Genomic DNA, 57,671 nt, shown 5'->3' on the forward strand with positions numbered 1-57,671 from the left:
ACGATAAGCATTACAGGAAAAGCCCAGCAGGAAACAAAGCCTGCGAATGAGTTCAAAATCATGTTTTACAATCTTGAAAACATGTTTGACCCGTTTGATGACACGTTAAAAAATGACAATGAATATCTTCCTTCAGGTATCAGAGGCTGGACATGGAAGAAATTTGAGCGTAAACTACAAAACACGTCCAAAGTTATCATTTCCGCGGGCGGCTGGCGTCCGCCTGAAATTGTGGCCATGTGTGAGCTTGAAAACCGCTTTTGCTTGATTCAATTGCTGAAACGAACACCACTCAGCCGCTATGACTATAATATTATCCATCATGAATCACCTGACGCCAGAGGTATTGATGTTGGACTGATATACAGGCCTGATCGCTTTCAAGTGCTCAGCCACAGAGCCATTCCGGTTATTTTTGAAGGTGATTCAGTGGCAACAACCCGCGACATCCTATACGTAAAGGGGCTAACCAATCAACATGATACGCTTCATTTATTTGTAAACCACTGGCCTTCAAAATTCGGAGGAGCCGCAGCTACCATTCCCAGAAGAAGAGATGCCGCACTATGCTTAAAGCGGGTCACCGATTCAATTGCAGCTGTTAACCCACAGGCTTTGATAGTTATCACAGGTGACTTTAATGACCAACCAACAGACGAAAGCATTGCCGTTCATCTCAACGCCCGTTATGGCCCGGCTGACACCACAGGGTACTTTTTGTATAATCTGATGCAGGAAATGATGGGCAAATGGGATATAGGCTCCAACAAATTCAGGGAAGAATGGAGTATAATAGATCAGTTTATTGTATCATCAGCACTACTGAACAAAAAAGAAGGACTTCGCTTGTCAGCCCAAAAAGCAGAAATATTCAGAGCGCCCTTTTTATTGGAAGATGACAGGAGTTTTAATGGCACCAAGCCTTTCAGAACATTCAGCGGCCCCACATACCAGGGCGGCTTTAGTGATCATCTTCCTGTTTTACTTCATTTGCAGTATTGATCATTGATGTGCAACGAAATATTTTGAGTTGGCTGATTGCTGATATAAAGGGAACAGTCATTCATTCAAATTTTGCACCCAGGCTCCTGACTCACGCACAGAATAATACGTCAAACGGAGCTTGCTCGCTTCTTCTGCCCATTTCTTCGACTTCCATTGTGCATTAGAAGCATCAGCAATAAAGGTTGCACCAGGAAAATACGCCTGCAACATCCGGAGGCTGGCTTTATAGTTCGATGTTAGAATCACATAATCGAGTCTTATCGTTTTTTCAATTTCCGGCAGATTCACTAAAGGAGATAAAACGATGCCTCTTTTATTCCCGAATTGAAAAAATCCATGATCAAAAACCAATGATTTTCCTAACATATGGGAATGGGGATTTGTTGCCGAAAAATCAATTAGATTAAAATGCCTGATGCCTGCCTTTACCCTGAACGACTCTGTGGGATAATTGAGCAGTTGGGGATTTACAATCAAGCCTGAGTCACACATTACCCATTGATAATCCCCGCTTACCATACTGATGGCTGAATGCCTGTTTACACTGTGAACCATCAATAATTGCTGATTTGCTCTACCGATTGCTATAAATGCATAATCAGCGGCCAGTATGACACAGAAAAAAATTGCAGCCATAAACCAACGCCTGTTTTTCTGCAAATACCATAAAAACAAAGCAATAACAACAAAATAAACAACAATAACTGAGATCGGTGAAAGATAAAGCGCTTTGCTGACAGCCCCGGGCAAACCTTCAACAAAAGACACTGTATTATTCAGTATTTTAATCTGCAGTATCAACAAAGTAGCGACAATTTTCCCTAAAACTGGAATAAAGGAAAAAAATATAAAAAGCACGCCGGTATAAATCAACACACCAGCCAAAGGAATGGCAATCAGGTTTGCCAAAAGAAAGTAATTGGGAAACTGATGAAAATAATACACTGACAAAGGGGCTGTAACCAATTGAGCTGCCACTGAAACACTGATAAGACCCCAAAAATATTTTGAAACCACGTGAACAGGGGCAAAAATCTTCTGAATATGAGGTTGAAATGTAACAATACCGCCCACTGCAGCATATGACAGTTGAAATCCCAAATCATAAATCATTCCAGGAGTGATAACAAGTAAAATAAAAGCTGAAGCTGCAAGTGTGTTATAAGTGTGTGCATGCCTGTTCAGCGATTTGCCAACTGTGATAAGTGAAAACATCAGCGATGCCCTGAGTACAGAAGGTGCAAACCCTGTAATTAAAGCATAAGTCCAGATAACCAGTATTATCAGAGAAGGCCGAAGCCAAACCATCTTTTTTCTTTTTCTTAAGAAATAAAACAGGTAATCAGCAATCAGAAAAACAACACCAACATGCAAACCTGAAACACAAAGAATGTGTACGACTCCTGCTCCAGCATATTCACGACGCTGATTGGCATCAAGCATATCATCATATCCTATCAGAAGCGCGGCAGCAACAGCATATTCGCGCCCCTGAATACCATATTGCTGCATTGTACTAAGCAAGCGGGCCCGCATATTCAGAGCAAAAGCTTTAAAAATATTACCTTTCCCCTTGCCCGTTATGATATAGCTTCCCCTGGCAAGATATACCTGATGATAGACTCTTTTTACACTCAGATAACTGGCATAATTAAATTCGCCCGGATTTGCAGGTTTCCTTACCAAATCAGGCAACTGTGAAAACATGATTTCAGTGCCATAGGTCAATGAATCGACCAATGAGTCTTTAGCAACATAAGCAAGCAATTTGCCTTTTACATGATAAACTTTATTATCCAGAAAAACCCGGGTTACCGATAAAAAAAGCCGGGCTGAGTTAGCTCTTTTTTGCGGTGCTTCAAGTAAAACTGCAGTATATACAGGCTGACTGTCCACCTGAATTTCAGAAAAATGATTGTGGTGAGACTTTTCATTTTCCAGGAAAGACAAATAGTACCCAGTAAACAGCAACTGAACATTGATCACCGCTCCAATAATCCATCTGAAATGATAGGATGCTAACCGCCCACGAAAAAAAAGAAAAACACCAATAAAAGGCAAAGGTGCCAAAACCCAAAAGGGAAGGAAAACACTATCTAATTGAAAAACGCTATAAAGCAAAATGCCCCCGATAAACGGAAGCAATATGCGTATAAACGGGAAACGGGTCCAGACTTTCAAAACTATAAGTTGATTTTATCCTTTTATACGGGATTGTTTTCAACTTATAAATATATAAATTTTAAGAATAGTATAATAAAATTTATGGTCGTTAATAAAATATTGAAGAGCGATACTACTTGCAATATTTTTTCAGCATCTCAGCGGCTACATTGTGCCCCATTTCAGCTGCTTTTGTCCAATCTTCGCAAGCTTCAGAAATTTTCCCGCTTCGCTGAAAAGCATAAGCTCTGTTATTGAGGAGCTCCGCATTTTTGGGTTGCCTGGCTATACCCAATGTATAATCAGAAATAGCTTCACTGTACATTTTCATCATAAACCGGCAATTTCCACGGTTATTAAGCGATTGAGGATATTCAGGATCTATTTCAAGCGACTTGGTAAACATCTTCTCTGCTTCAGCATAATTTTTCATATTTGCCAGGGCTGTTCCTTTATTGTAATACGCCAAAGCATGGACCGGAACTTGCGAAATGGCCAGATCATAAGCCTCAATCGCTTCGGCATTTTTGCCCATTTCCGACAATGCAATCCCTTTATAATCCAATGCATCAGCGAAATCAGGCGACAATCTGATAGTCGAGTTGAAATCAGCAAGAGCTTCGTCATTCCTTTTTTGCTGCAAATACATCTGACCTCTGAAAAAATAATATACAGGTTCACTGGGCTTTATTGCGATGGCTTTGGCAAAGTCAGCCTCTGCACCTTTAATATCTTTAAGTCCCCATTTTGCCCTTGCCCTATAAAAATATGCATCTGGATTTTCAGGCGCCAATTCCACTGACTTTGAATATTGTGCAACCGCTCCCTTCAAATCTCCGCTTAAAGCCAGTTGAGTTCCTTTGCGGCGTTCATCTGAGCCTTTACCTCTGAAAGTAATCCGGCTTAGCACATCATCCTTAGCCGTTCTCTTTAAAATACTGGTATTTTTCCCTGCCTGAAATTGCGTTTCAAGAGGAATGACATCAAATCCCGGACCTGAATCAGACAAAAGAGCACCTTTTGTTGTCACTGTATCAGCCGGTACTTCATCAGCTGAACTGTTAACTGCAGCTGTATCAGCAGAAATTGAATCGTTTTGGGCCAATTCGGCATGATGCTTACCTGAAGAGCAGGAGAACGTTAACACGAGAATACTCATGCCAAGAAAGCCAGATAAAGTCACTGTTTTTTTCATCGAAATCAGAAAGCTATAGTTATCATTTGAGAAATTAGTTTCAATAATCATATGATTTTAAGCCTGAGCAGGCTTTGTTTTTATGAAATTCAGAATTACCTCTGCCGCTTTAGCTGACGCCCCTACTCCACCGAGTTTAATACTAAGCTCGTGATAATCATCAAGCATTTTAGTCCGGTATTCATCATTGTATAAAAGGGCATTCAATTCATCAGTAAGTTGCCTGACATTTAAATCATGTTGAATCAACTCCTTCACCACAAGCCTGTCCATAATGAGATTAACCAATGAAATATATTTAATCTTAATCAACTGCCTGGCAATAAGATATGACAAATACCCTCCCTTATAGCAAACTACTTCAGGAGTTCCAATCAATGCCGTTTCAAGGGTAGCCGTACCAGATGTAACCAAAGCAGCTTTGGCATGACTTAACAGGTCATAAGTGCGATTCATGATCACCTGAACATCCTGATGCACTTCAAACTGATGATAAAACTCTTCACCAAGTGAAGGAACGCCTGCAATCACAAACTTAACTTCTTTGAAATGCTCAGCAACTTCCAGCATTACAGGTAGTACCTTTTTAATTTCCTGGCTGCGGCTACCCGGCAATAAAGCCACTACAGGTTTTTCGTCACCAGTATTCAGAGGCATTACTTGCTTCCGGGCAAGCGCATCAAGCAATGGATGACCAGTAAATTCAACCTCAACTTTATGTCTTGCATAAAAGTCCTTTTCAAAAGGCAAAATTACCAGCATTTTATCAACGACCTTTCTGATGATTTTCACTCTTGATTGTTTCCATGCCCATATTTGAGGTGAAATATAGTAGATAACAGGGATTTTCAATTTATGAACAAAGCGGGCAATGCGAAGATTAAATCCGGGATAATCAACAAGAATAACGGCATCTGGCTTAAACTGCTGAATATCAACCTTGCAGAACTTAAGATTTCCCATGATGGCGCGCAAATTAAGCAGAACCTCCAGAAACCCCATAAATGCCAGGTCACGGTAATGTTTCACAATATTTGCACCCTGTGCTTGCATAAGATCGCCCCCCCAGCAACGAAACTCTGCCAGTGGATCACCATTTTTCAATTCACGAATAAGATTTGAAGCGTGCAGATCACCAGAAGCTTCTCCTGCAATGATGTAGTATTTCAATGCTTATGAAAATATGAAAAGTTAATAATTCAATATTCGTTTATCCGTTTCAACGAAAGAAAACCTTTTATCACCTCAAAACATTATCAGTGAAAAAGGCTGACAGGTTTACCTTCAACAAAGACAAAGTACACAATGATGAGTATGAAAACGATGGCAAGCGCACCTATACCGGCTTTGTCAAATCTAAGTTTGCGCATATAATACCTCATCAGAAACAAAGCAGGGACAGGAGACAGCAGCATCAACTTGTTTACTGGAGAGCTTTCCGGAAGAAGAGGATAAACCAGCGGCCCCAAAAAAAGAATCATGATGGCTGCTGCAACAGACAAAATAAGCGCTGACAATGCTCCGACAAAAAAATTATCATTTTTCCACATAATCACAACTAATTCGGTTAATTCATACTCCCTGTTTCCAAATCTTTAAGCAAAGGTATGGTTTTATGAGATGTAAGGTCAAAATGCACAGGCACTACCGAAACATAATTATGATGGAGCGCCCATTGGTCGGTATCTTCGCCCTCGTCGCGGTTACGAAAAACACCGGTAAGCCAGAAATAATCACGTTGGTGGGGATCTTTACGGTGATCAAATTTCTCATCCCAAAATGCCATAGCCTGCCTCACAACCTTAATTCCCTTGATTGGCGCACCATTTACAGCTGGAATATTCACATTCAGGCAAGTATAATCAGGCAAACCCTCTTTAAGCACCTTACCGGCAATGGAAAGAATATAAGGTTCACACTTACTGAAATCGGCATCAGATGCATAATCATTCAATGAAAAACCAATAGAAGGGATATTCTCCATTGCTCCTTCAAGAACAGCCGCCATTGTGCCCGAATAAATCACATTCACCGATGCATTTGACCCGTGATTAATGCCGGAAACAATAAGATCAGGATTACGTTCCATAATTGCTTTCTGCCCAAGTTTAACGCAATCGGCTGGAGTTCCACTACATGAATATTCACTGTAGCCTACTTCTTCGGCCAGTTTATGAACCCTGAGCGGAGAAGAAATGGTGACGGCATGACCCATGCCAGACATAGGTTTATCTGGTGCAACCACAACTACATCGCCTAGTGTACGCATAATCCTGATAAGGTTTCGGATGCCTTTGGCATGTATACCATCATCATTGGTAATTAAAATCAGAGGTTTGCTCATTGAGTATTCTTATCTTAAAAAATGCAACTTAAAAAATGAAAATGAAGAAATTACAACCCGGTGATGAGAACCATTATCCTAACAAAAGGTTCATTTATCCGTTGCTCTTTGTTTACCATCAATAGTAGTAACGCCTGCACTTACAATAAATTTCATCACTTCGGCTGGCGGAGCATTGAGTGGGGTTATATTTTCAACAGGAACTATAAAAAGATTACCAGAAAAATTATATGAATGGGGCAGATAAACAGCCACTTTTTGATCAGAAATACCCAGATTAGACAAGTCTTTCTGGGTAATAAATCCCATTTTCTCCAGGTTGGCCTCTTTGCTCACTTTCACCAGAACCGGCTCGGTAAACCGACGCTCTTTGCCAACAAATGCTGACATAAAATCTTTTATAGAAGTATAAATTACCTTAACAAGTGGAGCCTGACTTATTAATTTATCGAGATAGGCCAGTAAAGGTCTGAAAACAATAGACGAGCCTAAAAAACCAATAATGGTAATGGTTATTAAAATCACAACCATTCCCAATCCGGGTATTCTGATTCCGAAAATACCCAAAATTACATCGGTGAGAATCCCGTCCACTACATTAAATGACACTACAATAATATATATTGTTAGAGCCAGAGGAGCCGTAAATAGCAAGCCCTGAAGAAACCATGAAAGCAGGCTCTTCGATATTTTTCCTTTTGACATGGTGCTAATATTTTGATTACAAACAATTTAACCATTAAACAGGTTAAGCGTATTACATTGCAAAGATAGACATTGCTGTGTTATAAAATCAGGAAACAGGAAGAATAGGGCTGCTCAGGTAGCCAACAATGAACAAAAACCAGAAATGCGTGACATACATGATGCCCATAGGTTTTCCACGACCTGAAACCTAATGAGCAGATAACATTATAAAACTTCCAATTAAAATAGGTTTTGAAAGCATGCTTATCAGCCTTGTATGAACCGGCGACTTAAGATCACAATCTGTTAAGTTCGTCAGTATTATCGATAAATTTATTTAGCTCACAATACAAGCGCTGAACGGGCAGTCCCATTACATTGTAGTATGAGCCATCAATCCTTTCAACGCCAATATATCCAATCCATTCCTGAATACCGTAAGCTCCGGCCTTATCCAATGGTTTAAAGTTATGCACATAAAAATCAATCTCATCCGTTTCCAGTTTCCTGAAATAAACATCTGTATTCACGAAAAAAGATGTTGATTTATCAACAGTTCTCAGGCAAACGCCTGTAGCAACGGTATGCTTTTTACCCGACAGCCGGCCGAGCATCAACCTTGCTTCAGCTTCATCAGCAGGCTTCCCAATACATTCATTATCAAGCCATACAATGGTATCTGCAGTAATCAGCAGGCTATTCACCGGCAAATCATCAAAGTCAAACGCATCAGCTTTTGCCCGGCAAATATGTAAAGCAATTTCTTCGCAAACCAAATGCGCAGGAAAAGCTTCATCAGTTGGTTTAACTTTAATATCAAAGGAAAGCCCTAACTCGCGCAGCAGCATTTGCCTTCGCGGAGACTGCGAAGCTAAAATAAATTGATATCCGGAATTATTTAACACTTTCATCATCATCAACATCAGTTACAAACAGATTGCCAAGGGAATCATTCCCAGAATACCAATCAGCATTACCAGTTTCATCAACAAACTAACAAAATGAAAATCAGCTTTTGATTCGGATTTCAGCACTTTGAAAGCAATAAAAACAAGGGGTACGCCAACAGCCAGGATAAAATATAAGGATGGAATTGTCAATTGAAATTCAAAAAGACTCCAGCTAAAAAAGCCAATCAACACCATAGTTAAAACGAGAAGCAACACAGCCAGCCGGCGTGTAACAGCCATTCCATAAACAAGAGGTAATGTCTGGCAGGCAGCTTTCAGGTCGCCTTCTGCATCTTCAGCATCTTTTACTATTTCCCTGACCAACGAAAGCAAAAAAGCGAAACAAGTAAAAACCAGCACAACTTTAGTAATAAGATGAAGGCTGGTATAAACCATCATAAAATTGCCAGCCTGAAGCCTCAGTGCAAAAAATTCAAACAACCAGACAATAACCGGAACAATAGCTGACAAAAAGGCCACAACCAGATTCCCAGCGAGAAGTAATTTCTTATATCTTTCAGAATAAAGCCAAAGCAGCAGTATAATCATCGGAAAAATCATGCCTAACCGCCAGGCCCCCACCATCCAAGAAAGATAGAATCCAGCCACAATAGCAAAACCGTTTAAAAAATAATAAAGCCTGAAAACCATTTTTTCCGAAAAAAATCCAGAAACAAACAGGCTTTCAGGCTTATTCACCTTATCAGTTTCTACATCAAAGTAGTCGTTGATGATATAACCTGCAGCTGCAGTAACTACAGTAACAATTACCAGCAGAATAAAGAGGAAGTTACTTAAGGCAGGTTGTATACCCGCTTGCGAATAAACCGGACCAATAATAGCAATACGTACCAATACCTGGGTAAGTATGATAATAATGAGGTTGGGCCAGCGAATAAAGCGCAGGAAAGACGAGACAGAATCAAGAAAACTTTTCAAAATAAGCTTGAATTACCAGTGATAAGCATTGCCATTCATCCATTTTCCCTGAACCTTCATCACCTGTTCAATAACATCGCGAACACAGCCTTCGCCACCATTAAAATGAGAAATATAACTGCATATATCGCGAATCTCCTGAGCAGCATCTGCCGGACAAACAGGCATACCAACCTTTTTCATCACATGATAATCAGGAATATCGTCACCCATATAAAGTACCTCATCGGTATTCAGGCCATTTTCAGAGATATATTTGTCAAAAACCTCAAGTTTATTTTCAACGCCTAAAAAAACATCAGTCAGTTTAAGTGCATTGCAGCGGTGGCGCATTGATTCGGAGTATCCTCCCGAAATAACAGCAATTCTGTAACCGCTCTTGACAGCTAATTGCAGCGCATACCCATCCTTCACATGACCAGTCCGGAGCTGATCTCCTGAATTTGTAATTAAAATTACGCCATTGGTAAGTACACCATCATAATCAAAAATGAAGGTCGTAATTCCGGAAAGTTTTTCTTTATAATTTGACATGACTTATCATTTAACAGGCCTTGCCTGAATTTTTAAGTTTTACAATATGGCTACTGATTAATTTGTAAACCTCGGCAAGTTCGGGATTTTGCTTCAACAACTCAAGATGCTGGTCAATGGTTGGCCAGTCAGCTCTCACAGCCGGGCCGGTTTGCAACTGGGCAGCATCGCCGCCTTTTAACCGCAAAGCTGTTTCCTGAATCAAAGGCAAAAGTATATCAGGGTTAACATCGCAATTTGCCAGCAAACAATCGGCAACCGCATACATATAATTGGTAAAGTTATTAGCAAAAACAGCGGCAAGATGAATAGAAGCTCTTTGCAAAGAATCAAGGAACCGCACATCTGACGACAACTTCCGGGCTACGGCAGCGAGGGCTATTTCAATCTCGGAAGAAGTTCCTTCAATACAAAATGGCACTTTAGCAATATCAGGGCTGGAATGTTTTGTAAATGATTGCAGGGGGTAAAAAACACCTCCCTGAAGCCCCTGACGGGAAATAACGTCAAGAGATAATGAGCCGGATGTATGCGCAACAATCCCTTTAAACCGGCCTGATCTCCTTAAATCTATAGCTATATCAGGAATTGCCTTATCGGGAAGTGCCAGAATTAATAAATCAGTATCCATGCGCAGATCTTCCAGAGACTCAACTGGCAATGCATTTACTATTGCAGCGAGTGCTGATGCATGATGCAGGTTTCTGGAACAGACATTCCTGATGACCAAACCAGCCCTTTTGAGTGCAGGAGCAAGATTTGACGCAACATTGCCGGAACCGGCAAAAGAAACAGTTTTAATTTCAGGAAGAGGCATCACAGATGTTTGCTGCGAAGGTACAAAATTAGCATGAAATGTTACTCAGCTGCCTGCTTTGCTTTTACTGCTCTTCTCCAAACGCTGACTGTCACACCAGTAAACATGATAATTGTTCCAAGCCAAAGCACCCATATCCATGGGAAGAACATAATCTTTAAAGCTATAAATTCAGCTTGCTTTTCAAAAACACCCATATGGATAGTTTCAGGTTTGTCTGAAACTTTTTCAAACTGAAGCTTAACACCCTGGTTTTTCAATTCAACAATGCCACTTTCGGCATAACTATCTTTAATAGAATAAGTCATTGGATAACTTTTCCATAATCCTGTTGAATCAGCCGCTTTTATCACTGCTGTAATGGCAACTTCAGTAACATCCTTATTAACAGAAGCAAGGTAAAGCGAATCGAAAATAACTAAGGAGTTCCCAATCATCAGCGAATCACCAAGTTCAAATTCAGCACTGCCAGCATAAACATAACCATCAGGTAAACGCTTTGATTTATCATTTGCGAAAGTGATAAACATAAAGACATCGCCCAAAAGCATATTACGAGTATCGGGATTGTACACATTCCCCATTCGGCTATTATACTTTATAGAAGGATAAACAGAGTACAAAACTTCTAATTTCTGATCAGTTCCCTGTTTCAGAAAATCTATCTGGTAAAAAACTTCATCACGATCTTCCTTACTATCGCTGAAACAAACCAGGTAATCACCCATTTGCTTGGGCTCTCCTTTATAAAGCATGATGTTATCACCACTTCCTGTTGTTCCGCTTTTGCCAACACGTGAAAGCGTAATTGTATTAGAGAACGCGATGAGAACGCCTAACAAAAATATGCCAAATCCAACATGAGTGAGTGCAGCACCAATGTTGGCCTTGCCACCGGCAAACCGGATAAGGTAAGCGAAAGAGGTGAGAATAGTAAAAATGATGCTAAACAGAAAAATACCATGGATAACCACCATGTTTTTATCCATAATAAATCCGGCGATGGCCAGTAACAAAGCCAGAATAAAAGGAACAGATATTCTCCGGAGAAATAATTTTATATCATTTTGCCCATACACAACATATTGGCCAACACCCAGCAAAACAGCCACCAAAATAGCGAAAGGTGTTTGCCAGGTATTATAAAAACCAACAACATCCGAAGGAGGCGCAAAACCAGTACCAAAAATTTTATTCACAACCGGCACTGAAGTAGTACTGATAACCTGAAAAGCAGATAAAATCAACACAATAGCTCCGTACAACATCATAAAATCTCTGGTAAAAAAGGCCGGCAGGTCGTTAACGGCTATACTCTTTCTTTTGCTGAAAAGCATCCAGGCGGGAACAATTGTAAATACAGCAGTAAACAAAATAAGTTGAAAGCTCCTTCCATCATCACCAAAAGCATGAACAGAAGTTTCGCCTAACACACCTGATCGGGTAAGATAACTGGCGTATAAAACCATGACAAACCCGAGAAAAGACAGAATATATGTCCCCAGATAGAATTTATCCCTTTTATAAGCCAGCAACATATAGTGTAAAGCAGCAACAAGCACAAGCCATGGCACAAGTGAAGCATTCTCAACCGGATCCCATGCCCAAAAGCCTCCGAAAGTAAGCGACTGATATGCCCAGGCGCCGCCCATTATCAAACCAATGCCCAACAAGCCAATAGTAAGCGAAATCCATGGCAATGTTGGCTTCAACCAATATCTCTTATCATTCTGAATGAGAGAAGCAAAGGCAAAAGCAAATGGGAAAATAGCTGTAGCATAACCCATAAAAAGCAGTGGCGGGTGAATTACCATCCACGGATTTTCAAGCAAAGGATTCAAGCCATTCCCATCAGTAATAAGACTGAGGTATGATGGATTCCTGAAGAAATCGTTACCCATATTTTCCGGCACCAACCTTAGCAACTGAAACGGATCGCTCCCAAGTGATAATCCAGCAAAACGATAGCCCAGCACCATTGACATCAGAAACATTTGCGCAAAAATAATCACCATCATTGCAGGAGCTTCCAGCTTTCGCGAAGTATACATCGCTCCAATCCCGAATGTACCGATGAAAAAAGCCCAAAGCAGAAAACTTCCTTCCTGCCCTGCCCAGAAACTGGAAATAATATATTTTGCAGGCATGAACGAAGAAGAATGCTTATACACATAAGCATACTCAAAGTAATGATTTACAATTATATAAAAAAGCGCCAGACAAATTCCAACTATGGAGAAAGTCTGAACAAGATAGGCTATACGGGCCATTTTTCGCTGAAAACCACTTCCTGCCCTTTTTTTCGCAACCTGCAGGTAAAAATACAACCCGGCAAAACCTGATAAAAAAGATAAAAAAATCAGAAATCGTCCGATTGCACCAGGCGTAAGATGCTCTCCAATATATGCAACGTCTGTCATAAGTAGATATTTGTCAGTATTTAAACATTTGCTTAGCTTCAATCAAAAAGAAAAAAAATACGTTTCTTTTCAAGGCACTAAAATACAATTCTTTCCTTTGCTTTTACCGGTGAAATAAATCATCTTTGTATTGACATTACCTCAATGATTAAAAATAAAATCGCTTCATCTGGCAAACCTGAACATGAATAATGAAATCTGAAATCAGAATAGCAGACAACTCCAAAACCATTAATGATTTTATCAAGTTACCAGGCAGCATCCATGCCAGTCACACCAATTGGCTTCCGCCTTTGTATCAGGACGAAAGAGCTTTTTTCAATCCCCGTAAAAACAGAGCTTTTTCCTATTGTGACACAATTTTGGCAGTAGCATATGTTTCCGGCCGGCCCAGAGGCAGAATAATGGGCATTATTCATCGTGATTACAATACGTTGCATCAGGAAAAAACAGCCAGGTTTGGGTTCTTTGACTGCTATGAAGATTTTGAAGTTGCAACAGAACTTATTGAATATATCAAAGTATGGGCCATGCAAAAAGGAATGCAATGCTTAACCGGACCATATGGTTTTTCAGACAGAGATCCGCAGGGCTTTTTAATAGAAGGCAACAACGATGTTCCTCTCATTGATACCAATTGCAACCTGCCCTACATGACAGACTTCCTCACCAGGGCTGGTTTTGAAAAACTGATTGATTGTTTAACGTACAAGTTTGATATTCACTTACTCTTCCCGGAGGTATATAACCGAACACGACAACGAGCTGAAAGTGCCCATCGTTATCAACTTTTAGAATTTAAGTCAAAAAAAGAGCTCAAGCCATACATATTACCGGTCCTTCAACTTACCAATGAAACATATAGCCATCTATATGGCTTTTACCCTCTGAACGAAACTGATATGAAAGACCTGGCCAACAGGTATATGCCAGTTCTCGATCCCGAGTTTGTAAAAGTAGTTATGTTCAATAACGAGGTAATCGCTTATGTGGTAGGCCTGCAGAACATGTCGGCCGGTTTAAAACGCGCCAAAGGCCGGCTCTTCCCGTTAGGATGGTATCATATTCTGAAATCAATCAAAAAAGCCGAGCAGCTTGATTTAATGTTGGGCGCTGTCAAGCAAGAACAACAAGGTCTGGGCCTGGAAATCTGGATGGGAATGAAACTGCTTGAATCAGCCAAAAAAAAGGGAATAAAAACCATTGAAACGCACCTTATACTTGAAACCAACCTGAGAATGAGAGCTGTGCTTGAACGCCTGAATATTCCCATAGCTAAGCGATTCAGAGTATATACCACTTTTTTTAACCAGACAGGACAACCTGAAAATATTTAAAATTAAGGATACCCAAGGTCCGGTATATGCCCAAAAAAAGAGCGTCTAAAGAAACGCTCTTTCAACATATTACAAATTATCATCAACTATTCAGTATAAATTACCTTTTGCATAAACATCTTTCCGTCGTATACCATTCTCAAGAAGTAGACGCCCGGACTTGTTTTTTTATTATCGTTCAATGTACCATCCCAACTAAATGCATTTAATCCTTGTGGCAAATCTTCATTAACAAGTTCTGCGATACGTTTTCCGCTCAATTCATAAACTGAAACATTCACAAATCCCCTTTGAGGCAAATCAAAACTTACATTCACGTTATTACTGAATGGATTGGGAAAGGCCTTAAATCCAACAGAACTTTTCATATGTTCATCAATACCCACATTCAAAGGACTGTAATTGAGAACCATATTTTTGAAATACAGCTCATCCTGTACAGTTATTGAAACAACATCCGGTCCCTTTGTAAAAGTTACTGAGGTAGATGGTCCGGCTGCTCCACCATTGGCAGAATTCCGGCTGGTATACTCAACCCAAATCTGATAGGTTCCGTCAGGCACAAGATTTCCGGCTAAATCGCGGCAATCCCACGATATGGTATGCGTCTGATGATTAGGTAAAGTTGCTCCGGTGATAGCACTAACACTATTGTTACCTGAAGAAGCCATCCACTTTACCAAATGCTGCTTGCGATTATTGGCCATCACTTTACGTGAGATAATAAAATTCCCTTGTTCATCCTTTACCCATATTGCCAATACATTTTTGGGCGAATAAGTTGCACCGTTACTCACCGTCAGGACAGTAAAGGTAACTGTTCCATCTGTTGACAAGGTAGCATTTGCTGCCAGTGAAACACTGGAATTAAAAATCGGGCTTATAGCCAGAAGAAACAATGTTGAAAGAAAATTGTTTTTTTTCATAGTGTGAGAGCGTTATTTGTAATTACAAAGTTAGATAACTTAATTTGTTTTTCAGCCATTTTTCAACTATTACCAAACAAAAACAGACAATCTGAATGGCATGCGACAAAAAATAAGCCATCAACTGAATACAACATCCTAACCAAAGAAAAGGCCCGGGAACTGAAGATTTTTTGCTCAGGAATGAGGAATACTTCCCCGAAATGGGGAGGATCGCTTTTTTAAGGAGAGACCATTCTATAAGTCTAAACCGCAAAGGAGATATAAACAGTAAACAGAAGTAAACAGCAAGGGTAGAATCGGACACCACAAAAAAAATCCCCGGTTAATTCTAACCAGGGATTTCAATTAATTCAGAACCAAATTATTTGGCATATTTAAAATCTTTGCCTAAGTATCTGGCAGAACTACCAAGAATTTCCTCAATACGAAGAAGTTGGTTATATTTTGCAATTCTGTCAGTACGGCTGGCTGAACCAGTTTTAATCAGGCCTGTATTTAAAGCCACAGCAAGGTCAGCAATCGTAGTATCTTCTGTTTCACCTGAGCGATGACTCATTACGGCAGTATAACCATTGCGGTAAGCCAGATTAACGGCATCAATTGTTTCAGTAAGGCTACCAATCTGATTTACTTTAACAAGAATTGAATTGGCCACACCACGGTCGATACCCATTTGCAGACGCTTAGAATTAGTAACAAATAAATCGTCACCGACAAGCTGAATTTTCTTACCCATCACATCAGTCATCAACTTCCAGCCATCCCAGTCATCTTCAGCCATACCATCCTCAATAGAGATAATAGGATATTTATCAGTCCATGTTTTCCAATAATCTACCATTTGTGAAGGGGTAAGTTTATCGCCTGTAGATTTTTTCAGGTGGTAAACTTTTTCATCTTCAATCCAATATTCGGAAGAGGCAGGGTCGAGTGCCATAAAGATATCAACACCAGGTTTATAACCAGCTTTTTCAATAGCCTGAAGAATTACAGTAACAGCTTCTTCGTTAGATTTAAGATTCGGGGCAAAACCACCTTCATCACCTACGTTAGTAGAATAGCCGGCTTTTTTCAAAACAGATTTCAGGTTATGAAACACTTCAGCGCCCATACGGAGAGCATCACTAAAATTAGCAGCTCCTACAGGCATAATCATAAACTCCTGAAAATCGATGGCATTATCAGCATGAGAACCACCATTGATGATATTCATCATAGGAATAGGCAAAGTATTTGCATTTACGCCACCCACATAACGGAATAAAAACTGGCTTGATTCCTGGGCAGCAGCATTGGCAACAGCCAAAGACACACCCAGAATAGCATTAGCGCCAAGGTTAGCTTTATTAGGAGTGCCGTCAATTTCAAGCATTCTCTGATCAATTTCATTCTGTTCTGAAACCAGATAGCCTTTTAATTCTTCGGCCAACACTTTATTGACATTCTGAACCGCTTTAAGCACACCTTTTCCAAGATACATGCTATCGTCACCATCACGAAGCTCAACAGCCTCATGAACACCAGTAGATGCTCCGGAGGGAACAGCTGCACGGCCCATGATACCGTTAGTGGTATAAACATCAACTTCGATTGTTGGATTTCCGCGTGAATCAAGGATTTGGCGGGCAAAAATGTTAGCAATTGCGCTCATTTTCTTAATTTTAGATTAATATTAATTTAACTTAGGTCTGACAATTCATAAGGTTCAAAGCCGTGGTAAAACGGCATTGCAAAAGTACTCACAAACAAAATGAGGACAAAGTAAAAAATACTTTATCCTCATTAAAATTTAAACATTAATCTTATTCTTTAGTTTCTGAACTATCAGCAACTACATCTTCATTTTTTGTTTCAGCAACAGGAGCTGCGGCTGGTTTAGCTTTCACAGTGCGGCTACGACGAGTTGTTTTAGCTTTAGGAGCAGCTTTAGCGGCGAGGAGATTTTCATTAAAATCTACCAACTCCATCATACACATTTCAGCATTATCACCAAGACGGTTACCCGTTTTAAGAATGCGTGTATATCCACCGGGGCGGCTGGCTACTTTAACAGAAACTTCTCTGAAAAGGGTAGAAACAGCTTCCTTATTTTGCAGATAGCTAAAAACCATCCTTCTTGAGTGTGTAGAATCGTCTTTTGAACGTGTAATAAGCGGTTCAACATATGACCTCAATGCTTTGGCTTTTGCAAGCGTAGTATTGATGCGTTTATGAAGGATAAGCGAAGCCGCCATGTTCGATAACATTGCCTTACGGTGGGCGCTTGTTCTACCCAGGTGATTGACTTTCTTTCCGTGTCTCATTTCAATTAATCCTTATCAAGTTTATATTTTGCAATGTTCATTCCAAATTCCAGGCTCTTTGACTTCACCAGTTCTTCCAGCTCAGTAAGTGATTTTTTGCCAAAATTGCGGAATTTCAAAAGATCATTTTTGTTGTATGATACAAGTTCACCAAGGGTTTCCACATCAGCTGCTTTTAAACAGTTAAGAGCACGAACTGATAAATCCATATCAACAAGCTTGGTTTTAAGCAACTGGCGAATATGCAATGAAGTTTCATCGAACTCTTCAGCCACAGCTTTTTCTTCAGTATCAATGGTAATTTTCTCATCTGAAAACAACATAAAATGATGGATGAGAATGCGGGCAGCTTCTTTAAGCGCTTCTTTAGGTTGAATAGACCCGTCAGAAGTAATATCAAGAACAAGTTTCTCGTAGTCAGTTTTTTGCTCTACACGAAAGTTCTCAATGGTATATTTTACGTTTTTAATCGGAGTATGAATTGAATCTATCGCAATAGTTCCAATTGGAGCACCTGCTACTTTATTTTCTTCAGCAGGAACATAACCACGTCCTTTATCAATTGTAAGGTCAATGGTAAGTTTAACTGAAGGTTCCATATGACAGATTTCAATTTCAGGATTCAACACCTGAAAAACTGAAAGGAACTTATTAATATCGCCTGCAGAAAACACATCCTGTCCGGTAATCACAAGATGTACACGCTCACTGGTTTCACTCTCAAGTAGCCGTTTGAAACGGATTTTTTTAAGATTAAGGATGATATCGGTAACATCCTCTACCACACCTTTAATCGAAGAGAATTCCATATCAACTCCTTCAATTTTCAATGAAGTAATTGCAAATCCCTCTAGCGATGAAAGGAGAATCCTTCTTAAGGCATTGCCTATGGTAATTCCGAAACCAGGTTCAAGGGGTCTGAATTCAAACACACCCTTCGAATCATCAGCTTCGATCATAATAACCTTTTCAGGCTTTTGAAATGCTAGTATTGCCATATTTCTTCCTCTTGTGTAATGAACTAGTTGACCGAAAAATCATTATTTAGAATACAACTCAACGATGAGCTGCTCTTTGATATTTTCAGGAATATCTTCACGGGCAGGAAGGCTTGTAAGCTTACCGCTCAACAGGCTGCTATCCCATTCCAACCAAGCGTATGTGTTACGTTTAGCTGCAAGTGCATCCTGAATAACTTCCAATGATTTAGATTTTTCTCTAACACCAACTACATCACCAATTTTAACTTCATAAGAAGGTACATTAACTACACTTCCGTTTACAACTATATGGCGATGGCTAACCAGCTGGCGAGCTGCATTACGTGAAGGAGCAATTCCTAAACGAAATACCATATTATCCAGTCGGGATTCAATAAGCTGAAGTAAAACCTCTCCGGTAATACCTTTTTTACGGGTAGCTTTGTGGAAAGTATTCTTAAATTGTTTTTCCAGAATTCCGTATGTATATTTAGCTTTCTGTTTTTCCTGAAGCTGAGTACCGTATTCTGAAAGTTTTTTACGCCTTTTTGAATTTCCGTGCATTCCCGGTCCATAGTTTTTCTTTTCGAAATACTTATCCGGACCGTAAATCGGATCTTTAAACTTGCGTGCAATTTTGGTTTTTGGACCTATGTACCTGGCCATAATTGATTGTTATTTTATGATCATTTTGTTTTTATCTGAACCGCCATCGCCTATGGTAAAACAAACATCCTGCGAAAGTGTACCATGGCGTCAGTTGAGGGTAATATGTATTATACCCTTCTTCTTTTTGGAGGACGGCAACCGTTGTGAGGCAATGGAGTAACATCCATAATCTCGGTAACTTCAATACCTGCAGAGTGGATGGTACGGATAGCAGATTCTCTGCCGGAGCCAGGGCCTTTAACAAAGACCTTCACCTTACGAAGGCCCATATCGTAAGCCACTTTTGAGCAATCAGTTGCAGCCATCTGTGCTGCATAAGGAGTGTTCTTTTTTGAACCTCTGAAGCCCATTTTTCCTGCTGATGCCCAGCTTATAACCTGACCAGTATTATTGGTGAGTGAAATAATAATGTTGTTGAACGAAGCAGTAACGTAGGCACGACCGATTGGATCAACCTTAACAACTTTTTTCTTTGATGTTTTAGCAGTTTTTGCCATAACAATTTTTTTTCGACAATTCGTTTCGTTAAAATTCAGGGTTAAGCATTAACTCTTAACCTTTTGTTGCTTTTTTCTTGTTAGCAACGGTTTTCTTTTTACCCTTACGGGTACGGGCATTGTTTTTTGTACTCTGTCCACGCAATGGAAGACCAAGACGATGCCTGATACCACGGTAGCAACCAATATCCATCAAACGTTTGATGTTGGTCTGAACCTCTGTACGAAGTGCGCCTTCTACCTTGTAAGTATCTCCAATGATTGTACGAATAGCGTTCTGCTCATCATCGTTCCAGTCCTGGACTTTTTTATTGAAATCAATACCTGCTGTCTCCAGAATCTTTTGCGCTGAACTGCGTCCGATTCCGTAGATATAGGTAAGGCCTATTTCACCTCTTTTGTTTTTGGGTAAGTCAATACCAGCAATACGTGCCATATATTGTTTTATTGTTTGAAGTTAAAATCAATTATCCTTGCCTTTGTTTGTACTTGGGGTTCTTTTTGTTGATGATGTACAATCGCCCCTTCCTTCTGACGATTTTACAGTCAGGCGTTCTCTTCTTGACAGATGCTCTTACTTTCATTTTCCAGGATTGTTTGTTATTTGTATCTGAAAATTATTCTTCCTTTGCTTAGGTCATAAGGCGACATTTCAAGCTTTACCTTGTCTCCTGGTAAAATCTTTATGTAATGCATCCTCATTTTCCCTGAAATATGGGCTGTAATGATATGCCCGTTCTCCAGTTCAACACGAAACATCGCGTTACCTAATGATTCGGTAACTGTTCCGTCCTGTTCTATCGAAATTTGTTTCGCCATTTATTTTCTTTTAGTTCTTGTTTGAAGCCAGTACTTTTTCTATCTCATCAAATGAAGATAAGATTTCGGTTTCCCCTTCCCTGATTGCTATTGCATGCTCAAAATGCGCTGATGGTTTCCTGTCTGATGTTCTGATAGTCCATCCATCCTTCTCTTGTACAACATGCCTTGTTCCCAGGTTAATCATTGGTTCTATGCAAATGACCAATCCTTTTTGAAGCATAGTCCCCACTCCCCTCTTTCCATAATTCGGAACTTCAGGTTTTTCATGCAGATGTTTGCCAAGACCATGTCCGACTAAATCACGCACTACAGAGTAACCAAAGCTTTCAACATACGATTGAATCTCAAAGCCAATATCGCCAATGCGTTTACCAGCTTTTGCTGCTTCGATACCCCGATATAGCGATTCTTTGGTTCGTTCCATCAGTAATCTAACTTCTTCAGGAACTTCACCAACTGCAAACGAGTAAGCCGAATCACCATAAAAGCCATTCAGTACAACACCACAATCGACCGAAACAAGGTCACCCTCTTTTAACTCACGATTACCGGGAATTCCATGTACCACCACATCATTGATTGAGATGCATAAAGTATTGGGGAATCCGCCATAACCTTTGAAAGCGGGAACAGCCTTATGATCTCTGATAAAAGTTTCGGCTATCCTGTCAAGTTCCAGTGATTTTACTCCGGGCCTGATATTTTTTGCTACTTCGGCAAGGGTTTTACCAACAAGTAAAGAACTCAGTCTTATTAATTCAATCTCTTCGTCTGATTTGTAATGAATCATTCGTTCTGGCTTAAACTCCAAGTATTAACCCATGTTTACTGACGAACGTCCTTTGATGCGACCTGATTTGGTCAATCCATCATAGTGCCTCATCAACAAGTGACTTTCAATTTGCTGGAGTGTATCCAATACAACACCAACTAAAATCAGCAATGATGTTCCTCCGTAGAAGTTGGCAAACTGAGCAGTAACTCCGATTTTTCCGACCAACGAAGGCATAATTGCAACAAATGCAAGAAATATTGAGCCAGGCAATGTAATTCTTGACATAATCTGGTCAATAAATTCAGCAGTTTTCTTACCAGGTTTAACACCGGGAATAAAACCGTTGTTCTTTTTCATATCCTCTGCCATTTGATTAGGATTAATAGTAATGGCAGTATAGAAGTAGGTAAAAACAATAATCAAAATTGCGAATACAAAATTATACCAAAATCCGTGAACATTTGTAAAAGTTGCAGCAAATCCTGATAAAGCTTCTGATTGAGCAAATCCGGCCAGCGTTAATGGCAGAAACATAATAGCCTGTGCAAAGATAATAGGCATAACTCCTGCAGCATTCACTTTAAGCGGAATGTATTGTCTAACTCCACCGTATTGTTTATTTCCTACAATTCGTTTGGCATATTGAACGGGGATTCTTCTTGTTCCCTGAACGAGCAGGATGCTGACAAGAATAACACCGATAAGTACAGCAAGTTCAACGATAAATATTACTAATCCACCACCTTTCTGTTCCATACGTGAAACCAGTTCACCAAAGAGTGCAAAAGGCAGACGGGCAATAATACCAATCATAATGATAAGTGAAATACCATTACCAATACCTTTATCTGTAATTCTTTCACCTAACCACATTACAAATAGTGTTCCTGAGATAAGAATGATAACAGAAGACACCCAGAAGAATGTAGAAGGAGAAGTAACAGCAGGATCAAAAGGTGTTATTGCCTGAGCAGGTAATTGCGAAATTAGGTTGGCAATATAACCCGGAGCCTGAAAACCTGTAATAAGCACAGTAAGGTAACGGGTAATCTGATTAATTTTCTTTCGTCCACTTTCACCTTCTTTCTGCAATTTCTGGAAATATGGGATAGCCATACCCAGAAGCTGCACCACGATAGATGCAGAGATATAAGGCATGATACCTAATGCAAAGATAGAAGCATTAGAGAAAGCCCCTCCGGAGAACATATTTAGCAATCCGAGTAATCCACCAGAAGTTTGATTCTGCAGATTAGCTAATTGATTTGGGTCTACTCCCGGCAACACTACATAAGATCCAAGCCTGTATAAAACTACAATACCTATTGTATAAACAATACGCTTGCGCAGCTCGTCAATCTTTGAAATGTTCCGAATAGTCTGAATTAGTCTTTTCATCTAAAGTTTAGATTTTTATTGCCTGACCACCATTTGATTCAATAGCTTTAACAGCAGAAGCTGAAAAGCCGTGAGCTTTAACTTCGAGTTTGGCTGTAAATTCGCCACGACCAAGAATTTTAACTTTATCATTCTTAGAAGCCAGACCATTCTCGATGAAAACATCCATATCAATCACTTTTATATTTTTAGAAGTAGCCAGTATCTGCAAAACATCGAGGTTAACAGCGCGATACTCAACACGATTGATATTGTTAAAGCCAAATTTAGGTAAGCGTCTGTAGATAGGCATCTGACCACCTTCAAAACCAAAGCGCCTGCTATAACCTGAGCGTGATTTCTGACCTTTATGTCCACGGGTAGCAGTACCACCGCCACCTGATCCTTGTCCACGCCCAATTCTTTTTGACGATTTTGTTGAGCCTTGTGCCGGTTTAAGATTACTTAAATCCATAATGTCTTTCCGATTAACTTAGTATATTAATTAGATTTCTTCAACTTTCAGTAGATGGTTGATCTTAGCGATCATACCTTCAATCTGCGGGGTTGCAACCACATCAACAGGTCTGCCCATTTTAGAAATACCTAAGGCTTTCAGTGTGCGTTTCTGACGTTCGGGCTGTTTAATTCCGCTTTTTATCTGTGTAACTCTCAGTTTCTTCATTTTTCTATCTTTTAAAGCTCGTTAATTAGCCATTAAAAACTTTATTCAGATCCACACCACGAAGCTGTGCTACAGTATAAGCATCACGCATATTAACAAGAGCGTCAATGGTAGCTTTTACAACACTATGAGGGTTAGAAGATCCTTTAGACTTAGCAAGAACGTCTTTAACACCAACGCTTTCGAGAACAGCGCGCATAGCACCACCAGCGATAACACCGGTACCAGGAGAAGCTGGTTTCAGAAACACAAGTGCTCCGCCATATTTACCCAGTTGTTCATGTGGAATAGTGCCTTTCAGAACAGGTACTTTTACCAGATTTTTCTTGGCATCGTCAACGCCTTTTGCGATGGCAGCAGTTACTTCTTTAGCTTTACCAAGGCCATAACCTACGACTCCGTTTTCATTTCCAACCACAACGATAGCTGAAAAACTAAAAGTACGACCTCCTTTGGTAACTTTAGTAACCCTCTGTATACTTACCAGCCTGTCTTTGAATTCAATTTCGCTGGATTTAACTCTTTTGATGTTTGCGTTTGCCATTTCCATTAAAATTTAAGGCCTCCTGCTCTGGCTGCTTCAGCCAGGGATTTGATTCTACCATGATATAAGTAACCGTTGCGATCGAAAACTACTTTTTCGATGCCTGCCTCAATTGCTTTTTGGGCTATAAGCTGACCAACCAGTTTAGCCTGTTCAAGTTTTGCAATCGGGGTTCCCGAAATCTCAGGAGTACGTGACGATGCAGAAACAAGGGTTTTGCCTTCCAAATCATTTACAATTTGAGCATAAATCTGTTTATTGCTTCTGAATACTGTCAACCGCGGCTGCTCAGGCGAACCGGAAACCACTTTCCGGATTCTGAGTTTAATCCTGTGCCTTCTGTATTCTTTTCTGTTCTTAATAGCCATCCTTGTGTGAGGAATTTACCCCGGCTTAAACCGGGAGTGATTTATGTTTAATATTATTTGTCAGATGCTGATTTTCCAGCTTTCTTCTTAACAACCTCGCCCATGAAGCGAATACCCTTGCCTTTGTATGGTTCTGGCTTGCGTAAAGAACGAATCTTAGCTGCAACCTGACCAATCAGCTGTTTATCGTGCGATTTCAGTGTAATGATTGGGTTTTTACCTCTTTCAGTAACAGTTTCAACTGAAACTTCAGCAGGCATTTCAAAGAAAATGCTGTGCGAGTAACCGAGTGCTAACTCGAGCAACTTACCGGTAGCAGTCGCTTTATATCCGACTCCAACCAATTCCTGAACTACAGTAAAACCTTCAGATACACCTTTCACCATGTTAGCAAGTAACGAACGATAAAGTCCGTGTTTTGATCTGGCTTCCTGACTTTCATTTGCCCTTCCAACCAATAATTGATTTCCTTCTACCTGAACGGTAACATTAGAATCAACCTGTTGTGTAAGAGTTCCGAGTTTTCCTTTGATGGTAACCAGGTTCGTTTCCGAAACCGAAATTTCCACTCCGGCGGGGACAACAACTGGCATTTTTCCTATTCTCGACATCGTATTAAATCTCCTTTAGTTAGCTGATGTAACATAAAACTTCACCACCGATTTGAAGGTTTCTTGCTTCTTTATCGGTCATCAGGCCTTTGTTGGTTGAAAGTATAGCGATACCCAAACCATTAAGCACCCTTGGAAGTTCATCGGCGCCAACATAGCGACGCAAACCGGGTTTACTTACCCTTTCAAGACTTCTGATTGCAGGAATCTTAGAAACCGGGTGATATTTCAACGCGATTTTTATGTTTCCAGGCAAAGACTCATCCTCAAATTTATAATTGAGAATATAACCCTTATCAAATAAAATCTTGGTTATTTCCTTCTTCATGTTAGATGAAGGGATTTCCACGATCCGGTGGTTTGCCATTACGGCGTTCCTGATACGGGTCAGGTAATCTGCAATAGGATCTGTTACCATTTTATCCTTTGATATTATGATTAATTTGTGTTATTTTCTTACCAGCTGGCTTTTTTCACACCCGGAATCAGTCCTTCTAAGGCCATGAAACGGAAATTAATACGTGAAACTCCAAACTGACGCATATATCCTTTCGGACGGCCAGTTAATTTGCAACGATTGTGCAAACGTACAGGTGAAGCATTTTTCGGCAATTTCTGCAGTCCAATAAAGTCACCTGAAGCTTTAAGTTCAGCGCGTTTGGCTGCGTATTTTGCAACAAGGCGCTCTCTTTTGCGCTCTCTTGCTTTCATTGATTCCTTGGCCATATCTTATTTCTGATTTTTGAACGGTAAACCAAACTCTTTCAAAAGTGCCAGACATTCTTTGTCTGTGCGGGCTGTAGTTACAAAGGTAATATCCATACCATTGATTTTAGCCACTTTGTCGATTAAGATTTCAGGGAAGATAATCTGTTCTGTTACACCCAGTGTATAGTTTCCACGACCATCAAATCCTTTTTCATTAATCCCGCGAAAGTCTCTGATACGTGGGATTGCTACAGAAACCAATCTGTCGAGAAATTCGTACATATTATCACCCCTTAAGGTTACACGAACACCAATGGGCATTCCCTTACGCAACTTAAAGTTGGAGATATCTTTTTTAGATTTTGTAGCGACAGCTTTCTGCCCTGTAAGTGCAGTAATTTCGTTAACGCCTGCATCGATAAGTTTTTTATCGGCAATAGCTGTACCCAAACCCTGATTTACACTAATCTTCAGCAATTTTGGAACCTGCATTACAGTTGTATATTGGAACTGCTCTGTCAGTGCCGGAATAATTTCCTTGGCGTATTTATCTTTTAAGCGTGGTGAATAGTTCATTACTTGATTACCTCCCCAGACTTTTTGGAATAACGTACTGATTTATTAGTTTTGGTGTCAATCTTACGGCCAACGCGGGTTGGTTTACCGGAGTTGTCAACTACCATAAGGTTTGAGATGTGGATTCCAGCTTCCTGTTTTACAATTCCACCCTGAGCATTTTTAGCATTGGGTTTGGTGTGTTTTGAAACCAGGTTTACACCTTCAACAATGGCGCGCTGTTTTACAACATCAAGTTCAAGAACTTTGCCCTGCTTACCTTTTGAGTCACCAGCAATAACCTTCACGGTATCGCTTTTCTTAATATTTAATTTCGTGCTCATAGTCTGTTTTGTCCTTTACAGCACCTCGGGTGCTAATGAAACAATCTTCATGTATTGCTTTTCGCGCAATTCCCTGGCTACTGGTCCGAAAATACGGGTACCTGACATTTCACCGGCATTATTGAGCAATACTACAGCATTGTCATCAAACCTGATGTAAGAACCGTCGTTGCGACGAATTTCTTTTTTTGTTCTGACAACCACTGCTTTGGCTACCGTTCCTTTTTTAATGTTTCCCGAAGGAATAGCACTTTTAACGGCAACTACGATCTTATCGCCTATAGAGGCATATTTTTTACGTGTTCCACCCAGTACCCGGATGCACAGAACTTCTTTAGCTCCGCTGTTATCAGCAACCGTAAGACGTGATTCCTGTTGTATCATAATTACTTCGCTCTTTCAATGATTTCGACTAATCTCCAGCATTTATTTTTGCTCATCGGCCGGGTTTCGGCAATGCGAACGGTGTCGCCGATGTTACACTCATCATTTTCATCATGAGCTGCAAATTTGGAGGATTTTTTTACAAACTTTCCGTACTTGGGATGTTTCTCACGGCGCTCAACCTGAACGACGATTGATTTTTGCATTTTATTGCTAACAACAACCCCAATTCTTTCTTTTCTCAGATTTCTGGTTTCCATAGCTTATACGGTTATTGATTGTTAACACCAGCCAGCCCTTTAGCAGCTTCCTTCAATTGGCGTGAGCGCAATTCAGTAATCATGCGTGCAATGGTTCTGCGATAGGTTTTGATTTTATTGGGATTTTCAAGAGGCGAAACAGCATGGTTAAGCTTAAGCTTGTTAAGCTGCTTGCGTTCTTCATCAAGCCGTTCAATAATTTCGGCTGTTGAAAGCTCTCTAATGACTTCTTGTTTCATCGTTCGTTATATTGATTCTTCAACGTAATCTCTTCTTACCACAAACTTCGTTGCCACAGGTAGTTTCTGAGCTGCCAGCCTGAGGGCTTCTTTTGCAATCTCCATGGGTACACCTTCTGCTTCGAAGATAAGACGTCCTGGGCTGATGCGAGCCACAAAATATTCAGGAGCTCCTTTACCTTTACCCATACGGACTTCAGCAGGCTTCTTTGTAACAGGTTTGTCAGGAAATATGCGAATCCAGATCTGTCCTTCACGTTTCATGTGACGGCTAACTGCCTGACGGGCAGCTTCAATCTGCCTGCCGGTAATCCAGGCTTCTTCCAGGGTTTTGATACCGAATGAACCAAATGAAAGTTCTGCTCCACGCTTGGTGTTGCCTTTCATTTTGCCTTTCTGCATTTTCCTGTACTTGGTTTTCTTTGGCTGTAACATTATTATCGGATATTGATCGTGTTGTTGTTACTCTTGTTTTTTGCAATTATTTCTTGGGTCCCCTGGTATTGCGGTTACCACGTGGCGGCCTGTTGTTGGGTCTTTGTGGCATAGACTTTTCGCGTGGATTGCCTGTACCTGCAGCTTCAACATTAGGTGTAAGTTCAACTTTACCGTATACTTCGCCTTTACAAATCCAGACTTTTATACCAATTCGTCCATAAGTTGTATGAGCTTCTGCTATTGCGTAGTCAATATCAGCACGAAGTGTATGTAAAGGAATACGGCCTTCTTTTATCATTTCGCGACGGGCCATTTCAGCTCCGGCTAACCTTCCTGATATAAGAACTTTGATTCCTTCTGCTCCGATGCGCATGGTTGAAGCAATAGAAGTTTTGATAGCACGACGATAAGAAATCCTGCCTTCAATCTGACGGGCAATCGCATTTGCAACGATTACGGCATCCATTTCAGGGCGTTTAATTTCTGAAATATTGATTTGAATCTCCTTTTTGGTGATTTTCTTCAACTCTTCTTTCAGCTTGTCAACTTCCTGACCACCTTTTCCGATAATGATACCCGGGCGGGCGGTATGTATTGTTACGGTAACGAGTTTCAGTGTGCGTTCGATTACTATTTTCGAAACACCAGCCTTCGACAAACGCGCATTCAAATACTTACGAATCTGGTCATCTTCAACCAGTTTGTTTTCGAAATGCTTGCCACCATACCAGTTGGAGTCCCATCCTCTGATGATGCCGAGCCTGTTACCTATTGGATTTGTCTTTTGTCCCATTCAACAAATTATTATTTGGTTTTTAAGCCTGATTTGCAGTTTATTTTTTAACTTCCTGAGCAATCCTGTTGTCAATCAGCAGGGTTACATGGTTTGAACGCTTACGGATACGGTGTGCACGTCCCTGTGGGGCGGTACGGATACGTTTGAGTGAGCGGGCACCATCTACACCAATCTCTTTAATATAGAGACTTGTATCTTCCATACGGGTACCTTCGTTCTTGGCTTGCCAGTTGGCGAGTGCAGAGAGCAGCAATTTGTGTAAACGTCCGCTTGCATCCTGAGGAGAATGTTTCAATACATGAAGAGCCTGTTCCACGTTCATGCCGCGGATCATATCTGCTATCAGGCGCATTTTCCTGGGCGAAGTTGGGCAGTTAATCAATTTGGCAAAAGATTCATTCTTTCTGGCCTCTTTAACCTGCTCGGCTTTGTTATGTTTTCGTGATCCCATCGGTTTTTATTCTTTATTTTTTACCTTTATCTTTACTTCCGGCATGTCCCCTGAATATACGTGTGGGGGAAAATTCACCAAGCTTGTGACCTACCATGTTTTCAGTAACATACACAGGAATAAATTTATTTCCGTTATGTACAGCTATGGTTTGTCCTACAAAGTCAGGAGAAATCATGGAAGCACGCGACCAGGTTTTAATAACCACTTTTTTGTTGGTGCTTATAACATCCAATACTTTCTTTTCCAGTTTATAGTCGATATAAGGACCTTTTTTAAGCGAACGGCTCATGTTAAATGCTGTTAAAGTTCAATTACTTCTTCCTTCTTTCGATAATATATTTGTTCGAAGCCTTCTTCGGGTAGCGGGTCTTATATCCCTTAGCCGGTAAACCTTTACGCGACCTTGGGTGACCTCCTGTAGACCTACCTTCACCACCACCCATCGGGTGATCAACCGGGTTCATAACCACAGCGCGGACACGGGGCCTACGTCCAAACCAGCGAGTACGGCCGGCTTTACCAGATACTTCAAGGTTATGTTCAGTATTAGATACAATACCTACTGTAGCCTTACATGTTTGAAGAATCAGGCGGGTTTCTCCTGAAGGAAGTTTGATAACGGCAAATTTACCATCACGTGACATCAACTGTGCTGATGATCCGGCGCTACGTGCCATTTTTGCTCCCTGACCAGGTCTGAGTTCAATATTATGAATGACTGTTCCGAAAGGAATTTCGCTCAAGTATAATGAGTTGCCGATTTCTGGCTGTACACCTTTTCCTGAGATGACTTCCTGACCCACTTTCAGTCCGTTGGGAGCTACGATGTAGCGTTTTTCACCATCTGCATAAAACAGAAGGGCGATACGGGCTGTACGGTTCGGATCGTATTCGATGGTTTTTACCGTTGCAGGAATATTTTCCTTATCACGTTTAAAATCGATTACACGGTATTGTTGTTTGTGACCACCGCCGATGGACCGTAAAGTCATTTTTCCATCGTTGTTGCGGCCTCCCGATCTGGTCTTGGGCTGCAACAGGCTCTTTTCAGGGCTGGTGGCAGTTATGTCATCCAGTGCGCTTACCAGTTTGAAGCGCTGACTTGAAGTAGTCGGTTTGAATTTTTTTAAAGCCATTATCTTTAAATATTGCTATAAAAATCAATTGTTTCACCCTCAGCTAAAGTTACGATAGCTTTCTTATATGAATTGGCACGTCCTTTTACCATTCCTGCTTTTGTAAAGCGTGATTTGGTTTTTCCGGCATAATTCATAGTGTTAACTTCAGTAACATCAACTCCGTAGATTTCTTCTACTGCCTTTTTAATCTGCAATTTGTTTGAGTCTTTCTTTACGATAAACCCATAACGGTGGAGCTTTTCACCTAAGGCTGTCATCTTTTCCGTAACTACCGGCTTTATTATGATACCCATCGTTTCTTGTGTTAATGGTTCTTAATCTCAGCGCTTTGAGCGGTGATTTAATTCTGAAATGTCTTTTCGATTTCGGCCACTGAGCCTTCGAGAATTACCAGGTTTTTAGCACGGATAATTTCGTATGTATTTAAATCACAAGCCCTTATAACTTTAGCCTGTTTCAAATTACGGGACGACAAATATACGGCTTTATTAACATCAGGCAACACCATAAGTGTCTTTTTTCCTGAAAGTTGCAGATTTTCCAGTAGTTCTACAAAGTTCTTCGTTTTGGGTGCCTCATAAGTGAAGTCTTCCAGAACAACAATGTTATTGTCTTTTGCTTTGTAACTAAGTGCAGAAATACGTGCAAGCTGTTTCAATTTTACATTGAGCTTGAAGTTGTAAGTTCTGGGTCTTGGGCCAAATACTCTGGCTCCTCCACGCATAAGCGGACTCTTTATACTTCCTGCACGAGCTCCACCAGTTCCTTTTTGTTTCTTCAGTTTGCGGGTACTACCTGAAACTGTAGATTTTTCTTTTGAGCTGTGTGTACCCTGACGCTGATTGGCCAAATACTGTTTAGTATCGAGGTAAATAGCGTGATCGTTGGGCTCGATATTGAAAATCGAATCATTGAGGTTAACTGTCCTGGCAGTCTTCTCCCCTTTAATGTTATAAATTGCTAGCTCCATCGTTCAATGATTACATATGATCCATTAGCTCCAGGTACTGCACCTTTTACCAACAAGAGATTCTTTTCCTTTACGATTTTTATAATCTGGAGGTTCAGGGTTTTTACCCTTTTGTTTCCGGTTTGTCCAGCCATTCTCATTCCTTTGAATACTCTGGATGGCCATGAAGATGCACCTACAGATCCGGGAGCTCTTAAGCGGTTGTGCTGACCGTGGGTAGCACCTCCAACTCCACTGAAACCATGTCTGCGAATAACACCCTGGAAACCTTTTCCTTTGGTGGTGCCGACTACGTCAACAAATTCGCCTTCTTCAAAAACATCAATCATTACTACATCACCAAATTTTTTCTGATGGCCTGCCTCAAAACGGGTAAACTCAACTAATTTTCTTTTTGGTGTAATTCCGGCTTTGGCAAAATGACCCATCTCGGCTTTGGTAGTATGCTTTTCCTTTTTATCGTCGAAAGCAAGCTGAATGGCATCATAACCATCTACCTCTTTTGTCCTGATCTGAGTGACATAGCAAGGGCCGGCTTCAATGACCGTACACGGCAGATTCTTGCCATTGGCATCGTATACGCTGGTCATTCCGATTTTTTTTCCTATAATTCCTGACATTGCAGTATCATGTTAAAATTGATGATTCTTTTCCTTTTTGGTTTGACGGATAAATCCGGTAGCCTTTTGTCTGGCGGAAATCAGACTTTGATTTCTACTTCCACGCCACTGGGCAACTCCAGTTTCATCAGCGCATCAATCGTTTTGCTGGTGGTACTGTAGATATCAAGCAAGCGTTTGTATGAACTGAGTTCAAACTGCTCCCTCGATTTCTTGTTGACAAAGGTCGACCTCAACACAGTGTAGATCTTTTTGTTGGTAGGCAGAGGAATAGGGCCGTTAACAACTGCACCGGTCAATTTCACGGTCTTTACGATCTTTTCGGCTGATTTATCAACCAGATTGTGATCGTACGATTTCAGTTTTATTCTGATCCTTTGGCTCACGTTACTTTGGTTTATTGATTTAGTTTCGTTTATTTAACAAGATATCCTTTTAACTTGTAGATTACTTCATCTGTCAGGTTAGCAGGCAGTTCAGCATAGTGTGAAAATTCCATACTTGAATTTCCTCTTCCTGAAGTTATGGTGCGAAGGCTGGTTACATATCCAAACATTTCTGCCAGCGGCACATGGGCCTTAACTATCTGGTAGCGTGGTTTGGAGTCTATTCCATCTACATTCGCTCTGCGTTTATTCAAATCACTTGTAATGTCGCCTACATATTCGTCAGGAACATTCACTTCCAAACGCATTACAGGCTCAAGCAATACATTACGTCCCAAACGGGCAGCTTCTTTAAATCCGACTTTTGCACAAATTTCAAATGCCAGGGCATCAGAATCCACACTATGGAATGAGCCGTCAATCAATCTTACCTTAAGGCTCTCGAGTGAAAATCCGGCCAAAACACCATTCATCATAGCTATTTTGAAACCTTTTTCAATCGATGGAATAAATTCCTTGGGAATATTTCCGCCTTTTACATCGTTGATGAACTGCAAGCCTTTGAATCCTTCATCGGCCGGGCCCAATTCAAACTGGATATCTGCAAAGCGACCACGTCCACCCGTTTGTTTTTTATATACCTCGCGGTGAGTAACCGTTGTAACCAAAGCCTCTTTATAGGCAACCTGTGGATTTCCACGGCTGGTTTCAATTTTAAACTCACGTTTAAGACGATCTGCTATAATCTCAAGGTGCAACTCACCCATTCCACTGATAACAGTCTGACCGGTTTCTTCGTCCACTCTAACAGAGAAAGTAGGATCTTCTTCAGCAAGTTTGTTAAGTGCCTGGTCAAGTTTATCTACATCATCCTGAGTTTTGGGCTCAACTGCAACGCTGATCACCGGCTCGGGGAAAACAATAGATTCAAGAACTATCGGATGCTTTTCGTCGCAAAGTGTATCACCGGTTCTGATTTGCTTAAAACCAACAACAGCTACAATATCTCCTGCTTCAACCTGCTGGAGTGGATTCTGTTTATTGGCATGCATTTGCATAATCCGGGATATACGCTCCTTTTTGTTGGTTCCTGTGTTTAACACATAACTACCCGATGTCAGCGTGCCTGAATAGACTTTAATAAAAGCCAGTCTTCCCACAAACGGGTCAGTACTGATTTTAAAAGCCAGCGCTGAAAACGGCGCAGCAGGGTCGGCATGGCGGGCTTCTTCCTTTTCAGTATTGGGGTTTATTCCAACAACTGAATCAATTTCGGCCGGATTGGGCAGGTAAGATACGATTGCATCGAGCAAAGGTTGTACGCCTTTATTTTTGAACGATGCTCCACAAAGAACAGGGGTTATCCGCATTTCAATAGTTGCCTTACGGATAATGTCGCGCATTTCTTCAGGTGTGATTGAATTGTGGTCAGCCATAAATTTTTCGAACAGCTGTTCGTTTTCTTCGGCCACACCTTCAATTAATTTCAACCTGTATTCATTAACGAGTTCTACCATTTCTGCCGGAACTTCGTCTTCGGTAAAATTCATACCCTGTGAATCGTCTTCCCAAATAATGGCCTTATTGGTGATAAGGTCAACCACACCGATGAAGTTTTCTTCTTCTCCAATGGGGAGTTGTAAAGGAATTGGATTGGCTCCGAGTTTTTCTTTCATCTGACTGATGACGTCAAAGAAATCGGCACCCGCTCTGTCCATTTTATTTACAAAGCTAATCCTGGGTACATTGTATTTATCAGCTTGTTTCCAAACAGTTTCACTCTGAGGTTCAACACCTCCAACTGCACAGAAAATAGCTACAGCACCATCAAGAACCCTGAGCGAACGCTCAACTTCAACTGTAAAGTCGACATGACCCGGAGTGTCAATGATGTTGATTTTATATTTTTCATCCCTTACATCCCAAAAAACTGTGGTAGCAGCCGAAGTAATGGTAATACCACGTTCCTGTTCCTGAATCATCCAGTCCATGGTAGCAGTGCCATCATGCACTTCACCAATTTTATAGCTGATTCCGGTATAATACAACATACGCTCGGTTGTCGTGGTTTTACCCGCGTCAATGTGCGCCATAATGCCGATGTTGCGTGTATGTGCTAATCTGCCGGACATTTGTTGTTGTACTATTGGGTTGTTTGGTTAATTTATATTAGAAGCGGAAATGTGAGAAGGCCTTGTTGGCATCAGCCATACGATGGGTATCTTCTTTTTTCTTAAAAGCAGAACCTTCTTCTTTGTAAGCAGCCATGATTTCGCCGGCGAGTTTGGCGCTCATCGTTTTTTCATGACGTTTACGTGCAAAAAGGATAAGGTTCTTCATTCCGATTGAGCTCTTGCGACCCGGACGGATTTCAGAAGGAATCTGGAAAGTTGCACCACCAATACGGCGGCTGCGTACTTCCACATTAGGAGTTACATTGCTGAGACCTTTTTTCCAAATCTCGAGTCCGTCTTCTCCCATTTTTTCAGTAACAGTCTCAATGGCTTCATAAAAAATCTGGAAAGCCAGGTTTTTCTTTCCTGTGTACATTAAGTTGTTAACGAACTTGGTAACAAGAACGTCATTGAACTTCGGGTCAGGAAGAATGATTCTCTTTTTTGGTTTTGATTTCCTCATTGCTTTATACTTTGCTAATACCTGAATCAGGAATTATTTTTTACCTTTTGCAGGGGCTGCTACTTTACCACCTTTTGGACGCTTGGTTCCGTATTTTGATCTGCGCTGATTGCGGCCGTCTACTCCGGATGTATCAAGTGCTCCACGTATAATATGGTATCTTACTCCTGGCAAGTCTTTTACCCTGCCACCACGAATCATAACGATGGAGTGTTCCTGCAGGTTGTGACCTTCACCCGGAATGTAAGCATTTACCTCTTTACTGTTGGTAAGCCTAACCCTGGCGACCTTACGCATAGCTGAATTAGGTTTTTTTGGTGTTGTGGTATAAACCCTAACACAAACACCTCTTCGCTGTGGACAAGAATCCAGTGCCGGAGATTTGCTCTTATCGGTCAACTTTTTACGTCCTTTACGAACCAATTGCGAAATTGTAGGCATATTAGAACTTTTAAATTGGTTTTTTTACTCGACTAACCCCTTTTTTTAGGGTCTGCAAAGGTACAACTTAATTTTAACTTTACAATAAGCTGATCAAAAATAAATTACAATGTTACAAACCCTTTAAAGGAATTGCTTTTCTGATGATTTTAAATCTGCTGAATAAGCTTTTGAAAGCTTCTTCGCTTTTGCTCAGTAAGCAATGTTCATTGTAATTCTGAAATTATGGAGGGAAGATGATATTGACAGACACGTCAGGCCATTGGCCAAGACTAAATCAATACCCCGGTTAATTGTTGGTGCCCTGCGGCTGGTATTGATTGAAACCTATAGTTGTCTAACTTTATCAGGTTTCCCGGATTCGAAAATCTCAGAAATTTTGAGCATTTCAGGAAGATACAATCTATACCTTCCTCTCAAATGCGGCTGCAAAAGTATAAATTAATTTTATTCCTGCAACATTTTTTCTAATTATTTTTCAAGAAGATAAAAGAATTATTCCCTTTCACCTGAAATTGCTTAGAATAAAAGCATTACATTCGCATTATGATTCTGATACCGTAACCATAACAAACGATTCATATTTACTGGTATTTATTTATATATTGTCAACACCCGATATATGATGCCATCTCAATTAACCATTCATGTAAAGAGAGAATCCTTTGTTTGTGTTTATTTGTGTGAAACAAACTATAATTCAGCCCTTCATTTATTTGCACATCCTTTCCGGAAATTAATTCCATATTTACCTTTATTCTTTCCGGCAATGGATAAGCCACCATGAGTCGTAGCTGAATCAACATCACTTGCGGAAGGCGCTATTTTAAGCGTATATAATGAAATGGAAATTACCAATAAAATGAAAAAACAAATTCTCTTCTTTATTATTATTTTCAGCAGTGTTTACTATGTTTCCGCCCAAACCTGGCCAAAAGTGTATATTAACCCTTATGGCAACTCTAGCCCTTTTTGTTCTTTTGAAACATATGATGAAGGCATTGTCGTACTTAGCAAGCACAAAAGGGATGGGGGAGTGGTAATAGCAGGCTGGCTTTTTAAGACAGATATCAATGGCGAAATTATCTGGGAGCGAACACTTGGCAGTCTCACTGATTATTTATCGTGGTTTAATATGATGCAGGTTACCCGCGATTCAGGTTTGGTAATTGCCTTAAGCACACGTTATGCGGATTTATACCCTTTTGGAATTTTTGCAGATGCCGCATTTATGAAACTCAATGCCTGCGGGCAATTAGACTGGTGCAATATAATTAATGAACCCGGTATTGATAATTTTGGACAGGATGTTGCTGAAACCTACGATGGATACGTTGGACTGTATAACAATTATCATCCCGGCGGGCCTCCACCACACAGCAACGAAAACCCGACTTCTTTGATTAAATTTGATTTCAACGGCCAGATTCAATGGAGATTGAATTACGATGATAAGCTTTTGGATGTTGAGGACTGGTGGGATATTCTGGTTTTAAAGGACAGCACTTATCTGGTAACCGGATATTGTAAGTATTATGATTCTATACAATCCGAGCACTATACGAAACCGATTAAAGTTAACATAGATCAGGATGGAAATATAATAAACTATAATATTTTATATAAAAGTGTTGATTCAATTGATGGCGCCCTGGATTTCTTTACCATTGAATCGGCCGGCGGCCGTTTATATTCTGCAGGAGTTACCAATTCACCAAAAAAAAGCCTGAGGAAGCAATTCCTTTCCGAAGAGAATCCGCAGTTCTTTTCACTAAGTGATTCAATAAGTTATGCCTATTCATTGAGTTGGATGCAGGATAGCTCCATAGTTATCGCTGGTTCAATGCAGAATTACGATCAATGGTATGATATCAGGGTTGAGGTTCAAATTGTTGATACCATGGGAAACATTCTACATAGCCGGCGGTTGTTGGATGATTACACCGGACCCTACTATTTTGTTTCAACCACCCACGATAACAAAATCCTGGCCACCGGCAGCGCCGAGGAAAACCCTTACGGCCCCATGCTCAACACGATGCTTTTCAAGCTTACCTCCACCCTTGAAGATGATGTGTATGACCCCACCCCACATGTGTACGATTATGCCTGCCCGGGTGGCGTGGCACCGCACGATACCATTGGCATGGAAGAATGCGATATAGTGGTAAGCGCTGAGCACCTGGCCACCCTGCCCGATGTGGCGGTGATGGAGGTGTATCCCAACCCGGTAAAAGACCGGTTTTATATAAGATTGCCGGAGTTTATTGCCCTGCGCAACAGCAACAAAGGTTTGAGCACAGCTTTGTACCAAAGCAACTACCAGCAACAAAGTATGTTACAGGTTTTTGATTTGAGTGGAAGGTTTATCACAGAGCAAAAACTTACACAAGGGCAGCAGCTCGCTGAATTCGATGTGTCAAACTGGGCTCCAGGGATGTATCTGCTCAGGCTGGTTTATAAAGATAAGACGGTGGGGAGCGCGAAGGTGGTGAAGTGAAGTCGGAAGTCGGAGGTCAGAGGTCAGCAATCGATAACCACAAACCAGCAATCCGAAAACAGAAAATCCTGCAAATCCTGTCTAAAAAAATGCAATAAATAAGAACCGGAAATCAATTGAAATCAGTTTTTGAGAGCGGGAAGGTGGTGAAGTGAGGTCAGAGGTCAGAGGTAAGAGGTAAGAGGTCAGCAATCGATAACCACAAACCAGCAATCCGAAAACAGAAAATCCTGTAAATCCTGTCTAAAAAAATGCAATAAATAAGAACCGGAAATCAATTGAAATCAGTTATTGGGGAATGCGAAGGTGGTGAAATGATTTTGAATGACGAATTCCGAATGACTAATTAAAAAAATCACCAATAAATCCTGTTAATCCTGTCGAAGAAAATGATAATAAATAAAAGCCAAATTTCAGTTGAATCCCTGTTTCTACTTGCCAATGAAAATAATCCCGCCGGCATCTCAGCCCGTAATCTTCTTACGGCTTATCGTTTGATGAATTATGAAGCGGTTATTCCAATTCCTGACACCACCCTGAAGTCATCAATAGCTTCATTTGATATTCCATGGAAGGCAAATGAAGACAAAGCAGGTATCCATGTTTTTCCTAATCCTGCAAATGACTATACCATTGTAAGTTACAATATGGAAGGGGTCAGTATTCTGGAATTGTTAAGCCAGGATGGACGAGTGATCAAGTCTGTTAACTTGAAACCTGGCATCAACCAGCACCTTTTCCGCACTGAAGGGTTGCCATCAGGAGTCTATACTTTAAACCTAAAGGGTGGCAATAAATATTTAACCACCAAACTGATAATCAGGTAATTTGCTCAAACCGTCAATGCTGCGGGCAGCTTTGTGCCTGCAGCATTGATTTAAAATTGACCATAATGAAAATCAAGATATTCCTATTATTTTCTTTTTTTCTTTTATTTCCGGTTTTGGTTATTTCCCAAACCTGGCCTAGAATATACATCAATCCCGGGATACATTCAACTGGCAAGGTAGCTTTTGAGTCTTACGACAATGGTATTATTCTTCTTTCTGAGAATTTTAGCCAGATTAAGGAATCTGGATGGCTGATAAAGACAGATATTAATGGAAATCTATTATGGGAAAGGATAATAGGAAAGCCAAATAAATACCTCTCATTAGTTGATAACATGTCTTTAACAAGTGATTCTGGAGTAATAATTTCTATGTCATCTCAGTTTGCAGAGGAAAATCAATTTGGAATTATTGACGATCCTGTTTTCATTAAACTTGATGCATGTGGACATGTAGATTGGTGTACTATAATTAATCTGATGGGTATAGATAATTCCGGAATAGATGCAGTTCAGACCAACGATGGATTTATAGGTCTTTACACAAATTGGAATGTACCCACCAACTCAATAGGAGTTGTTAAAATGGATAATTTTGGCCATATTCAATGGCTTTTTACTTATGATTCAGATACAATAATTGATAATATGCCTTTCGATATCCTTGCCCTGGATGATGGCTCTACCATAATAACCGGCTATGGTTATTATGATGATGGACAATCTGCTACCTTGAGTTTAAAGCCAATAAAACTTCATATTGCTCCTGACGGCGAAGTTATTAACTGGCAAGCAAATCATTACGAGGATGATTCGTTGAGAGGAGGGGATTATCAGACCATAAAGGACAAAAAGGGAAATTTGTATTCAGCGGGGTTTACTAAAACCACCAATACCTACCCATTAAACTTTATCAAAAAATCGCTCAGAAAACAAAAAGTAGATGGCTCACAATTGGAGTACTATATTCTGAATGACACAGTAAGTTCTAACGGTTTTCTTGACTGGATGCCTGACAGTACTATTGTTATTACAGGCTCAACTGAAGGCCAGGATAATAACTGGTTTCAATCCCGTGCCGATGTATTGCTTATAGATACACTGGGCAATATACTTCACCGACGAAGGTTTCTGAATGACTATACCGGGCCCGCTTATAGGGCAACAACCACCCACGATAACAAAATACTGGCCACCGGCAGCGCCGAGGAAAACCCTTACGGCCCCATGCTCAACACGATGCTTTTCAAGCTTACCTCCACCCTTGAAGATGATGTGTATGACCCCACCCCACATGTGTACGATTATGCCTGCCCGGGTGGCGTGGCACCGCACGATACCATTGGCATGGAAGAATGCGATATAGTGGTAAGCGCTGAGCACCTGGCCACCCTGCCCGATGTGGCGGTGATGGAGGTGTATCCCAACCCGGTAAAAGATCAGTTTTATATAAGATTGCCGGAGTTTATTGCCCTGCGCAACAGCAACAAAGGTTTGAGCACAGCTTTGTACCAAAGCAACTACCAGCAGCAAAGCATGTTACAGGTTTTTGATTTGAGTGGAAAATTTGTTTCCGAACAAAAACTTACACAAGGGCAGCAGCTCGCTGAATTCGATGCGTCAAACTGGGCTCCTGGGATGTACCTGCTCAGGCTGGTTTATAAAGATAAGACGGTGGGGAGCGCGAAGGTGGTGAAGTGAAGTCGGAAGTCAGAGGTCAGCAATCTATAACCACAAACCAGCAATCCGAAAACAGAAAATCCTGTAAATCCTGTAAATCCTGTCAAAAAAAATGCAATAAATAAGAGCCGGAAATCAATTGAAACCACTCATTGGGGAGTGCGAAGGTGGTGAAATGAAGTCGGAAGTCAGAGGTCAGCAATCGATAACCACAAACCAGGAATCCGAAAACAGAAAATCCTGTAAATCCTGTCTAAAATATCACCACAGATAAAAGCCGGATTACAACAAATCCCTGAGCCTTTTATATCCTTCAGCACTGGTCTTAAGCTTTGCACCACACTTCAAACTAACCAGATGCGTATCTTTTCCGTACAAGTCAACAGACAGTATCTGATTCACATTTACAAGGTGACTGCGATGAATGCGGATAAACCCCTGAGGTGCAAGATGAGTCTCAAAATACTTCATGGTTTTCTCTTTCAGATGGTTACCCAATTCAGAATAAACCATCACATAATCGTCCTGTGCTTCGATGTACCATATTTTATCAACGGGAATAACCACAATTTTACTTCCAAGCCTGGTAACTATCCGGTCAAGTTCACCGCTGGTATCATCGAGTTTTGCTTTAAGTTCTGTAATTTCCTGCTGATTGCCTATCTTTTGAGTTAAGAGCCGCTGCCGTGCCCTTTCGATTGCCTGAGACAGGCGGGCTTTGGCAAATGGTTTCAGCAGGTAATCTACCGCATTCATTTCAAATGCTTTGATGGCAAACTCATCATACGCAGTAGTAAAAACAATCTGTGGCGGATCCGGCAGAAGTTCGAGCAGTTCAAAACCGGTAATCTTCGGCATCTGCACATCCAGAAATATGAGATCGGGTTTAATTTCAGTAATCATTTTCAGGGCTTCAAACCCATTTTCACATTCTCCGGCCAGTTCAATATCGGTCTGTTCGGCTAAATAATGCCTTATAATATCTCGGGCAGGAGGCTCATCATCAATGATCAGGATTTTTATTTTTGTCATTTCCCGGAAATTTCAGTTTAACTTCAAACATATTTTCATTTTTACTGATTTTCGCCAGTGTTGAGATACCATACACCATCTGCATTCGTTTCATCACATTGGCTAAGCCAGTACCAGTGCCCCGTTTGCGCGGCATTGCAGGATCGAAGTTATTGGATACAACAATTTCGAGCCAACCATTATTCTTACTTCCTTCAATTTTTATAAATGATTGCCCTGGTGTATCATACACTCCATGTTTTACTGCATTTTCTACCAGGGGTTGCAAAATCATCGGCGGAAGCGGCCAATCCAGAATACCATCTTCAAATGATTCAGTGATCATTAATCTTCCGCCGAATCTGACTTTTTCGATATCGAGGTATAATCTCAAATGATACAACTCCTGTTTCAATGAGCTCATTTTATTATCTGAGAAACTTAATGAATATCGCATAAATTCTGACAGGTTGATGACCATTTCCTGCGCTTTTTCGGGATTGGTAATCGTAAGCGAGCTTATTGAATTGAGGCTGTTAAACAGGAAGTGAGGTTTAATCTGGGCGCGCAACGAATTTAATTCGCTTTCGTGCAACAGGTTTTGCAAAGCTGCTTCGCGCGCCCGCCGTTCTTTCAGGTTCTGGTTATTGATGAGCAGATAAAACACCGTAATCATTATAATATACAGCATCAGGCCTGCAAAAACTTTTACCATCATTGTTTCATTGAACAAAGCCATATATTCCGCATCGTTTCCTGAAACAGCGCCCATAATCAGGTAAACACTTCCAAACAGTATCAACATGGTAACTGTTCCACTGGTCACATGCCTCAGAATCATTTCCTGGCTGTTTAATTTTTCGTAATCAGAAAATTTAACCAGATACCATAAACCTATACCTAACAAAGCAAAAACGGCATTAAACACCAGAGCTTCTGAAACAGACCACACCTCATTGATATGAAGCTGGAACCGCAGAATGGTATAGTGCACAAAAGCAATGACCAGCCATGCTCCTGCATAGACTGGTAAAAGCTTGTTGCTGAACAGTTTTGCCAACATATAATTTAGTAGCTTTTTAATTCACCACCTCCAAAAACAGTGGCTCCTTTAATAACAAGGGTTTTGCTTATATCAATATTCAGGTTGCGTCTTTTATCGGCAAATCCGCCAAAAGCATTGAACGATTCAACTTTTACATTCCAGTCGTTGGGTACAATAAGTGTACTGCCTCCGAAAATGGCAATCATTTCAAGGTAATTATTACCCGGAGCCAGCTGACATTGCGTTAAGTCGAGTTTAGTACCGCCGAAAATCGCTACAACCTTACCACCTCTGAAATTCTGAGCATAGATAACGCGCTCGCTTCCGCCAAAGATAGCTGCCTCATCAATATAATCTCCATCCTCAGTAACCACATCGGGCTTGCTTCTTTTGAACCTGAGTGATGATAATGAATTAGAAAAGATAAGACTTACACCTACCATAATAATAATGATAGGCCAAAAGAAAGTAAACAGATTATACGGGAGGTCATAATACCTGTCGGCCAGAAAGACCACTCCCACTGCCAGCAAAAGGACACCCCAGCTGAATTTACGTTCTGCCAGATTTACCACACCAAGCACAACCAGTAGCATTGGCCATGAAAAAATCATATGCCATGTAGAATGGTTAATCATGCCCATATTGCGAAGCATATACAGCAGGCCAAAGCTAACAATTAAAATTCCAACCAGCATGGTTTTAAACTGATGGCGTGGCTTCATCTGAAGATCATTGTTTTCGAAAGTTTCCATTTTATTGATTTTTTGTTTTTTTGACAAATGTAGGGCAGAGATGCCACGGAAATCCATTAAAAATCGGTAAACAACGGAAAAATACCGGTAAATAAGGGACAAAAGGTACACAAAAAAACGGAGCCCTGTTACAGGCTCCGTTCTCCCCAAAATACTCATCAATTATAATCAAACCTACAGTATAAATAAAAACACACAGTATCTAGTCGATGTCAGGCAAATCGGGCAATCCATGAAGATTACCAATAAACCTGGCGTGGTTGAAGGCTTCGCCAAATCTCATCAGCCGGAACAGCTCAACCTGCACAGCCATTGAGATAAGTCTTAATGCTTCGGCATCGGTAAATGAATCGTTTACAAAACGCTGATATGTTTCAGCTGTTTCGGGCGGATAATTGCGCTTGATCTGTTTTTCAACAATCTGCTCGACAATTACTGAAAACCCGGCGGCATTTTTTGTTGCGTTTAACATGGCAGTAAAATGTAGTTCTATTTTGCAATTTATAGTATATAATCGCCGGAATAACAGAAAGTAACACCCCTCAATATTATTTATAATAATTCCAGTTAATCATCATCCGGCCTTATCAATCAACAGGCAGCATTGGTGGGCAAAGAAAGAAAACGTATTTTTGCAGCATAAACAGAAGGAATAACGTGTCGGATATATTAAATCAGCTTAATGAAGCTCAAAGACTTGCCGTGACCACCAGTAACGGCCCCGTTATGGTGATTGCCGGTGCCGGTTCAGGCAAGACCAGAGTACTAACCTACAGAATAGCTCATATGCTCAGTCAGGGGACTGATCCTTTTCAGATTCTGGCGCTTACATTTACCAACAAAGCAGCCAAGGAGATGAAAGAGCGTATAACCAGCCTTGTTGGAAGCAGTGATGCCCGCAATGTATGGATGGGTACATTTCATTCCGTATTCGCTAAAATACTTCGTATTGAAGGCCATCATCTGGGTTATTCTTCCAATTTTACCATTTACGACACTGACGATTCAAAAAGTCTGCTTAAGAATATTGTAAAGGAATTGCAGCTTGATCCAAAGGTTTACACTCCTGGCCAAATCATGTCGAGGATTTCATCGGCAAAATCAAACCTGATTACGGCACAGGAGTACAATGCAAACAGCGAGATAATGAGCCAGGACAAGGCAGCAAACCGACCCATGACCGGCGATATTTATCTTCATTACACTGCCCGCTGTTTTAAAGCCGGCGCTATGGATTTTGACGATTTACTGGTCAATACCAATATATTGCTGCGCGATTTCCCTGAAGTTCTCTTTAAATACCAGCAAAAATTCAAATACATACTGGTAGATGAGTACCAGGACACCAATCATGCGCAGTATCTTATTGTGAAAAAACTCGCAGCCCGCCACGAAAACATCTGCGTAGTTGGTGACGACGCCCAAAGCATATACTCATTCAGGGGAGCCAACATACAAAATATCCTGAATTTCAGAAATGACTATCCGGATTTGAAAGTATTCAAACTGGAGCAAAACTACCGTTCAACCAAAGTGATTGTGAACGCGGCCAACAGCATTATTTCTCACAACAAGGATCAGATATTTAAAGAAGTATGGACCGATAATGACGAAGGAAATCTGATTCAGGTATTAAAAGCAGGCAGCGATACTGAAGAAGGTAGTTTGGTAGCCAATTCGATTTTCCAGACTAAAATGAACGAGCAGTTGCCCAACAGCGATTTTGCAATACTCTACCGCACCAATGCACAATCGAGGGCCATTGAAGAGGCGTTGCGCAAGCTAAACATACCCTACCGGATATACGGCGGATTGTCGTTTTACAAACGCAAGGAAATCAAAGACCTGCTCGCCTACTTCAGGCTGGTAGTTAATACCAAAGATGATGAAGCATTTAACCGGATTATTAATTATCCGGTTCGCGGAATTGGCAATACAACATTAGAAAAACTGGAGTTGGCTGCCTCCAATGCCAATATCAGCCTTTTTGAAGTTGCTTCATCAGTCGGGCACTATGTACCTGGTCTGGCAAGAAATACAGCCACGAAAATTGAGGAATTTACAACGATGATTTCCTCGTTTCACGCCCAGCTCGAAAAAGCAAATGCTTACGAACTTGGCCATAAAATAGCAGCTCATTCAGGTTTATTGAAGGAATTGGCAGCCGACCAGTCAGACGAAGGGCTCTCACGTCAGCAAAACAGCGAAGAGTTGCTCAATGCCATGAAAGATTTTTGCGAGAAGGAACTGACTCTTTTTCCCGGAGAACAGGAAGAAATAACTGACAATCAGGAAGTGCATCGTTCACTCGATCTTTTCATGCAGGAAATCTCCTTGATGACTGATGCAGATAGTGATGACAAAGACGATAACAACAAAGTAACGCTGATGACAATTCATGCAGCCAAAGGCCTTGAGTTTCCATATGTTTACATTGTTGGAGTAGAAGAAAACCTGTTTCCGTCAATGATGTCGCTGCAAACCAGGGCCGAAATAGAAGAAGAGCGGCGGCTCTTTTATGTAGCTGTTACCCGGGCTGAAAAACGGGTTACCTTATCATATGCCGAAAGTCGTTATCGCTGGGGCAACCTGACCATGAATGAACCCAGCCGGTTTCTTGAAGAAATTGATGAAATGTATCTTGAAAAAACAACACGCAGGGTGCAGCCAAAACCCATGGCTTCGTCGCCCGTAATGCAGAAAGCACCGGTTTTTATCAAGAAAAACATGAAAAAAGTTTCTGAAGCGGGACCAGGCTCTGAAAAAAACTTTGACACTCCGATTGAAAAAATTCAACCGGGTGTTGAAGTTGAACATGAACGTTTTGGCAAAGGCAAAGTACTGAGTATTGAAGGAAATGGCTCCAACATCAAAGCCACGGTTTTCTTTGCACTTGTTGGACAGAAGCAGTTGTTGCTCAAATTTGCAAAACTCAGGCTGCTATAACCCGGCATAAATCAAAAAAAGACTGAAATGAACAGTCAATGCAAGCAGTTTTACATCAGCAAGCATCAGTCATATTGCCATGCCGGCCAGAATAATAGCCTAAAAAGAAAAGCTTTTTTAATCTGGCATATACTCTGATTCAAATATTTAGTATCTTTGCATCGGAAAGATTCATCCCCGTTATCTCCTGACTTTACATAACAGAAACCTCTTTATATTTTCAGCCACGGAACTGATGAATCGTTTTTATATTATAGGTAGTTGATATTAAACCATCTTATCCTGCCGGATTTTAAATCCTACGAATACGCATCAAAAAGATCTTTTCAGCACAACAAATTGATTTTATGGATTATAACAGCACGCGTGAAAAACTCATTATACCTGAGTACGGACGCAATGTACAGAAAATGGCAGCCTATGTCCTGACCATAGAAGATCGTGAAAAAAGGACCAACCTGGCCAAAGCTCTGGTAAATATTATGTCGCAATTACATCCCGATCAGCGCGACACAGCCGATTACAAAAGAAAATTATGGGATCATCTGCATATTATTTCAAATTATCAGCTTGATGTTGATGGCCCTTTTCCGGCACCTTCACCTGAAGAAAGGCAGGAAAAACCACAGCGTATCCCCTACCCGCAGGAAATTATCAGGTTCAGGCCTTATGGCAAGAATATTGCTAAAATCATTGAAAAAGCCTGCCTGTTTGAAGATGGCCCTGAAAAAGACGCCCTTGTTAAAAACATAGCCAACCATCTTAAAAAATCCTACCTCAACTGGAATCGCGACTCAGTGAATGACGAACTGATTACCGACCACCTGAAAGAGCTTTCGCACGGCAAACTGAAGCTGAGCGACGATATGCGCCTTGCGCACACCAACGATTTGCTTTCTAAAAATACAGAGCAAAGAAACGCCCCTTCCAATTCAAACAATAACCGCAAGAAAAAATTCAACCCCAGAAACGACAAGAACAGCAACTTCCGTGATATGCGGCACAGGAAAAAGAACTAACTTACCTGCCTTTTAAAGCAATCATTGTTGTTCATCTTATTTTCAGGAGGAATATGAGTTCGTTTATCATCAACGGAGGCAAAAAATTAGCCGGAGAAATCACCCCACAGGGAGCAAAAAACGAAGCGCTGCAAATTTTGTGCGCTGTTTTACTTACCAAAGAAACAGTTACAATCAGCAATGTTCCCGACATAAGGGATGTGAATAAACTGATTGAATTGCTGGGCGACATGGGTGTAAAAGTGGCAACCCAGGCCAAAGGGACTTATACCTTTAAAGCCGATGATGTAAACCTTGATTATTTAAAATCAGCTGATTTTCGTAAAAAAGGAGCCGGTTTGCGTGGCTCCATTATGCTGCTCGGGCCTCTGCTTGCCAGATTTGGCAAAGGCTACATTCCACATCCGGGAGGCGATAAAATAGGAAGGCGCAGACTTGACACTCATTTTATCGGACTGCAGAAACTGGGAGCACGTTTTGAGTCGGAAGGTACCAACAGCTTTTACAGCATCGACGCTTCTGAACTCAAAGGCTGCTATATGCTGCTTGACGAAGCATCGGTTACCGGCACAGCCAATGTGCTGATGGCCGCTGTTATGGCCAAAGGCAAAACCACCATTTTTAACGCAGCCTGCGAACCATACCTGGTACAACTGTGCCGTATGCTCAACCGCATGGGTGCCCAGATTTCAGGCGTAGGATCAAACCTGCTGACCATTGAAGGTGTTGACCAACTGAACGGAACAACACATACCATGCTGCCCGACATGATTGAAATTGGCAGTTTTATTGGTATGGCAGCCATGACAGGCTCAGCAATAACCATTAAAAACGTACAATACCAGGAATTGGGCATCATTCCTGAAGTATTTAGCCGACTGGGCATTGCCATGGAATTGCATGGAGACAACATCTACATTCCTGAACAGGAACATTACAAGGTAGAAACTTTTATGGATGGTTCAATCATGACCATCAGCGACGCCCCATGGCCCGGATTTACTCCCGACCTCATCAGTATAGCTCTGGTGGTAGCCACACAGGCACAAGGCAGCGTACTCATTCACCAGAAAATGTTTGAAAGCAGACTGTTTTTTGTTGACAAACTGATAGACATGGGCGCCCAGATTATTCTCTGCGATCCACACCGTGCTACAGTTATTGGCCTCGACAAACAGGTGCCGCTCAGGGGAATAACCATGTCGTCGCCCGACATCAGAGCCGGCGTTGCCCTGCTTATTGCAGCTCTATCTGCTAAAGGCAAAAGCCAGATTGACAACATTGAGCAGATTGACAGAGGATATGAAAACATTGACGGAAGACTTCGAGCACTGGGCGCTGACATAGAGCGGGTTGAAAATTAATTTAAAATAGCTGACAATTTGACGTTTTACCTTCGATGGCAAACAATTTGTATTGAAGGCTTGACTTTTATTGTTTCTGAATTTATCAAATGAAAATTTTTTCGAATATGACTAAACAGCACAAAAATAAGCCTGAAACAGACGTAAAAACAGAAAAAACCGGCAATGGCGAAGGCCAGGCCGAAACACAGGCAACTGACATAAATGCACCAACCGGAGAAAATGAACCGACAGAAGGTCAGGAAGAAAGTGCTGAGCAAAAAATTGCTGAGCTGAACAAAAAATATACAGAATTGAACGAAAAATATCTTCGTTTGTACTCCGAATTTGACAATTTCAGAAAAAGAGCGCTGAAAGAGCGCATTGAACTGAGCAAAACAGCAACAGAAGATGTGATTACCGAATTACTTCCTGTTCTTGACGATTTTGAAAGAGCCATTGTCTCTTTTGATAAAGCAGAAAAGATTGAGCCACTGAAAGAAGGAACAAACCTGATATACAACAAGTTTAAAAACACCTTGCAACAAAAAGGGCTTCAGGAAGCAGAAGCCATGGGACAGGTTTTTGACACTGATTTTCACGAAGCCATTGCCAATATACCATCTCCATCAGAAGATATGAAAAACAAAATTCTGGATGTAACGCAAAAAGGATATCTGCTGAATGGCAAAGTTATCAGGTTTGCAAAAGTTGTAGTTGGGAATTAAGGTTTTTCTGTCAGCCCTATCCTGTTAAACCAGGACTGGCGGCGGTTAAACAAATATTGAAAGCAATTTGTACAAAGGAAACACAAAGTGACAAAAAGAGATTATTACGAAATACTGGGCGTAACGCGCAATGCCAATGAGTCGGAAATCAAGAAGGCTTACCGGCAGATGGCTCTTAAATACCATCCTGACAAAAATCCGGGAAATAAGGAAGCCGAAGAGAAGTTTAAAGAAGCGGCTGAAGCATACGAAGTGCTGAGCAATGCTGAAAAACGCGCTCGTTACGATCAATTTGGGCACGACGGGCTTCGCAATGGCGGTGGCCAGGGAGGCTTTGGTGGCGGCATGAGCATGGACGACATCTTCAGCCAGTTTGGCGACATCTTTGGCAGTGCGTTTGGTGGCGGATTTGGCGGTTTCAGCAGTGGCGGATCGCGCCGCAGAGTAAATAAAGGAACCAACCTCAGGGTTAAAGTTAAGCTTACATTAGAAGAAATTGCTACGGGTGTTGAGAAAAAAATCAAAGTAAACAAATTGGTAGGTTGCAGCACCTGTAATGGAACTGGTGCAGCCGGAGGTTCTTCTTTCTCAACCTGCTCCCACTGCCGTGGAACAGGCCAGGTAACCAGAGTCACCAGCACCTTTCTGGGACAGATGCAAACTACCTCAACCTGCCCTTATTGTAACGGAGAAGGCCAAACCATTACCAACAAATGCACAACATGCGGCGGAAGCGGCACTACCAAAGGCGAAGAGGTTATCAGTCTGAATATTCCTGCCGGTGTTTCTGAAGGAATACAACTTTCGGTTGGCGGCAAAGGAAATGCTGCTCCCAGAGGTGGTGTTCCGGGTGATTTAATTGTTCAGATTGAAGAACTGCCTCATCCTGAACTTCTGCGTGACGGAAGCAATATCCTTTACGAACACTTTATCAGTTTCCCTGATGCAGCCATCGGCACATCAATTGAAATTCCGACTATTGACGGAAGAGTTAAAATAAAAATCGAACCCGGAACACAAGGGGGTAAAGTTCTTCGGCTAAAAGGCAAAGGAATTCCTTCACTGAATGGTTACGGCCGGGGCGACCAACTGATTAATATAAGTGTCTGGACTCCAAAGCACCTGAGCCGTCAGGAACAGGAATTACTTGAAAAACTCAAACAATCAGAAAACTTCAAACCACACCCCGGCGCAAAAGACAAATCGTTTTTTGACAGAATGAAAGAGTATTTTCAATAGATTTGCGTTAACATATAAACATTCAAAGGATGGTTTGTGTCACATAAATCATCCTTTTTTTTCACAAATTGCCGGTTTTGATTTCAGGAATTTTCAAATCAATTTTGTGATGATGAATTTCGCCTGAAATCGAAACACCAGCTTAAAAGGATTATTTCAACCATTCAATTGATTCGCATTCATCAATCAACCCATTTAATATCAGCCAGGCTATGTCTTATTTTTCAGCCAAAAACATAACCAAGAGATATGCCAACCACACGGCATTGTCCAATGTGAGCATCGAGGTTCCCGAGCAATCTATTTTCGGTCTTTTGGGCCCTAACGGAGCAGGAAAAACTTCGTTGATTCGGATTATAAATCAGATAACAGGCCCCGATGAAGGAGAAGTATTTTTCGGAAGCGAAAAACTTGCTCCGCATCACATCAATAAAATAGGATATCTGCCCGAAGAACGCGGATTGTACAAAAAAATGAAAGTTGGCGAGCAGGCTCTTTACCTTGCTCAGCTCAAAGGCGTTAGCAAGGCCGATGCTCTTAAACGACTAAAATACTGGTTTGAAAAATTTGAAATCCAAACCTGGTGGAACAGGAAAGTGGAAGAGCTCTCCAAAGGAATGCAGCAGAAAGTACAATTCATTGTTACGATCATTCATGAGCCATCCTTGCTCATTTTTGATGAACCATTCAGCGGTTTCGACCCCATCAATGTAAATCTGCTGAAAGAAGAGATCCTTAACTTGCGAAATAACGGAGCAACCATTATTTTTTCAACCCACAACATGGCCTCAGTTGAAGAATTATGCGACAATATTGCACTGATAAACAATTCGCACAAAATACTGGAAGGCAAGGTCAAAGACATTAAAAAGACTTATAAGACAAATACTTTTTCGTTGGAATATGATGGCTTTGCAGGCTCACTCAAATCCATTCTTCCTCAGGATTTCAAACTATTAGAGGAAGTTCAGGACGATGAATTATTCAGGGTAGCAGTACAATTGCCCAAAGGCACCAGCCAGAATCAGCTTATCAACGCAGTGCTTCCGCACATCAACCTGCATTCATTCAACGAAATTATTCCAAAGATGAATGAAATTTTCATCGAAACAGTGAATTCTTCCATCAATCATTCAGCTAACACTCAAAATAACCAGGCATGAACAGGACGATACTTGTCATCAAACGCGAATACCTGTCTCGGGTTCAGAAAAAATCTTTTATCATCATGACCATTCTGGGGCCCATTTTAATGGCAGCCCTGTTTATTGTGCCGGCCTACCTGGCACAAATGTCGGATGAAACCAAACAGGTTGCCATTCTTGATGAAACAGGATGGTTTATTAATAAATTTGAGAATTCCGACAATTTCACTTTCGAATACGTAGTTGAAGATTTAGAAACAGCCAAATTAAATCTTTCAGCCAGTAAAGGCTATGCATTGCTTTATATACCGCGCCCATCGGCCAGTATTCCATCAGCAGCGGTGGTTTACAGCGAAAAACAGGTAAGCCTCGACTTAAAAAGTTACATTAAAAATGTAATGTCAAAAGAGGTTGAGAATCAAAAACTTGGCGCTGAAATTCTAAAGGAAATCAACAGAGTAAATCCTCAATATAAAGCATCAGATGCCGACTCAATTGCCAAAGAAAGCCGCATTAGTGAGGAAATACTGAAAAATATCAAAACCAACATTACTCTGACCTCCATTCAAATGGGCGAAGAAGGTACAGAAAAGAAAAGCTTCACAGAAGTAAGCATGGGTGTGGGTATGTTTGCGGGCATCCTTATTTACTTCTTTATCTTTCTTTTCGGTGCACAGGTAATGCGTGGTGTGATAGAAGAAAAGGTAAGCCGCATTGTAGAAGTGATTGTTTCGTCGGTCAAACCATTTCAGTTAATGATGGGAAAGATCGTTGGTGTAGCGCTCGTTGGACTTACTCAGTTCATGCTCTGGGTTGTTTTAACACTTGCACTGGTTACAGTTTTTCAAACCATCATGCCTGATAAAATAAAACAGGCCAACGCCACTGAAGCTTTTAATCCGGGAACGAGAATCCCGGCCGACGCCAACACTGCAATTATTACCGAAGAAACTGAAAATCAGGATGGGTTATCCCGGATTATGGAGGCCCTGGGCTCTATTAATTATGGAGTAATGATTGGTTCTTTTATATTTTATTTCCTGGGAGGATATCTCCTTTACGGCGCCATGTTTGCCGCCATCGGGGCTGCTGTTGACAACGAAACAGATACGCAGCAATTTATGATGCCGGTAACAATTCCGCTGATTCTGTCGATTGTTATGGCTCAGTTTGTAATCAATAACCCTGAAGGGCCTGTAGCTTTCTGGTTCTCTATGATTCCGTTCACCTCACCCATCATTATGATGGTCAGGATTCCTTTCGGAGTGCCCTACTGGGAACTTGCGCTATCTATGGTTATTCTGACCATTACATTCATAGGTTCAGTATGGTTAGCCGGCAGAATATATCGCACCGGAATACTGATGTATGGCAAAAAAGTGAGTTGGGGCGAAATGTGGAAATGGTTGTTTTATAAAGGATAACCGCTCTTTTGGGCAATTTTGATTTTTGAATAAAAAAGGTTAAAAAATAATTACCAGACAATACCATGGCAAGGATTTTAGTCATTGATGATGAGCGAAGCATTCGTAATACGCTGAAAGAAATTCTGGAGTATGAAGGTTACATAATGGATGAAGCTCCTGATGGCCCGGCTGCACTTGAACTCGCCGCCAAAGAAAAATATGATGTCATTTTATGCGACATTAAAATGCCACAAATGGATGGTATTGAAGTACTTGACAAGCTACTGTTAATCAACGACACTCCAGTGGTGATGATTTCAGGACACGGAAATATTGATACTGCGGTAGATGCCATCAAACGGGGGGCTTATGACTATATCTCGAAACCTCTTGACCTGAACCGCCTGCTGATAACCATCCGTAATGCCATGGAAAGGGGCAGTTTGATTAAAGAGACTAAAGTTCTGAAGAGAAAAGTCAGCAAGACATTTGAAATGATTGGAGAATCGGAGCCCATACAACAAATCAGAAACATGATTGAGCGTGTTGCCCCAACCGATGCAAGAGTGCTGATTACAGGAAGCAACGGCACCGGAAAAGAGCTGGTAGCCCGCTGGTTACACGAGCTCAGCAACCGGGCAGAAGGACCATTTGTAGAAGTTAATTGTGCGGCAATCCCCGGAGAGTTAATTGAAAGTGTTTTGTTTGGCCATGAAAAAGGTTCATTTACCTCAGCCATCAAACAACGCAAAGGCGACTTTGAACAGGCCAACGGGGGAACCTTATTCCTTGATGAAATCGGCGACATGAGTCTTTCTGCACAGGCAAAAGTATTGAGGGCGCTGCAGGAAAATAAAATTATGCGGGTTGGTGGCGAAAAAGAAATACCGGTAGATGTGCGCATAGTCGCTGCCACCAATAAAAACATACCCCTTGAAATTGAAAACAAAAATTTCAGAGAAGACCTTTATCACAGGCTGAGTGTTATTTTAATACATGTTCCTTCGCTGAACGAACGCAGGGAAGACATCCCATTGCTTGCCAATTATTTTATCACCGACATCTGCGAAAGCTCAGGCAAGCCCATGATGGATTTTAATGAAGATGCACTCAAGGCATTACAGGATATTAACTGGACCGGTAATATCAGAGAACTACGAAACGTGGTTGAAAGGCTTGCTATACTGTGCGATGGCACAATCACTGCCGAGGATGTTGAAATGTATGCGCATCCGCTGAAAAGGTAGGCCTTAAAATTACCTCACTTTCAGAAATATCTTCAACTTTTGGAACAACTCATCAGGATTAAATGGTTTTGAAACAAAATCATTCATTCCTGCCAGTGTAATTTTTTCCTGCACTTCTGATTTTAAGGAAGCTGTAAGTGCAATTATCGGAATTGAAATAAAAGGCTCCTTCCCCCTGGCCCTGATGATGGATGAAGTCATATAGCCATCCATTTCAGGCATTTGTAAATCCATCAATATCAAATGGTAATATTCACGATTTAGTTTTTCAATAGCTTCAAGGCCATTGGAGGCTGAATCAACCTTCAGATTCCACTCCAGCATAAATTTGCGGGCTATCAGCTCATTAATCCTGTTATCCTCAACCAACAGAATACGCTGACCATTGAAAACCTGCCCTGACAAATCAACAGCGCCCTCGTTGTTAACTCCTCTGAAATCCTTACCTGGTTCCAGATCCAAAGTAAATGAAAACTCAGAACCTTTACCAGGTGCACTCTTCAGATGAATCTCACTACCCAACATTTCGAGTAATTTGCTGGTAATAGCCAGTCCTAGTCCTGTACCCCCATATTTTCTTGACGTTTCAGACGAGGCCTGCGTAAACTCACTGAAAATATGCTGTTGCATCTCCTGCGGTATTCCTATTCCGGTATCAGCTACACTAAATTCAACCTGCACATGTGAGCCCGACTTTGACTTCTGAGAAATACTTATATCCACACTTCCGGTTTCAGTAAACTTTATGGCATTGCTTACCAGATTATTAAGAATTTGCGAAATCCGCAAAGGATCACTTATAAAAAATAACGGAAGTTCTTCATCATAAGTCAGGTGAATAAGAATAGCTTTCTCATGGGCTTTATGCTGCATTGAGCTTACAACACCTTCAACCAGATTTTTCAGATTAAAATCAATCGATTCCAACTCAAGTTTTCCAGCTTCTATCTTGTTTAAATCGAGGATATCATTGATGAGTCCTAACAAATTCTCGGCAGAAAACTTAAGAATTTTCAAATCTTCCAGTTGTTCGGGCCGAGGATTATTGCGCATCAGCAAATGAGTAATGCCGATAACCGCATTCATAGGTGTACGGATTTCGTGACTCATCACTGACAAAAACTGAGTTTTCGCTTTAGCGGCTTCTTCAGCCAGATTTTTTGCGACTTCCAGCTCCTGATTTTTAAAACTCAGGGCTTCATTCTTTTGAACTATTCGTTTATTTTGCTCTTCAATGTGTTGATGCTGCAAAAGTATTTCATGAGTTCTTTCAGAAATCAGGGCCTCCAGTTTTTCATTATCGGATTTTAGCTTCCGGTAACGTCGAAGCATCAACACCCTGTATATCAATGCTAACGCAACAAACAGCAAGGCAAAAACCCACCAACGTTCATACCAGATGCGACTAACCCTGAATTCCCAGATAAGCGGGGTGCTATAAATATAATTTCCTGATTGCCTGGCTCTTACTTTAAGTTTATATTCTCCGGGTTCGAGCCCTCCAATAACGATAATACCATTGTTGGCGATGACCATCCATGTTGAATCCAGGCCTTCAATCCATCGCTCATAAACCAGTTGCCGCGAGGGATACTCAGGAGAAGCCACCTGAAGGCTTATAAAACTTTTATTGCTGATTTTGCCAATACCCTGAGCAACTGCATGTTGGGGTACATTATTCAACAAAAAAGATTTCACGGCGGGCATAAGTGTTCGCCGGGGTTCATTCAGGATTTCAGAAACAGCCATTCCGGCCAATGTTCCCGCCCACATTCTGTTCTCTCTATCGATAAGCAAACCGCGATATGCAATTGTTTTTGACGGCAATCCATTTCTTTCATCAAATTGCATATAATCTCCATTCTTATATCTGAAAAGGCCCTTATTATTGGCCAGCCAAACATAGCCCAAAGAATCAACGGCCACAGCCTTTACTGAATTTTCTGTAAGTTTACCTATGGCAGCTCTGTTATACACTCCGTTTTTAAAACACAATAAACCAAATGATGAACCTAACCAGATACTTCCATCGGGAGCACAAGCTATATCGTTCACATTCAGGTCTATATTTCGTTCAAAATCAACAGGCTTGCTCAGATTTACAAATTTATCCCCGGCAGGATCATACTCAAAAAGAAAGCCTGCATCTTTCATTCCACCAAAAAAAACTCTCCCATTTGCTGAAACGGCCAGTGAAATAGGCCTTGATAATACACCCTTGTCGGGGCCATAAAAACTCAGTAAAAAATCACTTGAAATTTTTATCATCGACTCGTTTTCATCCTGACAGGCCCAAATATTGCCAGCCTTATCAGGCATAAGCTTGAAAACTGCCTTTCCCCTGCTGCTCAGATTAAAATCTTTAAGTTTCTTTCCATTGAAATTACAAAACCAAATATGTGCATCAGTATCAGAAATCCAGAATCCATTTTCAACAGGAAGTACTTGCAGAGCAACAGAAGGTAACGAAAAAAGGGCTTCGGCCTGACCAGGATATGCAGAAGACGATTTAAAAATACGGGCTCCATCAGTAAAAAACAATTCTCCGTTATCCGAATCACTCACACATTGGATATATGAAGTTGTAAATTGTGAAAACGGAGACCCAAAAAGCACTGTTTGCAGGAGTAAGATTCCAATATCGGAAGAGACCCAAATATTATCATCATTATCAATAAATAAATGGTTCACAACCTTTTCGGGATACTGAGACACCAGTTTGAATGTATAATTATCACCCGCAACCGGTTCTAAAAAGAAAAGACCTTCAGCCCAGGTTCCTGCATAAATAATACCTTTTGAATTACGGGCCATATACGAAACATCCTTTTTGCTTACCAGCCTCAATCTGACTGTTGATTTTCCTGCAAAGGTTTTCAGTTCGAATAAGCCATTTCGTGTGGCAATTAAAATTACACCAGGCCTGACATTAAACACGGCATTAATTCCTGATAAACTAAAAGGCAATGTGAGCTTTTCCAGTTTATCATTGCTTTCCAAATATCTGAATACAAAACCGGGTTCGGAAAAGGCAAAGAAATTCCCCAGGCCATCATCGGCAAAAGAGAAAGAACGGCTGAAATTATTGGTTGATACCTCGTTAGGAAGAATATATGTTTTAAACCCATTATCGGTATAGCGATAAACCTTAGAATTATCAGACAACCACACCCGATTTTTTAAATCCGAATAAAACATCTTGGGAAACCACATCATCGAGTCAGACGGGTGAATACCTCCCTGAGCTATTGTTTCAAACCTGATTCCTCCTGATGATTCTCTGAAACGGCTGATACCCATATCAGAAGTGAGCAACATTTCGCCGCGCGGCAGGCAAATGACAGACTTTGCATAAAGGCCTGGCAGCTCATCCTGGAAAAGCTTAAACTCACGACCGTCAAACCTCACAAGGCCATCGTCAGTAGCTGCCCAAATAATTCCATTTTTATCGCGGAC

At 41.0% G+C, this 57,671-nt stretch carries 64 protein-coding genes (2 of these 64 cut by a window edge); 13 read left to right on the plus strand and 51 right to left on the minus strand.

The genetic code is table 11. From position 1 onward, the window contains the following. A protein-coding gene (locus tag H6541_07715) for an endonuclease (protein ID MCB9015665.1) crosses the window boundary here: on the plus strand, positions 1 to 1,002 show its 3' portion. It extends 48 nt beyond the left edge of the window; only the last 1,002 of its 1,050 coding nucleotides appear in the window; its start codon lies beyond the left edge, outside the window; its stop codon occupies positions 1,000 to 1,002. A gap of 57 nt (positions 1,003 to 1,059) precedes the next feature. Here H6541_07715 and H6541_07720 read toward each other — a convergent pair whose 3' ends face one another. From H6541_07720 to ccsA, 11 genes are all read right to left on the minus strand, one after another. Beyond that, positions 1,060 to 3,186 carry a ComEC/Rec2 family competence protein gene (locus H6541_07720; GenBank protein MCB9015666.1) on the minus strand — a complete coding sequence of 709 codons (2,127 nt, stop codon included), beginning with the start codon at positions 3,184 to 3,186 and terminating at the stop codon, positions 1,060 to 1,062. A 115-nt stretch (positions 3,187 to 3,301) separates the two neighbouring features. Beyond that, positions 3,302 to 4,414 (minus strand): tetratricopeptide repeat protein, encoded by a 1,113-nt coding sequence (locus H6541_07725; protein ID MCB9015667.1) that lies wholly within the window; start codon positions 4,412 to 4,414, stop codon positions 3,302 to 3,304. Positions 4,415 to 4,420: 6 nt separating this feature from the next. After that, on the minus strand, positions 4,421 to 5,533 hold the full coding sequence (gene lpxB, locus H6541_07730; GenBank protein ID MCB9015668.1) for a lipid-A-disaccharide synthase: 1,113 nt from the start codon (positions 5,531 to 5,533) through the stop codon (positions 4,421 to 4,423). A gap of 86 nt (positions 5,534 to 5,619) precedes the next feature. Next, positions 5,620 to 5,913 carry a hypothetical protein gene (locus tag H6541_07735; protein MCB9015669.1) on the minus strand — a complete coding sequence of 98 codons (294 nt, stop codon included), beginning with the start codon at positions 5,911 to 5,913 and terminating at the stop codon, positions 5,620 to 5,622. A 17-nt stretch (positions 5,914 to 5,930) separates the two neighbouring features. Then, positions 5,931 to 6,707: a 5'/3'-nucleotidase SurE gene (gene surE / locus H6541_07740; protein ID MCB9015670.1), complete on the minus strand. Its 777-nt coding sequence runs from the start codon at positions 6,705 to 6,707 to the stop codon at positions 5,931 to 5,933. A gap of 90 nt (positions 6,708 to 6,797) precedes the next feature. Further along, positions 6,798 to 7,412, minus strand: coding sequence for a DUF502 domain-containing protein (locus tag H6541_07745; GenBank protein ID MCB9015671.1), 615 nt, complete (start codon positions 7,410 to 7,412; stop codon positions 6,798 to 6,800). Positions 7,413 to 7,690: 278 nt separating this feature from the next. Continuing rightward, the gene (gene maf / locus H6541_07750; GenBank protein MCB9015672.1) at positions 7,691 to 8,299 is read right to left on the minus strand and encodes a septum formation protein Maf; all 609 of its coding nucleotides are present in this window, start codon (positions 8,297 to 8,299) and stop codon (positions 7,691 to 7,693) included. Between the two features lie 21 nt (positions 8,300 to 8,320). Continuing rightward, complete coding sequence (locus tag H6541_07755; GenBank protein MCB9015673.1) at positions 8,321 to 9,283, minus strand: geranylgeranylglycerol-phosphate geranylgeranyltransferase; 963 nt, start codon at positions 9,281 to 9,283, stop codon at positions 8,321 to 8,323. Between the two features lie 12 nt (positions 9,284 to 9,295). Then, the gene (locus H6541_07760; protein ID MCB9015674.1) at positions 9,296 to 9,817 is read right to left on the minus strand and encodes an HAD-IIIA family hydrolase; all 522 of its coding nucleotides are present in this window, start codon (positions 9,815 to 9,817) and stop codon (positions 9,296 to 9,298) included. Between the two features lie 10 nt (positions 9,818 to 9,827). After that, complete coding sequence (locus H6541_07765) at positions 9,828 to 10,634, minus strand: DUF2520 domain-containing protein (GenBank protein ID MCB9015675.1); 807 nt, start codon at positions 10,632 to 10,634, stop codon at positions 9,828 to 9,830. Between the two features lie 41 nt (positions 10,635 to 10,675). Beyond that, complete coding sequence (gene ccsA / locus H6541_07770) at positions 10,676 to 13,054, minus strand: cytochrome c biogenesis protein CcsA (protein MCB9015676.1); 2,379 nt, start codon at positions 13,052 to 13,054, stop codon at positions 10,676 to 10,678. A 191-nt stretch (positions 13,055 to 13,245) separates the two neighbouring features. Between ccsA and H6541_07775 the strand changes: the two genes are divergently transcribed. Beyond that, the gene (locus tag H6541_07775) at positions 13,246 to 14,391 is read left to right on the plus strand and encodes a hypothetical protein (protein ID MCB9015677.1); all 1,146 of its coding nucleotides are present in this window, start codon (positions 13,246 to 13,248) and stop codon (positions 14,389 to 14,391) included. 86 nt (positions 14,392 to 14,477) lie between these two features. Here the strand turns inward: H6541_07775 and H6541_07780 are convergent, their stop codons facing one another. From H6541_07780 to H6541_07950, 35 genes are all read right to left on the minus strand, one after another. Further along, positions 14,478 to 15,317, minus strand: a complete 840-nt coding sequence (locus H6541_07780) for a DUF2271 domain-containing protein (GenBank protein ID MCB9015678.1) — start codon at positions 15,315 to 15,317, stop codon at positions 14,478 to 14,480. A 364-nt stretch (positions 15,318 to 15,681) separates the two neighbouring features. After that, a complete protein-coding gene (gene eno, locus H6541_07785) occupies positions 15,682 to 16,971 on the minus strand; it encodes a phosphopyruvate hydratase (GenBank protein ID MCB9015679.1) in 1,290 nt (429 codons plus the stop codon). A 151-nt stretch (positions 16,972 to 17,122) separates the two neighbouring features. Next, positions 17,123 to 17,623, minus strand: a complete 501-nt coding sequence (gene rplQ / locus H6541_07790; GenBank protein MCB9015680.1) for a 50S ribosomal protein L17 — start codon at positions 17,621 to 17,623, stop codon at positions 17,123 to 17,125. A 5-nt stretch (positions 17,624 to 17,628) separates the two neighbouring features. Beyond that, on the minus strand, positions 17,629 to 18,621 hold the full coding sequence (locus H6541_07795) for a DNA-directed RNA polymerase subunit alpha (protein MCB9015681.1): 993 nt from the start codon (positions 18,619 to 18,621) through the stop codon (positions 17,629 to 17,631). Positions 18,622 to 18,663: 42 nt separating this feature from the next. Beyond that, positions 18,664 to 19,269: a 30S ribosomal protein S4 gene (gene rpsD / locus H6541_07800; GenBank protein ID MCB9015682.1), complete on the minus strand. Its 606-nt coding sequence runs from the start codon at positions 19,267 to 19,269 to the stop codon at positions 18,664 to 18,666. 110 nt (positions 19,270 to 19,379) lie between these two features. Then, entirely contained in the window at positions 19,380 to 19,769 is a 390-nt protein-coding gene (gene rpsK, locus H6541_07805) for a 30S ribosomal protein S11 (protein MCB9015683.1), read from the minus strand. Between the two features lie 55 nt (positions 19,770 to 19,824). Next, entirely contained in the window at positions 19,825 to 20,205 is a 381-nt protein-coding gene (gene rpsM, locus H6541_07810; GenBank protein ID MCB9015684.1) for a 30S ribosomal protein S13, read from the minus strand. A gap of 31 nt (positions 20,206 to 20,236) precedes the next feature. After that, positions 20,237 to 20,353, minus strand: a complete 117-nt coding sequence (rpmJ, locus tag H6541_07815) for a 50S ribosomal protein L36 (protein ID MCB9015685.1) — start codon at positions 20,351 to 20,353, stop codon at positions 20,237 to 20,239. A gap of 16 nt (positions 20,354 to 20,369) precedes the next feature. Beyond that, complete coding sequence (infA, locus tag H6541_07820) at positions 20,370 to 20,588, minus strand: translation initiation factor IF-1 (protein MCB9015686.1); 219 nt, start codon at positions 20,586 to 20,588, stop codon at positions 20,370 to 20,372. Between the two features lie 10 nt (positions 20,589 to 20,598). After that, positions 20,599 to 21,381, minus strand: a complete 783-nt coding sequence (gene map, locus H6541_07825) for a type I methionyl aminopeptidase (GenBank protein ID MCB9015687.1) — start codon at positions 21,379 to 21,381, stop codon at positions 20,599 to 20,601. Positions 21,382 to 21,405: 24 nt separating this feature from the next. Beyond that, entirely contained in the window at positions 21,406 to 22,764 is a 1,359-nt protein-coding gene (gene secY / locus H6541_07830) for a preprotein translocase subunit SecY (protein MCB9015688.1), read from the minus strand. Between the two features lie 7 nt (positions 22,765 to 22,771). After that, positions 22,772 to 23,218, minus strand: coding sequence for a 50S ribosomal protein L15 (gene rplO, locus H6541_07835; protein ID MCB9015689.1), 447 nt, complete (start codon positions 23,216 to 23,218; stop codon positions 22,772 to 22,774). 30 nt (positions 23,219 to 23,248) lie between these two features. Then, a complete protein-coding gene (gene rpmD / locus H6541_07840) occupies positions 23,249 to 23,428 on the minus strand; it encodes a 50S ribosomal protein L30 (protein ID MCB9015690.1) in 180 nt (59 codons plus the stop codon). A 25-nt stretch (positions 23,429 to 23,453) separates the two neighbouring features. Beyond that, positions 23,454 to 23,972, minus strand: coding sequence for a 30S ribosomal protein S5 (rpsE, locus tag H6541_07845; protein MCB9015691.1), 519 nt, complete (start codon positions 23,970 to 23,972; stop codon positions 23,454 to 23,456). A gap of 5 nt (positions 23,973 to 23,977) precedes the next feature. Then, positions 23,978 to 24,340: a 50S ribosomal protein L18 gene (rplR, locus tag H6541_07850; GenBank protein ID MCB9015692.1), complete on the minus strand. Its 363-nt coding sequence runs from the start codon at positions 24,338 to 24,340 to the stop codon at positions 23,978 to 23,980. A 53-nt stretch (positions 24,341 to 24,393) separates the two neighbouring features. Beyond that, positions 24,394 to 24,951, minus strand: a complete 558-nt coding sequence (gene rplF, locus H6541_07855; protein ID MCB9015693.1) for a 50S ribosomal protein L6 — start codon at positions 24,949 to 24,951, stop codon at positions 24,394 to 24,396. A gap of 19 nt (positions 24,952 to 24,970) precedes the next feature. Then, on the minus strand, positions 24,971 to 25,369 hold the full coding sequence (gene rpsH, locus H6541_07860) for a 30S ribosomal protein S8 (protein ID MCB9015694.1): 399 nt from the start codon (positions 25,367 to 25,369) through the stop codon (positions 24,971 to 24,973). A gap of 38 nt (positions 25,370 to 25,407) precedes the next feature. Further along, positions 25,408 to 25,677, minus strand: a complete 270-nt coding sequence (gene rpsN / locus H6541_07865) for a 30S ribosomal protein S14 (GenBank protein ID MCB9015695.1) — start codon at positions 25,675 to 25,677, stop codon at positions 25,408 to 25,410. A 3-nt stretch (positions 25,678 to 25,680) separates the two neighbouring features. After that, positions 25,681 to 26,235, minus strand: a complete 555-nt coding sequence (rplE, locus tag H6541_07870) for a 50S ribosomal protein L5 (GenBank protein MCB9015696.1) — start codon at positions 26,233 to 26,235, stop codon at positions 25,681 to 25,683. Beyond that, entirely contained in the window at positions 26,235 to 26,558 is a 324-nt protein-coding gene (rplX, locus tag H6541_07875; protein ID MCB9015697.1) for a 50S ribosomal protein L24, read from the minus strand. Before rplX ends, rplE begins: the two co-directional genes overlap by 1 nt. A 15-nt stretch (positions 26,559 to 26,573) precedes the next feature. Next, positions 26,574 to 26,942, minus strand: coding sequence for a 50S ribosomal protein L14 (rplN, locus tag H6541_07880; GenBank protein ID MCB9015698.1), 369 nt, complete (start codon positions 26,940 to 26,942; stop codon positions 26,574 to 26,576). A 2-nt stretch (positions 26,943 to 26,944) separates the two neighbouring features. After that, positions 26,945 to 27,202 carry a 30S ribosomal protein S17 gene (gene rpsQ / locus H6541_07885; GenBank protein ID MCB9015699.1) on the minus strand — a complete coding sequence of 86 codons (258 nt, stop codon included), beginning with the start codon at positions 27,200 to 27,202 and terminating at the stop codon, positions 26,945 to 26,947. 11 nt (positions 27,203 to 27,213) lie between these two features. Beyond that, positions 27,214 to 27,441, minus strand: a complete 228-nt coding sequence (gene rpmC / locus H6541_07890; protein MCB9015700.1) for a 50S ribosomal protein L29 — start codon at positions 27,439 to 27,441, stop codon at positions 27,214 to 27,216. Positions 27,442 to 27,447: 6 nt separating this feature from the next. Beyond that, entirely contained in the window at positions 27,448 to 27,876 is a 429-nt protein-coding gene (gene rplP / locus H6541_07895; GenBank protein MCB9015701.1) for a 50S ribosomal protein L16, read from the minus strand. 46 nt (positions 27,877 to 27,922) lie between these two features. Next, complete coding sequence (gene rpsC / locus H6541_07900) at positions 27,923 to 28,672, minus strand: 30S ribosomal protein S3 (protein MCB9015702.1); 750 nt, start codon at positions 28,670 to 28,672, stop codon at positions 27,923 to 27,925. Between the two features lie 40 nt (positions 28,673 to 28,712). Beyond that, positions 28,713 to 29,126, minus strand: a complete 414-nt coding sequence (gene rplV, locus H6541_07905; GenBank protein MCB9015703.1) for a 50S ribosomal protein L22 — start codon at positions 29,124 to 29,126, stop codon at positions 28,713 to 28,715. A 13-nt stretch (positions 29,127 to 29,139) separates the two neighbouring features. Continuing rightward, on the minus strand, positions 29,140 to 29,418 hold the full coding sequence (rpsS, locus tag H6541_07910) for a 30S ribosomal protein S19 (GenBank protein ID MCB9015704.1): 279 nt from the start codon (positions 29,416 to 29,418) through the stop codon (positions 29,140 to 29,142). 22 nt (positions 29,419 to 29,440) lie between these two features. Next, positions 29,441 to 30,265 carry a 50S ribosomal protein L2 gene (gene rplB, locus H6541_07915; protein MCB9015705.1) on the minus strand — a complete coding sequence of 275 codons (825 nt, stop codon included), beginning with the start codon at positions 30,263 to 30,265 and terminating at the stop codon, positions 29,441 to 29,443. Positions 30,266 to 30,270: 5 nt separating this feature from the next. After that, positions 30,271 to 30,561, minus strand: a complete 291-nt coding sequence (rplW, locus tag H6541_07920) for a 50S ribosomal protein L23 (protein ID MCB9015706.1) — start codon at positions 30,559 to 30,561, stop codon at positions 30,271 to 30,273. Positions 30,562 to 30,608: 47 nt separating this feature from the next. After that, positions 30,609 to 31,238 (minus strand): 50S ribosomal protein L4, encoded by a 630-nt coding sequence (gene rplD, locus H6541_07925; GenBank protein MCB9015707.1) that lies wholly within the window; start codon positions 31,236 to 31,238, stop codon positions 30,609 to 30,611. Then, entirely contained in the window at positions 31,229 to 31,858 is a 630-nt protein-coding gene (gene rplC, locus H6541_07930) for a 50S ribosomal protein L3 (GenBank protein ID MCB9015708.1), read from the minus strand. Before rplC ends, rplD begins: the two co-directional genes overlap by 10 nt. Before the next feature lie 80 nt (positions 31,859 to 31,938). Further along, positions 31,939 to 32,244: a 30S ribosomal protein S10 gene (gene rpsJ / locus H6541_07935; protein ID MCB9015709.1), complete on the minus strand. Its 306-nt coding sequence runs from the start codon at positions 32,242 to 32,244 to the stop codon at positions 31,939 to 31,941. A gap of 29 nt (positions 32,245 to 32,273) precedes the next feature. Next, a complete protein-coding gene (fusA, locus tag H6541_07940; GenBank protein ID MCB9015710.1) occupies positions 32,274 to 34,376 on the minus strand; it encodes an elongation factor G in 2,103 nt (700 codons plus the stop codon). A 37-nt stretch (positions 34,377 to 34,413) separates the two neighbouring features. After that, positions 34,414 to 34,881 carry a 30S ribosomal protein S7 gene (rpsG, locus tag H6541_07945; protein ID MCB9015711.1) on the minus strand — a complete coding sequence of 156 codons (468 nt, stop codon included), beginning with the start codon at positions 34,879 to 34,881 and terminating at the stop codon, positions 34,414 to 34,416. A gap of 33 nt (positions 34,882 to 34,914) precedes the next feature. Beyond that, on the minus strand, positions 34,915 to 35,322 hold the full coding sequence (locus tag H6541_07950) for a 30S ribosomal protein S12 (protein MCB9015712.1): 408 nt from the start codon (positions 35,320 to 35,322) through the stop codon (positions 34,915 to 34,917). A gap of 862 nt (positions 35,323 to 36,184) precedes the next feature. Here H6541_07950 and H6541_07955 point away from each other — a divergent pair. The 3 genes from H6541_07955 (at position 36,185) to H6541_07965 (ending at position 40,352) form a co-directional block, all read left to right on the plus strand. After that, on the plus strand, positions 36,185 to 37,822 hold the full coding sequence (locus H6541_07955) for a T9SS type A sorting domain-containing protein (GenBank protein ID MCB9015713.1): 1,638 nt from the start codon (positions 36,185 to 36,187) through the stop codon (positions 37,820 to 37,822). 389 nt (positions 37,823 to 38,211) lie between these two features. Beyond that, complete coding sequence (locus H6541_07960) at positions 38,212 to 38,649, plus strand: T9SS type A sorting domain-containing protein (protein MCB9015714.1); 438 nt, start codon at positions 38,212 to 38,214, stop codon at positions 38,647 to 38,649. Positions 38,650 to 38,714: 65 nt separating this feature from the next. After that, positions 38,715 to 40,352 (plus strand): T9SS type A sorting domain-containing protein, encoded by a 1,638-nt coding sequence (locus tag H6541_07965; protein MCB9015715.1) that lies wholly within the window; start codon positions 38,715 to 38,717, stop codon positions 40,350 to 40,352. Between the two features lie 261 nt (positions 40,353 to 40,613). Here H6541_07965 and H6541_07970 read toward each other — a convergent pair whose 3' ends face one another. From H6541_07970 to H6541_07985, 4 genes are all read right to left on the minus strand, one after another. After that, complete coding sequence (locus H6541_07970) at positions 40,614 to 41,363, minus strand: response regulator (protein ID MCB9015716.1); 750 nt, start codon at positions 41,361 to 41,363, stop codon at positions 40,614 to 40,616. Continuing rightward, positions 41,335 to 42,405, minus strand: coding sequence for a histidine kinase (locus tag H6541_07975; GenBank protein ID MCB9015717.1), 1,071 nt, complete (start codon positions 42,403 to 42,405; stop codon positions 41,335 to 41,337). The genes H6541_07970 and H6541_07975 overlap by 29 nt, the downstream gene beginning before the upstream one ends. 5 nt (positions 42,406 to 42,410) lie before the next feature. Continuing rightward, positions 42,411 to 43,142 (minus strand): hypothetical protein, encoded by a 732-nt coding sequence (locus H6541_07980; GenBank protein MCB9015718.1) that lies wholly within the window; start codon positions 43,140 to 43,142, stop codon positions 42,411 to 42,413. Positions 43,143 to 43,344: 202 nt separating this feature from the next. Next, positions 43,345 to 43,614: a hypothetical protein gene (locus tag H6541_07985; GenBank protein ID MCB9015719.1), complete on the minus strand. Its 270-nt coding sequence runs from the start codon at positions 43,612 to 43,614 to the stop codon at positions 43,345 to 43,347. A 185-nt stretch (positions 43,615 to 43,799) separates the two neighbouring features. Here H6541_07985 and H6541_07990 point away from each other — a divergent pair, with 185 nt between their 5' ends. From H6541_07990 to H6541_08025, 8 genes are all read left to right on the plus strand, one after another. Then, positions 43,800 to 46,088 carry a UvrD-helicase domain-containing protein gene (locus H6541_07990; GenBank protein ID MCB9015720.1) on the plus strand — a complete coding sequence of 763 codons (2,289 nt, stop codon included), beginning with the start codon at positions 43,800 to 43,802 and terminating at the stop codon, positions 46,086 to 46,088. Positions 46,089 to 46,435: 347 nt separating this feature from the next. Further along, a complete protein-coding gene (locus tag H6541_07995; GenBank protein ID MCB9015721.1) occupies positions 46,436 to 47,107 on the plus strand; it encodes a DUF4290 domain-containing protein in 672 nt (223 codons plus the stop codon). Positions 47,108 to 47,160: 53 nt separating this feature from the next. Next, positions 47,161 to 48,471 (plus strand): UDP-N-acetylglucosamine 1-carboxyvinyltransferase, encoded by a 1,311-nt coding sequence (murA, locus tag H6541_08000; GenBank protein MCB9015722.1) that lies wholly within the window; start codon positions 47,161 to 47,163, stop codon positions 48,469 to 48,471. Positions 48,472 to 48,578: 107 nt separating this feature from the next. Continuing rightward, complete coding sequence (locus tag H6541_08005) at positions 48,579 to 49,178, plus strand: nucleotide exchange factor GrpE (GenBank protein MCB9015723.1); 600 nt, start codon at positions 48,579 to 48,581, stop codon at positions 49,176 to 49,178. Between the two features lie 87 nt (positions 49,179 to 49,265). Then, positions 49,266 to 50,417, plus strand: coding sequence for a molecular chaperone DnaJ (dnaJ, locus tag H6541_08010; protein ID MCB9015724.1), 1,152 nt, complete (start codon positions 49,266 to 49,268; stop codon positions 50,415 to 50,417). A 212-nt stretch (positions 50,418 to 50,629) separates the two neighbouring features. After that, the gene (locus tag H6541_08015; GenBank protein MCB9015725.1) at positions 50,630 to 51,580 is read left to right on the plus strand and encodes an ATP-binding cassette domain-containing protein; all 951 of its coding nucleotides are present in this window, start codon (positions 50,630 to 50,632) and stop codon (positions 51,578 to 51,580) included. After that, positions 51,577 to 52,986, plus strand: coding sequence for an ABC transporter permease (locus tag H6541_08020; protein ID MCB9015726.1), 1,410 nt, complete (start codon positions 51,577 to 51,579; stop codon positions 52,984 to 52,986). The genes H6541_08015 and H6541_08020 overlap by 4 nt, the downstream gene beginning before the upstream one ends. A 65-nt stretch (positions 52,987 to 53,051) precedes the next feature. Continuing rightward, positions 53,052 to 54,215 (plus strand): sigma-54-dependent Fis family transcriptional regulator, encoded by a 1,164-nt coding sequence (locus H6541_08025; protein ID MCB9015727.1) that lies wholly within the window; start codon positions 53,052 to 53,054, stop codon positions 54,213 to 54,215. Positions 54,216 to 54,224: 9 nt separating this feature from the next. Here the strand turns inward: H6541_08025 and H6541_08030 are convergent, their stop codons facing one another. Beyond that, on the minus strand, positions 54,225 to 57,671 hold the 3' portion of the coding sequence (locus H6541_08030) for a response regulator (protein MCB9015728.1). 90 nt of this gene lie beyond the right edge of the window; 3,447 of the gene's 3,537 nt are visible here — the last part of the coding sequence; the start codon falls outside the window, past its right edge; its stop codon occupies positions 54,225 to 54,227.

It is taken from the genome of Lentimicrobiaceae bacterium (genome assembly GCA_020636745.1).
GTDB lineage: Bacteria > Bacteroidota > Bacteroidia > Bacteroidales > Lentimicrobiaceae > Lentimicrobium.

Excerpts from the sequence above, each read along its gene's own strand:
- H6541_07735 (MCB9015669.1), bottom strand. The coding sequence starts at position 5,913 with ATGTGGAAAAATGATAATTTTTTTGTCGGAGCATTGTCAGCGCTTATT.
- rplX (MCB9015697.1), bottom strand. The coding sequence starts at position 26,558 with ATGAGCACGAAATTAAATATTAAGAAAAGCGATACCGTGAAGGTTATT.
- rplN (MCB9015698.1), bottom strand. The coding sequence starts at position 26,942 with ATGATACAACAGGAATCACGTCTTACGGTTGCTGATAACAGCGGAGCT.
- rpsQ (MCB9015699.1), bottom strand. The coding sequence starts at position 27,202 with ATGGAAACCAGAAATCTGAGAAAAGAAAGAATTGGGGTTGTTGTTAGC.
- surE (MCB9015670.1), bottom strand. The coding sequence starts at position 6,707 with ATGAGCAAACCTCTGATTTTAATTACCAATGATGATGGTATACATGCC.
- H6541_07950 (MCB9015712.1), bottom strand. The coding sequence starts at position 35,322 with ATGCCTACAATTTCGCAATTGGTTCGTAAAGGACGTAAAAAGTTGACC.
- rplB (MCB9015705.1), bottom strand. The coding sequence starts at position 30,265 with ATGGCTTTAAAAAAATTCAAACCGACTACTTCAAGTCAGCGCTTCAAA.
- ccsA (MCB9015676.1), bottom strand. The coding sequence starts at position 13,054 with ATGACAGACGTTGCATATATTGGAGAGCATCTTACGCCTGGTGCAATC.
- rpmC (MCB9015700.1), bottom strand. The coding sequence starts at position 27,441 with ATGAAACAAGAAGTCATTAGAGAGCTTTCAACAGCCGAAATTATTGAA.
- rpmD (MCB9015690.1), bottom strand. The coding sequence starts at position 23,428 with ATGAAGAAACTGAGAGTTACACAGATAAAAAGCGGAATTAAACAGCCC.
- secY (MCB9015688.1), bottom strand. The coding sequence starts at position 22,764 with ATGAAAAGACTAATTCAGACTATTCGGAACATTTCAAAGATTGACGAG.
- rplC (MCB9015708.1), bottom strand. The coding sequence starts at position 31,858 with ATGTCAGGAATTATAGGAAAAAAAATCGGAATGACCAGCGTATACGAT.
- H6541_07775 (MCB9015677.1), top strand. The coding sequence starts at position 13,246 with ATGAAATCTGAAATCAGAATAGCAGACAACTCCAAAACCATTAATGAT.
- H6541_07965 (MCB9015715.1), top strand. The coding sequence starts at position 38,715 with ATGAAAATCAAGATATTCCTATTATTTTCTTTTTTTCTTTTATTTCCG.
- H6541_07980 (MCB9015718.1), bottom strand. The coding sequence starts at position 43,142 with ATGGAAACTTTCGAAAACAATGATCTTCAGATGAAGCCACGCCATCAG.
- H6541_07960 (MCB9015714.1), top strand. The coding sequence starts at position 38,212 with ATGATAATAAATAAAAGCCAAATTTCAGTTGAATCCCTGTTTCTACTT.
- H6541_07975 (MCB9015717.1), bottom strand. The coding sequence starts at position 42,405 with ATGTTGGCAAAACTGTTCAGCAACAAGCTTTTACCAGTCTATGCAGGA.
- rplO (MCB9015689.1), bottom strand. The coding sequence starts at position 23,218 with ATGGATTTAAGTAATCTTAAACCGGCACAAGGCTCAACAAAATCGTCA.
- rplQ (MCB9015680.1), bottom strand. The coding sequence starts at position 17,623 with ATGAGACACGGAAAGAAAGTCAATCACCTGGGTAGAACAAGCGCCCAC.
- H6541_07795 (MCB9015681.1), bottom strand. The coding sequence starts at position 18,621 with ATGGCAATACTAGCATTTCAAAAGCCTGAAAAGGTTATTATGATCGAA.
- rpsH (MCB9015694.1), bottom strand. The coding sequence starts at position 25,369 with ATGGTAACAGATCCTATTGCAGATTACCTGACCCGTATCAGGAACGCC.
- H6541_08005 (MCB9015723.1), top strand. The coding sequence starts at position 48,579 with ATGACTAAACAGCACAAAAATAAGCCTGAAACAGACGTAAAAACAGAA.
- rpsD (MCB9015682.1), bottom strand. The coding sequence starts at position 19,269 with ATGGCCAGGTACATAGGTCCAAAAACCAAAATTGCACGCAAGTTTAAA.
- fusA (MCB9015710.1), bottom strand. The coding sequence starts at position 34,376 with ATGTCCGGCAGATTAGCACATACACGCAACATCGGCATTATGGCGCAC.
- H6541_07955 (MCB9015713.1), top strand. The coding sequence starts at position 36,185 with ATGAAAAAACAAATTCTCTTCTTTATTATTATTTTCAGCAGTGTTTAC.
- rplE (MCB9015696.1), bottom strand. The coding sequence starts at position 26,235 with ATGAACTATTCACCACGCTTAAAAGATAAATACGCCAAGGAAATTATT.
- H6541_07780 (MCB9015678.1), bottom strand. The coding sequence starts at position 15,317 with ATGAAAAAAAACAATTTTCTTTCAACATTGTTTCTTCTGGCTATAAGC.
- H6541_07760 (MCB9015674.1), bottom strand. The coding sequence starts at position 9,817 with ATGTCAAATTATAAAGAAAAACTTTCCGGAATTACGACCTTCATTTTT.
- rplR (MCB9015692.1), bottom strand. The coding sequence starts at position 24,340 with ATGGCTATTAAGAACAGAAAAGAATACAGAAGGCACAGGATTAAACTC.
- H6541_08015 (MCB9015725.1), top strand. The coding sequence starts at position 50,630 with ATGTCTTATTTTTCAGCCAAAAACATAACCAAGAGATATGCCAACCAC.
- H6541_07985 (MCB9015719.1), bottom strand. The coding sequence starts at position 43,614 with ATGTTAAACGCAACAAAAAATGCCGCCGGGTTTTCAGTAATTGTCGAG.
- rpsC (MCB9015702.1), bottom strand. The coding sequence starts at position 28,672 with ATGGGACAAAAGACAAATCCAATAGGTAACAGGCTCGGCATCATCAGA.
- H6541_07745 (MCB9015671.1), bottom strand. The coding sequence starts at position 7,412 with ATGTCAAAAGGAAAAATATCGAAGAGCCTGCTTTCATGGTTTCTTCAG.
- rplW (MCB9015706.1), bottom strand. The coding sequence starts at position 30,561 with ATGGGTATCATAATAAAGCCGGTAGTTACGGAAAAGATGACAGCCTTA.
- rpmJ (MCB9015685.1), bottom strand. The coding sequence starts at position 20,353 with ATGAAAGTAAGAGCATCTGTCAAGAAGAGAACGCCTGACTGTAAAATC.
- H6541_07765 (MCB9015675.1), bottom strand. The coding sequence starts at position 10,634 with ATGCCTCTTCCTGAAATTAAAACTGTTTCTTTTGCCGGTTCCGGCAAT.
- murA (MCB9015722.1), top strand. The coding sequence starts at position 47,161 with ATGAGTTCGTTTATCATCAACGGAGGCAAAAAATTAGCCGGAGAAATC.
- rpsE (MCB9015691.1), bottom strand. The coding sequence starts at position 23,972 with ATGGCAAACGCAAACATCAAAAGAGTTAAATCCAGCGAAATTGAATTC.
- infA (MCB9015686.1), bottom strand. The coding sequence starts at position 20,588 with ATGGCGAAACAAATTTCGATAGAACAGGACGGAACAGTTACCGAATCA.
- H6541_08025 (MCB9015727.1), top strand. The coding sequence starts at position 53,052 with ATGGCAAGGATTTTAGTCATTGATGATGAGCGAAGCATTCGTAATACG.
- rplV (MCB9015703.1), bottom strand. The coding sequence starts at position 29,126 with ATGGGATCACGAAAACATAACAAAGCCGAGCAGGTTAAAGAGGCCAGA.
- map (MCB9015687.1), bottom strand. The coding sequence starts at position 21,381 with ATGATTCATTACAAATCAGACGAAGAGATTGAATTAATAAGACTGAGT.
- rplD (MCB9015707.1), bottom strand. The coding sequence starts at position 31,238 with ATGGAGCTAGCAATTTATAACATTAAAGGGGAGAAGACTGCCAGGACA.
- rpsM (MCB9015684.1), bottom strand. The coding sequence starts at position 20,205 with ATGGCACGTATTGCTGGTATTGACTTACCCAAAAACAAAAGAGGTGAA.
- rpsG (MCB9015711.1), bottom strand. The coding sequence starts at position 34,881 with ATGAGGAAATCAAAACCAAAAAAGAGAATCATTCTTCCTGACCCGAAG.
- rpsN (MCB9015695.1), bottom strand. The coding sequence starts at position 25,677 with ATGGCCAAGGAATCAATGAAAGCAAGAGAGCGCAAAAGAGAGCGCCTT.
- eno (MCB9015679.1), bottom strand. The coding sequence starts at position 16,971 with ATGAGCGCAATTGCTAACATTTTTGCCCGCCAAATCCTTGATTCACGC.
- H6541_07995 (MCB9015721.1), top strand. The coding sequence starts at position 46,436 with ATGGATTATAACAGCACGCGTGAAAAACTCATTATACCTGAGTACGGA.
- rpsK (MCB9015683.1), bottom strand. The coding sequence starts at position 19,769 with ATGGCAAAAACTGCTAAAACATCAAAGAAAAAAGTTGTTAAGGTTGAT.
- rpsS (MCB9015704.1), bottom strand. The coding sequence starts at position 29,418 with ATGAGCCGTTCGCTTAAAAAAGGTCCTTATATCGACTATAAACTGGAA.
- rplF (MCB9015693.1), bottom strand. The coding sequence starts at position 24,951 with ATGTCGAGAATAGGAAAAATGCCAGTTGTTGTCCCCGCCGGAGTGGAA.
- H6541_07725 (MCB9015667.1), bottom strand. The coding sequence starts at position 4,414 with ATGATTATTGAAACTAATTTCTCAAATGATAACTATAGCTTTCTGATT.
- H6541_07970 (MCB9015716.1), bottom strand. The coding sequence starts at position 41,363 with ATGACAAAAATAAAAATCCTGATCATTGATGATGAGCCTCCTGCCCGA.
- rplP (MCB9015701.1), bottom strand. The coding sequence starts at position 27,876 with ATGTTACAGCCAAAGAAAACCAAGTACAGGAAAATGCAGAAAGGCAAA.
- H6541_08020 (MCB9015726.1), top strand. The coding sequence starts at position 51,577 with ATGAACAGGACGATACTTGTCATCAAACGCGAATACCTGTCTCGGGTT.